The sequence below is a fragment of the Methanosarcina sp. MSH10X1 genome, from assembly GCF_004099695.1.
Lineage (GTDB): Archaea > Halobacteriota > Methanosarcinia > Methanosarcinales > Methanosarcinaceae > Methanosarcina.
In genome coordinates this window covers 1-57,671 of sequence record NZ_SCHL01000014.1, presented here as the reverse complement: position 1 = coordinate 57,671, position 57,671 = coordinate 1, and the positions used below count along the sequence as shown (strand labels likewise).

The following is a 57,671-nucleotide window of genomic DNA, read 5'->3' as shown; positions in this document are numbered from 1 at the left end:
CCGAACTGAAAGCTGAAGTTAATCAGGTTTTCGGGCACAGCCTTGCGATCCGCGAGCTGGACTCAGGCAGTGACAACTCAACAGAGATTGAAATCTCAAATCTCGGAACCCCGCATTATGATGTCGAAAGGTTTGGGATTTCTTTTGTGGCTTCCCCGAGGCATGCCGATGTCCTGCTGGTTACAGGCGCAGTCACCCTGAATATGGCTGAAGCCGTTTTAAAAACCTATGAAGCCATGCCTGCCCCTAAATTCGTGGTCGCAGTGGGGGATGACGCCTGCAATGGTGGAATTTATAGAGGTTCTTATGCTGTACTTGGCGGAGTTGATAAAATTCTGCCTGTAGATATAAAAATCCCCGGAAATCCTCCCTCCCCTAAAGAAATCCTGCGCGGCATCTTTGCTCTGGTAAAAAAGGCTTCGGGATAATTAATCTGATTCCTTTATATAAGATGGAGGGAGAGCCAGAGTTTTGATAAGACTTTTTTAACAATTTTATAAAAAAGTTTTCCAGAGGGAGGGCGAGGTAAATCTCTGTTTACCTCGTTGTCGGAGGGTTCTGGAAATAGGGAAAAATAATGCGAAAATTATAAATAAAAGGAAATGATATCCCGGGTACATTATCTCTTACTTCCGGAAGGATGCATTCGAAAACGAAAATTCCGTATGAATTCAGGGGTGAAATCGGAAATTTTCAGAATGGCTTCAAAAGTCCTTTTCTCAAAGTAATGTTCCTAAAGGCTTACTGCTAGTAGAATATCTGAAAAGCTTAATCCGGGGGCAGGGGATGCTGCCCCATAATTGTCAGCTGGACCAGATAATTTTTCAAAACCAATGTGAAGGCAGGAGAATCGCTGCAGAAAATCAAAGTCAAAATTTATAAATCGTCTATTATTGAGGATATACAGGACTCAAAATGGAGGACGGACCGCGTAATTGCCGATCTTGCTGAGAACCAGCTTGAAAGCGGTTTAAGGGGAAGAGGCTGAGAGTGAAGGAACGAAAAATCGGGAAAAAGATCCTTTTAAAAGATAGAAGAGAGATTAACAAAAAGTCAAAAAACCTTTAACTTAAAGAAAATAAGTGTTTTTTGGAAAAAAATATAAAGGATCAATTGAAAAGTAGCGCAGTAATGTTGCGAGAAGTTCCTTCAAAATTCTTCTGGAGGAAGAAAAATTTTTGCCCACTTACACCGCTTTCTGAAAAGAAATAAAGGAGAAGTATCTCTTCTATATTTGAAAATTTCCCGGGGAGATTGAACAAAATGAAAATATCACTTATTGATCTTGCATTTCTTTCAGAAAAAAGGAAAGATGTATTGCTCCTGCTGGAAGAAGGGCCTAAAACAGGGGACGAGATAAAAACAGCCCTCAACGTCAACTCAACATCAATTATGCCCCAAATCAAAAAATTAAAAGAAGGACGCCTGATAATACAGGATGAAAGAAATACATATAGGCTTTCTGAGATGGGGGAGATAGTAGTCGAAAAAATGGAACCTTTGCTTAATACCGTAAGGGTTTTTGAGGAAAATTACGATTACTGGACAAACCACGACTTTACCGCAATTCCCGAACCTCTTCTTAACAGGATTGACGAACTGGGTAATTATTTCATGCTCGAAGCCGACCTTAACCGGCTCTTTGAAGTACCTGAAGATTTTAAAAACAACCTTCTGGAATCAAAAAAAGTAAAAATGTTCCTTTCATATTTCAATCCTCTGCATGTTGAAATGTACTCGGAACTTGCAAGGAAAGGGGCTGAAGTCTGTCTTATCCTGACAGAACCCGTTTTTGACAGGATGAAAAAGGATTATTATGAGGATTTGAACTCTCTGGTGCAATCCGAAAATGTTCAGGTTTATGTCTGTGACGAGAACGTGACTCTCAAAAACGTAGTGACAGAGCGCTTCTGCTCGCTTGTGCTTTTCGACAAAAAAGGCAAGTTCGACCATCAGCGCCTGATGAGTTTTGACGAGAGTGCACTCAAATGGTGCGAGGAGCTCTTTTTGCACTATAAAGATTTATCCATACGCCTGGAGAAACTATAACTACCTTTCGGATTCATGACGAGTCTTCTACCAGATACTTTTCGATCAATGCCCTGAATTTGTGAATATCAATGGGTTTGGAGACATAGTCCACGCAGCCCATTTCTATGAAATGCTCTTCACTGCCTTTCATAGCATGGGCCGTAACTGCTATTACGGGGACATCTGCAGTCTCAGGATTTTTCTTAATCCTATCGAGAACTTCAAGCCCGTCCATCTTCGGAAGCTGCATATCCAGCAGAATAATATCGAACTTTTCTTCAGCAAGGCGTTCCAGAGCCTTTATCCCATCCTCGGCTTTCGTGACGTTATGCCCATAGAATTCCAGAAGATCCAGAATCAGTTCCATATTCATGGGATTATCTTCGACAATCAGGATTTTCTTCATTATTACGCCTCTTCAGCATAGTTAATTGTTTTATTCTATTAATTAACTCTTTTCTTCCGAAAGTGCCTTTTTTCATGATAGAAATCAGATATTCTTTTATCTCACTGTTCAATTCTTCAAGATTTTTTTCGGTAAGCTCACTGGAAGTGCATACAATAAGAGGAATGTCTTTTGTGCGTACATCAGCCCTCATGCTGGATACGACATCAAATCCGCTTACTTCCGGCATCATTAGGTCAAGAATCAGGATATCGGGCTGCTGCTCTGAGAAGAGCTTTTGCAGACCTTCCCTCCCACTGTAAGCTTTAATAACCTCAAAACCCTCAGGCTCAATCATTGAACTCAGCAGTTCTACAGTATTCTCGTCATCATCTACGATAAGAACCTTAGGATCTCCGAGCCGGAACTTTCCGGCAATTTCTTTGAGAGAAATTATCAATTCGACTCTTTTTATTGGCTTTGTAAAGGAGTATGTTGCTCCCAGAGCAATTCCAAGCTCATTATTATTGGTCATGGAAATAATAAGTACAGGTATAGAAGCTGTGTGAGGATCATTCTTTAACTGCTTCAAAACCAGCCAGCCATTAGTGTCCGGCAGGAATACATCAAGAGTAATAATGTCGGGCTTCAGATTCTTTGCAACCTTCAAAACATTTTTTCCATCGTAAAGGAAAGCTACGCTATATCCGGCATCTCTCAGGATAACGGAGAGAAGTTCTCTGGAGTCTTTATCATCATCGACTACCAGAATAAGCTGCTGTTTAATGTCCCCCTTTTCAGACAGGTAAACTTCGGGCAGTTCTACCTGCTCTTGCAAATCCTCGATATTTTCTTTTATTGAAAGTGCTGCTGCTTTGTTCATCTGGAATTCTATCATTACATCCTCAAGCCCGATCTCGCTGGCTTTCCTGAGTTCTAATGGCTTCCTGAGAGGAATTGCAAAGGTAAAGTTACTGCCCTTTCCCGGATCGCTCTCAACCCAGATGTCTCCTTGATGCAGGTTTACAATCTTCTTCACAAGAGCAAGCCCAAGCCCTGTGCCGCCATACTGTTTGGTTGCCGAAGAATCGAGCTGGGTAAAGGGTTGGAACAGTTTTAACTGATCTCCGGCAGAGATGCCTATACCGGTATCTATGACTGAAATAAGTGCCCGGTTTCCGCTTTCCTTGCAATAGACCGATATTTTTCCTCCGGCCTGGGTAAATTTGATTGCATTGCTCACAAGGTTATAAAGGATTTGAATCAGCCGACCTCTGTCGGCTTCAAGCGTTGTAAGGTCGGATTCTATATTAAAAGTCACCTCAAGAGCTTTTACCTGCGCAAGAGGAGAGAGGACGGTTTTAACTTCTTCAAAAATAGAGCTAACCGAAAACTCACTGTAGTGGAGTTCCATTCTTCCGGCTTCTACTTTTGAAAGGTCAAGGATGTCGTTTATAAGCACCAGCAAATGTTTCCCACTGGTAGAGATATTGTTTACGTATTTGCACTGCTTTTCATTAAGCTCTCCAAAAACCTTCTCAAGAAGAATATCCGAAAATCCTATAATTGAATTCAAAGGTGTTCGCAATTCATGGCTCATATTTGCAAGGAATTCACTCTTTGAATTATTGGCAGCCTCAGCTTCAAGTTTTGCCTGAAGCAATCTCTCCTCTGAATGCCTGTGTGTAGTTATATCGAGACCTGTTTTCAGAATCCCGGTGATCTGGCCGTCTCCATTTTTTATAGGGGTTGCACTTACCGCCCAGATCTTTCCGTCCTTTGTAATCACTTCCCCGAACTCATCTTTCCCGGATTCCAGTACTTTCAGTACAGGTGATTTGCCTGGATTTTCTTTATATAAAATATACATCTCCTGGTAATAGCGCCCTATAGCATCGTCAAATTTCATTCCCACATGATCAAGAGCTGCTTTATTCAACCAGATTATTCTCAATTCGGAATCCATAAAGACTACGAGTTCAGTGAGAGAGTCAAGAATTACCTTTTTTTCATGTTCCTGGGTTTTAAATTTATCAGAAGTAGTCCTCAGGCTGTCAAGTGTCTGGTTTATTCCTTCGGACAGCCTTGAGAGCTCGTCCTCTCCGCCCATTGAGAATCGTTCGGAGAAATTCTCATCTGTTCTCACCTTTTCCACAAAATTATCAATTGCAACTATCCGGGATACCACTTCTCTGTCAAGAAGAAACTTACAGCTCGCCCCAGTCATAAGTCCTGCAAACAAAAGGAAAAACACCAGGTATCGGAGAGCTTTCTGACCTTCGGCATAAATGTTACTTGGGGCGTCAGTTCGGATTATAATAGTCGGGTTTCCGGAAGCGTCTTTAAGAACAGAATAGCCTGTAACTATGTCCCCTGTTGCATTATATATGAAACTCGGATTTTCTCTTTCAAAAAGAGCCTGCCGGAAGTCAGATGAAGCGTCGTTAAGACTGTAAAGAGTAATCGTACTTCCTGTATTTTCCTTTACAGATCCGATAAAATCCGGGTCAAGCCTCTTTCCAAGAATGATTGTACCTGAGATTTCTTTATTTTCGGGTTCGTCAAGCACAGGTCGGCTGGAGATAACTGCGGGTCCGCTTTCCAGCAGTAATAACCCCTTTAAAGGAGCTTCAGCCTCCCTACAGAGGAGGCCACCATCATTTATTCTCTGATGTATATCAGAAAGATCTGAGGCATTAGTAGAGATTCCCGAATCCGAAACATCGGAATACACAATATACCCTGAACTGTTTACAAGAAAAATAAAGTCGCACCCACTGACGGAAAAGATATCATCGAACGCAGTTCCACTCAGACTTTGAGGGTCATGATTAAGCATTAAAGCCCTGATATCATCCCTTGAAGAAAGAGCAAAATTGATTTCCTCAAGATGTAAAATCTGAAAATCAATTATGTTCTCTACCTTCTCTACATTTTCAGTTGCCTCTTTTTCCTGCAGATCGGAAAAACTTGAATAGAGGATGCTCTGGGATGCAAAAATAATAACTGAAATGAGAAGAGCAAAGATAATATAGATAATAACAAGGATCTTTCTACTAACGTTCATAGTTTAAGCTCGATGAAGGGGTTTCGGGTTAATTAAGCTGGGAGTGGGGTATGGGTTGGGACCTGCAGGGAAGTTTATAAGATAATACTAACAGATGAAATTAAATTGGAATCTATATAAAAGTTTTCTATAAGCTGTCATAACGAAACGATTTTCCACTATGGGAAGTAATCCCGGTTAAAATAGTAGTATTATAGCTTTTTTTGCAAATTCGGAGCTTTCTGGACACTTAATACTAAACAGAGCTTGATTAGTATGTATTAATAACTGATGCTAATTTTTAAGAGATAAAAACAAAATTCATACAGGTGACTTTCATAAACAAAATGAAATATTAGTCTCTGTTTTCCCTGGTTTATATATCTTTATACATTTTTTACACTTGAGTTCTCGCACTGGGCAGTAATATCTTAACAGTACTGTTCAGCTTGTTCCGGGCTCTGTTCGATTCACCATTTAAGGAATCTGGTTGCCCAGCTTACATTCCTTCTCAGCAGGTATTTTCTGACCTCATCGATTCCGAGCAGTAAAATTGCAAAAGGAATGGCAAATAATAAGTACCTGAGCTCAAGGGGGGAGGTATTAAAGATGAGATTTGCGGTAGGATTCCAGACAATAAGCGCCAGAATGAGGAGTTCACTTGCAATCCCTACAAGAACCATCGGGTTGCTGAACAAACCTACCGTAAAAACCGACTGGTATCGGGTTCGCGAAGTAAAAACATTTGCGATCTGACAGATGACTACAGCTGAAAAGAAGGCTGTTATTGACTGCATATAAAGAGGATCGGTCCTTGCAAGCTGTTCGCCAAAACTCCAGCCTCCTTCAAAAAGTACGGCAAAATAGCAGAAGAAACCTGCAACAGCTTCCACAGGACCCTTTACTGCATACGCTGTAAGGAGCAGCTGGGGTGTTAACAGATTTTCTTCTCTTGCTCTGGGAGGCCTTTTCATAATATCCCCCTCCCCCTTTTCTTTTCCCAGAGCAATCGCTGGCAGCATATCCGTACCCAGATCAATTGCCAGGATAAGCTGCACGGGCATGGGAAGGGGCAGGGCAAAGAGGACAAAGGCTATGAAAGGAAGAATCTCAGGAATATTACTGGCAAGGATATACACAATGAATTTTTTAATGTTATCAAAAACGGTCCTTCCTTCCTCTATGGCATTCACTATCGTAGCGAAATTGTCGTCAAGGAGTACCATATCCGCAGCCTCACGAGCCACATCCGTGCCGCTACCCATAGCGACTCCCATATCCGCAATCTTAATCGCAGGAGCATCATTGACCCCATCTCCTGTCATGGTCACGATTTCCCCTTCGGACTGGAAAAGCTGTACGATTTTCAGCTTCTGTACAGGAGAAGTACGCGCAAAAACAATGCTCGGATTTTTCAATCTTGAGGCAAGCTCTGCACGCGAAAGTAAGCTTAGCTCATCTCCGGTAATGATTTCAAGCTTTCCTGAGTTTGAAAGCCCCACGTCCTTTGCAATTGACCCTGCAGTGACAGGATGATCCCCGGTAATCATAACGACCTTGATCCCGGCGGCGTGGCATCTAGCAATAGCATCTCTGGCTTCAGGGCGCGGAGGGTCAACAATTCCTATAAATCCCAGGAAAGTAAAGTCTTCTGTGTACTCTCTTAGATCTTCTCCCTGCCTGTACGCAAGGGCAATCACACGTTCTCCTTTGCCAGCAAGCCTCAGGTGCCGGGCAAGAAGCTCTTTTTGTTCAGCTTCACCCATCTTCTTAGTGCCTCCTGAGATCAGGGCTGAGCCGCACATTTCCACAACTACTTCCGGAGCGCCCTTGAGATAGACTTCAAGTTTTCCTTCAGGAGTACGGCAGATAACCTCCATCCTTTTAGTAAGCGAATCAAAAGGAAACTCTTCAAGCCTTGGATAATCGTTCTGGAGCTTTTTTATATCTTCCAGATTACTTGCAAAAACAAGAAGTGCACCCTCGGTCGGATCTCCTGTATATCCGGGAGGAGATTCGCGAAGTTTTGCATTATTGCAAAGTCCTGCAACTTTTATTAATAAAGATGGTAATTTTTGAGGGTCCCATACCGGTTTTTTTATAAGGCAAAATCCTTCTGTTCCGGGATCTGTAATTTTCTCCGCAACATTCGTATCTGTATTTGCATCATTTTTGTTTATACTTTCTTCTGCCTCCTGTCCGGCAGTCGTTTTTTTAGAGCTGAGAGGGTTCTCAAGAAGGAGGCATTCAAACCCTATCATGATAGAGTTTACTGTCATTCTGTTCTGGGTCAGGGTGCCGGTCTTGTCCGTACAGATAACCGTTGTAGAGCCCAGGGTTTCTACTGACTCCAACTGTTTTATAAGGGCATTCCGCGAAGCCATTCTGCGGGAGGCAAGACTGAGGGCAAGGGTAACTGTGGGTAAAAGCCCTTCAGGCACATTGGCAACAATAATCCCGATTGCAAAGATCAGACTTGATAGAAATACATCCTGAAGAAGAAAGGCGAGTATAAAAAATGTTATTCCCAGGGAAATCGCGATTGCAGATATGACCTTTATGAAGTGATTTAACTCTTTTCGGATAGGAGTGTCTACGTCTATAGTCTGTTGCGTAAGTGTTGCAAGGTTTCCGATCTGGGTATTCTGTCCTGTTGCAAAAATAACTGCCTTCCCGTTTCCGCTCTGTACCAGAGTCCCTGAGAAGACCATATTCCTGCACTCAAGCATATTTGGATGAGTGCATTCAAGAGACCGAAGCTGGGGTTCGGACTCGCCTGTGATAGCCGAGTTATCCACTTTCAGGGCATTGATTTCAATCAGACGCCCATCGGCAGGAACTTTATCTCCCTCCTCAAGAAGAATAATATCCCCTACAACAAGTTCCGATGCCAGGACATCCTTTACCTTTGCTTCCCTCATAGCTCTGGCGTGGGGCGGAAGAAGCTGCCTGAAGCTTTCCATTGTTTTTGCAGCCTGATATTCCTGTATGAACGTAAAGGTTCCGTTGATAACTACGACGCCTGCGAGAGCTATGCCTATATACAGGTTTCCTTGCCCGGGATCAAGATATTCTCCGATAAAAGACAGAAGAGACCCGACAATCAACAGGATGGAGAAGAAGTTCCTGAATTGCCTGAAATACTTCTTTGCTATGCTCTCTTTTCCTGTTTCTTCGAGCATATTGGCTCCGCATTCTCTGAGCCTGCGGGCAGCCTCCTGCTCGCTAAGTCCGTTCTCGTCAACTCCTAGATCTTGAAGAAACTCCGCAAATGGGATACTATGCTCGTCTCCCCGGGGAGAACACATCTTGCCATTAGCATCAGTCAGATTCTTCCCCATCGAATCCTCCTGTGTGTTTCAATGTGGCACAAGAATATGAAACTTGACATACAGCAGGCTTGAAAGGGGTAAGAAGACAATTCCGAAGTTCGAACTAATAGAGTAAATGGCATTCAATACACAATCAGATCAAGCATAATACAAGCCTTTTACAAAAATAGCTTGCCCGCAAGCCTTTTACAAAAAGGCTTGAGCGAAAACTTTTTCAAAAAAAGTTTTATCGCAAACTTTTTCAAAAAAAGTTTGATCAAAAACTCATGCTTTATCGAAACTGGTGTAACCGGGGCGGGCTCAAGCGACGCCACGCTTGCAGGCCATCGGTTTCTGGTCATCGGTTTCGGGTCAATGGTTTAAGTTAAAAATCGGTGTTGAAAATTATGTATCCAGCGATTTTATTCTTTCAAAACCCGGTAGACCAGATGCACATATTGCTTTTCTACAATTTCATCTCTTATAAGCTCAAGCCGAATTCCGCTTTTCTCCAGGGTCCTGAAAAGGTTTGTCCCATTCTTTCCTGTAATTTCAGGGGTAAGGATCAGGCTGATTTCTTCTACAAGCCCGTATTCGAGTAATATGCTGTTCAGCACTCCGCCGCTGTCGGAAACTACAAGTTCGAAACCGTACTTTTCTTTTGCAATTTCCAGTGCATGCCTGATATTTACGCGGTCTGCACCGATCCTGATAAAATCATAGTTTCTCTCTTTAAGGTAATTGATGTAAGCTTCAGGAGTCCTTTCAGAGACCAGGACAATTACATCTTTGCTGTATTCGGAACGCCTGAATACATGCATTAACCCTTCAAGAATCCCTTTTGAGTCCGCAATCAGCCAGTATGCCCTGGGATCGTCGGGCTGGATCTCAGGTTTCCTGAAATCCGATTCTTCTTCGGGCGGAATTTTTTCGCAGAAGAACTGGGTTCCGGTCTTTGCAGTATTTGAGCCGACTATCATGGCGTCGGGTTGATAACTACTCAGGATCTTATAGTGAACGTCAAGATTTGCTTCGAAGCCTGTAGTGGAGCCATCGAGACTTACGCTGTTGTGAATAATTAATTTCGGTATCATACTATCCCCTGAATTCTCCTTATTTTCTCTGTTGAATTCTATTAATCTCTTTAATGCTGGACAGTTATTTCAATTAAATGCCGAATGAACTTTTGCTTCCATTAAATATCGAATAAACTTATTCTATATTGGAATATATTTAATCTGGATGCATACTGTGGAATTTCAGAGCGTATCAAAGTCCTTCTCAGACAAGAATATCATTCGGGATATCTCATTTTCAATGGAACAGGGTGAGATTTTCGGGTTACTGGGGCCAAACGGAGCAGGAAAGACAACGCTTATAAGGCTTCTTCTTGACATCATCAAGCCGGACATCGGGAAAATATATGTCTTTGGTAAGCCCCTTAGCCCGGCTGCAAAGAACAGGATAGGATATCTTCCTGAAGAAAGGGGGCTGTACAGGAAAACAGGACTTCTGGATATGCTCGTCTATCTTGCACAGCTTAAAGGCATGCCGGAAAAACAGGCTCATTTAATAGCTGAGTCCCTTCTTAAATCCCTGGACCTATATCAATACAAAAATAAAAAAGTTGAAGAGCTTTCCAGAGGAATGCAGCAGCGGCTTCAGTTCCTTTCCGCGATTATCCATGATCCTGATCTTATAATCCTTGACGAGCCCTTTTCCGGGCTTGATCCGGTAAGTGCGAAAACCGTTAAGGACAAAATCCTGGAGCTCAGGGCTTCGGGAAAAACAATACTCCTCTCCACGCACATGATGGAGCAGGCTCAGACTCTCTGTGACAGGATTCTTATGCTCAATAAAGGCGGGAGAGTACTTTACGGTTCTGTGGATGAGATCAGGATAGAGCATGGAAAAAATTCTCTGGTTGTAGAATTCGCAGAAAAGGAAGATTTTAATGCAATTCGGGAAATTCCAGGCATAAAAAAAATAATAGAATCCGGAAAATCGGTTGAACTCTTCCCTGAGGAAGGAATAAAAATACAATTCCTTCTTGAGGAGCTCGTCAGCAGGACAAATCTCCTGCGCTTTGAGCAGACACTCCCTTCACTAAATGAAATTTTTATTGAGACTCTGGAGAGTGCCGCCAGTGAATAATTGCCCCGAAAAAACCTTTATTGTTGCCAGGCACGAGTTCCTGAAAACAATAAAGCGTAAAGAGTTCCTTTTTATGACATTTCTCTTCCCTCTCCTGCTTATGGGGATCAGTCTACTTCCGGCAGTATTTCCAGGCACGAGCCCGGAAGAAGACCAGAAAATAGGTTACATTGATCTGACCGGAGCCTTGGAATTTCCGAAATCGATCCAGAGCCAGGGGTTTTCTCCAGGAACTTCAGAGACAGAAACCTCAGTTAAGGAATTTGTAATGTACAGGGAAATTTCCGATGCAAGACAGGACTTACAGGCAGGCCTGATTTCCTCCTATATTATTATCCCTGAAAACTTTCTAGAGACCGGAACAATAGCACTGTACAGTCCTGAAAAAGAGGCATCTTTGCCAGACATCGAACTGTCTGCCGAACTCTCGGATATAATTATCACTTCTCTCCTTAAGGACGAAGTAGATGATCCAGTTCTCAACAGGATTCGGGACCCGGTTAATATGAAGTTTTACAACATAGGGGAGAGTGGAGAACCTTCTGAGCAGGGAATTGCCGAAATATTTGCAAGCTTTGGGCTTCCTATCCTTACAGCTTTTCTCCTTCTCTTCAGTATTTTTTCATCATCTGGTTTTCTGCTTCGCGGAGTTACCGAGGAGAAAGAGAACAGGATAATAGAAATCCTGCTTTCTTCCGTAACTCCCTCCGAGATCCTTAGAGGCAAGATCCTCGGTCTTGGTGCAGTCGGCCTCCTGCAGATTATTATCTGGCTTGCAGCAGTAACGCTCGGGAGCGGGTATGCCCTTCCTGCAAAAATAGAGCTTCTTACTCTTTTTCTCGCTCTTATCTATTTCGTACTTGGCTTCCTCTTTTTTGCCAGTATGATGGCAGGAATAGGGGCAGTGACCAGTTCCCTTCAGGAGAGCCAGCAGATAGCAGGAATTTTCACATTTGCAGCCGCAAGTCCCCTGATTTTCATGCAGCTTATCCTTACGGACCCGGACAGCCCGTTTTCAGTCTTTCTTTCCCTTTTTCCTCTGACTTCACCTGTAGCTATGCTGGCAAGGATGGGGGTTGCAGCCGTACCTGTCTACCAGATTCTTGCCAGCCTTTTCATTCTATTTATTTCAGTTCATGGGGTGATCCTGCTCTCCAGCCGGCTTTTCAGGGTTTACCTGCTGATGTACGGGAAAAGACCCGGAATACGGGAAATCCTTAAAAATATTAAAACAGGAAGCGAGTAAAAGGATAAGCTTCGGTTTCTCTAGCTGGTGCCGAAATCTACCTTTAGCTTGAAGAACAAATTTAAGAAAATGTTAGCTGACAGAGAAAAATAAGGAAGCCGGACTCGTTGAAAATAATCCCTCACGTTGGTTGATTGGATCAGGTTTGTAAGGCAAATGAATATGGTAAACGAGGCTTCACGATGAGGATATCCAATACTTATTAAAGAATGCGATGTTCTATCGTCGTTAATTTATATTATTACTTACATATTTGTAATTGGTCCATAAAGTCATATGTAACATGCAGGAAATACCCGGGCAGACATACAAACTGCCCCCGTAATAAACTATACAGTTTCGGACATGACTTTATGGGCCCCTTCACAGGCTTTTTTATTTTACCAGTCTATTTTACCAGTCTATTTTACCAGTCTATTTTACCAGTCTATTTTACCAGTCTATTTTACCAGTCTATTTTGAGGGTATTTTTATGTTGAACCGGGATAAAACAGGGCACTTCAGTATTAAAAATAGAAACTGATTAAATAATTATCTATTCTATCGTTACTTTTTTATAATATTAGTTATATAGTTATAATTGGTTCATGAGGAAGTGCTGTGAAATGAAGGAAAATGCCGGACAGCTTCAAAACTGATCCAGTAATGAACTTCGTTTACATAGAACCTTGTGAACCACCTGACTGATTTTAGTTTAGCTTATCTCCGAATAATGCTTTTTCAGACTTCTAGTTTTATCCTCTGTTTTATCCTCTGTTTTATCCTCTGTTTTATCCTCTGTTTTATCCTCTGTTTTATCCTCTGTTTTATCATTTTTGCCGTAAATTCAGTAATCTTTAGATTTCTGCACCTGCCGGTTGCTTTTTTATATATGAACCCGCAGATTCCCGGCGAGTTAACGATGCCAATCAGCCAGTGGAACAGATGGCGATAATTAATATATTTGATAAGGGCAGTTAACGGTGTTATTTCTCTCGCGCACTGGTTTGCAGCTGTATACCAGCTACTATATCTTGGGCCGGCTTTGCAGGAATTCTTTAGCTCAGGTTATATATTCTTACTATTCTGTTAAAATGGAAGGAATGTGTTAAAAGTTATGAAAATTCTGGTTATCATGGGAAGCCCGAGAAAAGGCAATACTTATCAAGCGGCGAAGAAGATTGAAGAGTTCATGCAGTCCATGGCTAAAGTTGAATTCGAATACCTGATGCTCAAAGATGCAAACCTCTCACAGTGCCGTGGTTGTTTTGCCTGTTTTTTAAAAGGAGAAAACTATTGTCCTTGTAAAGATGATGCCGGTCTCATAGAGCAGAAAATGCATTCTGCAGATGGGGTTATCCTTGCTTCGCCTGTTTATGGTATGAATGTAACTGCACTCATGAAAACATTTATCGACCGGCTCTGTTATATTCTCCACCGGCCTCGTTTTTTCGATAAAAAAGCCCTTCTTCTCTCCACCACAGGAGCGGTGGGCCTTAAGGAAACTCTCAATTACCTCAAACTCATAGCCGGTATATGGGGTTTTGAGGTATCTCATAGTGTTGGTCTTATAACCCCTCCGGGTATGATCTCCGGGAAGCAAGAGCAGGAGAATAACCGGAAGCTTGAGAAAGCTGCATTCGAATTTTATAATTCCTTTCAGAAAAAACGTCGCTCTCCGGGACTTAAAGATATACTGATTTTTCGCGGGCAGAAAGCGAGTTTTGGTGAGCTTGGCCTTAGTTCCCCTGCTGATTATACATACTGGAAAGAAAAAGGCTGGCTCAACCCGGAAACAAAATATTATGTGGATGTGCCCGTTAATCCTGTTTACAATGCTATTGGCTGGATCTCGGAACAAACGATAAGAAGAAAAATGCGGAAGGAAATGGCCGAATTAGGAAAATAAGTTCTCTTCTTAAATAAGCGTAAATTTTACAGGAGAGTGTAATATTTGAATAATAGTTCTGAAAGGCTTAGAAAACAATTAAATTTGTTGAATACCAGAATTTCTACCTGATGGGGCATTTCTGATATGTAACGAATCTCCAAGTATTTCTGCTATCTCTTGAGAATTCTTCTTTTGAGCTTTCTTTATGTTTTTGCCTTTCTTTCACTGAATATTTCTCAATCGATAATTTTATAAATCACCTGCTTATATGACTTTAACCGGAATAAATTATTTTGCTTAATGTCGATATGTTGATCTTAACATATCCCTGAAATTGAGGTATCGGGTTGTATATTGTCCTGTTACTTTTGCCTCTGGCTTATATTTCGGGGAATTGAATCTATCTACCCGGCCCTGTAAAATTGGCTGATTTCCTGTAAAAAAATAACTTAAGATACTTTGCTTCCTCTCTGTTATGTTTACTTCTACATAACGTGACATGTCGGATCCCCTTTGCTGAAATATTTATTCGGGCTCCTGCATTTGTCAGCGTTATGTTTAAGCCAACATAACGGTAAGACTCACGGCGGTGCATACATTGCATAAAAACTCAGATGAAGAAAAACACCGGATGGAGACAATTCTAGGGCAGGTAAAAGACCCTGAGTTAATTTCCCAGATTGAAAAAGTAGTTCCCTTTCACGGCTTCCTCACCTCTGGAGCATTAATCGGCATTCAGATGCTCAATATCGCAAAGAGGGAGCTTGAAGTTCAGGACGGGGAGCGCATTTACGTGACCTGTGAAACGAAAAGCTGCATGCCTGACCCGTTTCAGATCCTGGCGGGAGCTACCATTGGAAACAATGGGTTGAAGATCCATAACCTTGGGAAGATGGCAGTCACGATAAACAAACAGGCGCCTGAAGGAGTTTACAGCATAAAAGGGCTCCGGATCATCCTTGATCCTGAGAAAACAAAAGCCTATCCCAAACTCCATGCCTGGTACCTGAACACTGAAAAATTTCCTCATGTAGAGATTGTACCAATCCTTCTGGATGCAGGGGAAAAGGTGTACTCCTGGAAATCTGTGGACATTGAAGTTCCGGTTAGAAGGAAGAAGCGGATACAGTGCTGTAAAAATTGCGGTGAAATGTTCACTCAATATGATAATGAGCTGCTGTGCGGCGGTTGCACAGAATAACGTTGAGAGGTAAACAAAATGCAAGATGATATGCGATTGTCTGTCTTTGCCGAAAAAAAAGATAAGCAGCTAATTTATTCGCCTGAAAAATGCATTGGCTGCGGGACCTGCGTACAGGCATGCCCTAAAGGTAACCTGGCAGTTGGAGCCGTGGGAGCTATAATGAGAGGGTTGCTGGATGCAGATTTCCTGGAAATGAAAGAAAGTGAAGCCTGCCTTGTCTGTGGAATCTGTGCAAAAGTTTGCCCCACCGGCGCTCTTGAGGTGAAGCAGGTAGGAAAAGCCCTCACTGATATGTCCTATCTTTTCAGGGCAATGAAACCGACGTCAGTAAATGAGAGTTGCATCCACTGCGGGCTTTGTGAGGTCATCTGTCCCAGAGGCTGCATTGAGGTAACTCGCGAAATTTCAGAGGATGGGCACCTGAAGCTTGTAGGAAAGACCCATATTGATACAGAGTATTGCGTCCACTGCGGCTGGTGTGCAGCAATCTGTCCTGTGAATGCGATTTCCGTGGAAAAACCCTTTGAAGGAAGATGGGACCGGGATGAGAATGTCTGTCAGACCTGCCATACATGTGTAGAGGCATGTCCTGCAAATGCCATTTTCAATAAAAAGGCTAAACCTGGGGAAAGAGTTGAAAAAATAAGTCACCGTCCTGATGCCTGCATCTACTGCGGGGCATGTGCGGTTTCCTGCCCTGTTAACGCAATTGATGTCAGAAAAACTGCAATTCTCCCGAACGTTGAGAAAAAGACCGTTCTTGAGAAAAAGTTGCTTGAAACTCCTGTTCCTAAAGCTCTGCTCCGTACCTGCCTGGAAACCGACGAAACTGCGTGCTTGGGCTGCGGAAACTGTGTAATTGCCTGTCCTGTGAACGCCCTTTCTGACCGTGAGCTTGCAGCCGGGTACCTGAACAATATGGATGAGAAGGCTCTCCTTGGGGTTAAGGATGGAAAAATTTCGGTCATAAACCAGGATCTCTGCGGGGGAGATGGTACATGTGCCCTTATCTGCCCTGTTGATGCGATCCGGCTTGTAAAAAGAGAGGTGGAATAAATGGCAGGAACAATTGCAGTCAAGAACGGATACGTCTTTGATCCCCTGAACGAAATAAAAGGGGAAATAATGGATATTTTTATCAAAGACGGAAAAGTTGTAAGGGAGCTTTCTTCTGCCGAACTGAAAGATGCAAAGGTTATTGACGCCTCCGGTATGACAGTTATGCCCGGAGGAGTTGATTCTCATTCTCACGTTGCAGGGGCAAAGGTCAACGCCGGCAGGTCAATGCGTCCAGAAGACCATTATAAAGCAAATCTCCAGAAAACTTCACTCACCCATTCCGGCTCAGGTTACACGGTTCCATCGGTCTACAAGCAAGGGTATGATTATGCAGCAATGGGTTATACGACAGTTTTTGAGGCTGCCGTTCCTCCTCTTGAAGCTCGCCACACCCATGAGGAAATGCGTGCAACTCCGCTCCTTGATATGGGTGGGTACCTGGTTCTCGGAAACAACTTCTTTCTGATGCGCTACCTGAAAGACGGAGACATGGAAAAGGCTGCGGCTTACGTAGCCTGGATGATGAAAACCCACAAGACCTATGGAATTAAATGTGTCAATCCTGCAGGAGTAGAAAACTGGGGCTGGGGTAAAAACATAAATTCTCTCGATGAAGCCAATATCCATTTCGAGATTACCCCGAGAGAAGTAATAAAAGGGCTTACTGAAATCAATGAACGACTCGGCATGCCAATGCCTGTCCACCTGCATGCAAATAATCTGGGACATCCTGGATGCTATGGAATTACCAGAGATTCCCTCAAAATTCCCGACGGCATAAAGCCCAGGCAGAATCTGGATGTGGAATGGGCTGAAACCAAGCTGGACCCTGCACGGGACCGTTCCGTATACCTCACCCATCTTATGTTCAATAGTTTTGCAGGCACCACATGGGGAGACTGCGAATCCGGAGTAAAAGATATTGCAGGCTACGTCAACAACAAAGACCATGTGGTAATCGACAGTGGGTGCACTCCCTTTGGAGAAGCAACAGTTATGACCGGAGACGGACCTGCGATTCATGACCTTTACACACTTACAGGAAACAAATGGTCAAATACTGATGTCGAGATGGAGTGCGGTTCAGGTGTCCTGCCCTTCACTTACCTCAAGTCCAATCCTGTGCACAGCCTACAATGGGCAATGGGACTTGAATGTCTCATGCTGATTAAGGATCCATGGAAAACGATTATGACTACGGACAGCCCCAATGGCGGGCCGTTTACAAAATACCCCGAAGTAATGACCTGGCTCATGTCTGAAGCTTTCAGAAATCAGACCTTCAGCGAGTGCCACAAATGGGCAAATGATAGGAGTGAGCTTGGTGGCGTAAACCGGGAACTTTCCCTCTATGACCTTTCGATCCTGACCAGAGCCAATCCTGCAAGGACAATTGGTATGGTGCACAGAAAAGGTTCTCTTGGTGTGGGGGCTGACGGGGATGTTACGGTTTATAACATAAATCCTCAGCAGCTTGACGCAAACAACTACGAAACTCTTCTCAGAGCCTTCAGGAAAGCAGAATACACTGTAAAAGATGGCAAAATTGTGGCTGTTAAAGGTGAGATCGTTTCCTTGCCTGAAAAACGAACATATTATTCCGAAGTGCATGTGGAAAACGAGAGGGAAAAGGAGATGCTGGCCGATGTAAAGGATTGGTTCAGGTATTATACCCTGGGCTTTGCTAACTACCCGACTCCAGAAAAGTATCTGGAAAATCCAACTCCCATACAGGTTAATGGTAAGAGGTGAGGTCATGACAGAGGGAGTTCTTATTGACAAAGGCAAGATCGAAAGTGCTGGAAAAATGGAAGAAGTAGTTCTTATTCCTATAAAAGAGATTGACATCAAACTGGAAGCTGATGTTATTACACCCAATTCCTTTGCAGGCAAAAATGCCAGGGAAATCGGAAACCTGCCCGTATGGCAGGGGCCAGAGACTTATCCTCTTTCCGAGTTTTTTGAAGTAATCGGCAGTGGTGGCATTTCTGCAGCTGAGACTCTTATCCGCATAAAAGGTGACGCTAAGAGGGTCAAAAGGATCGGAGAAGGCATGAGTGCGGGAAAAATCGAAATTGAAGGGTCTGCAGGAATGCATGTAGGTACCGGGATGAAAGGAGGCGAGATCGTAGTTTACGGAGATGCGGATTCCTGGGCTGGCATGGAAATGACAGGTGGCCTCCTGAATATTAAAGGCAATGCTGGGGATCATGTGGGCTGCGCCTACAGGGGCAAATGGCACGGCATGAAAGGCGGACGCATTGTTATCGAAGGCTCGGCACGGCATCAGCTCGGGGGCGGTATGGACGGTGGTGAGATTCTGGTAGAAGGCAACGTTGAAGGCTTCTGTGGAATTCGCCAGAACGGAGGGCTTATTGTTGTTAAAGGCAGGGCTCTTCGTGGCACAGGCGCTGAAATGGCAGGCGGAACCATAGTTATCGGAGGCAAAATAGAACGTTTTTCCCCCGGTTTTGAATATGTTTCCATGGTAAACAGTGTCAAGGCTGGTGAAGTTGAGTTAATAGGCGAATTCAAGAAGTTCACAGGGGATTATGCAATCAGCAAGCGGGCAAAAGGGGTGCTTTATGTGGCTGCAGAAAAAAATCCTGAGCTCTGAGGTGAGAGATATGGAAGTATTACTCATTACCGGAAGTACGATTGATGAAGGCAGGCTTGCCAAAGGAGGAGACAAGTTCACGGATGACTATACTATGGAATGCGCACGCTGTTGGATTTCTCCTGCTGACTTCGTATCACTCTGTTCCCCTGATAAGGTAAAAGTAACAAGTGGAAATGGAAAACATTCTGTCAATGTTTATACCAGATGTACTGACTCAGTCCAGCCAGGACAGGTTTTCATGCCAAGGGCTATCTGGTCGAATGTTGTCATTGATCCCGATACCCTTTCTACGGGCTCTCCACTCTATAAGGGCATCCCTGTAACAATTGAACCCACTGAAAAAGAGGTTCTTAGCGCCGAAGATGTAGTTTTGAAAGTTTATCTCGGAGGGCAGTAAACATGATTTACAAAAATATAGTCTGTCCAGTGTGTGGGGCAGCCTGTGATGATATCCAGGTTGAATTCGGAGACGGAAAGATAGAAGCCAGAAATGCATGTAAAATGGGAAATGCCAAGTTCAAAGAGGTTGTGAGTTCCCACAGGCTCAGGCAGCCTCTTATAAAGGCTAGTGGAAAATTGTCACCTGCTGCCTGGGATGAAGCCCTTGAAAAAGCTGCCGATATACTTATTTCGGCAAAACGCCCTCTGCTTTTCATGGGCAGTGAAACCTCCTGCGAAGCACATGAAATCGGGCTCAAGATAGGGGAATACCTTGGAGCTATTGTTGACTCCAATGCTACAATCTGCCACGGGCCGACAGCCATGGGAATACAGGAGTCCGGAAAAGTAGGTGCAACCGAAGGTCAGAAGAAAAATAGGGGAGACCTGATAGTCTATTGGGGAACAAACCCTCTTGAATCCATGCCCAGGCAGATGTCAAGATATGCGGTTTTCCCGAGAGGTTACTGGACAAAACGCGGGCGTTTTGATCGGACAGTTATCACTGTAGACCCAAGAAAAACTCCAACCGCTGAAGCTTCCGACCTGCATATACAGCTTAAACCCAATTCGGATTACGAACTCATCAGTGCACTCCTCACCCTGCTGCATGGGAAAACTCCTCATCCTTCAGTGGAAGCGATTACAGGAGTCCCCATCTCTGTGATGGAAGAGATGCTGGATATGATGAAGCACTGCAACTTCGGGGCAATATCAGTAGGACTCGGGCTTTCCTCATCCATCGGAAAGCACAGGAACGCCGAGATTGCCATGAACCTTGTAAAGGAACTGAACAACTATACAAAGTTCACCCTTGGAGCTCTCAGAGGCCACTGTAATGTGGCAGGCTTCAACCAGGTCGCTTCATATATGTACGGCTATCCCTTCGGGCTTGATTTCACACGCGGATACCCGCGTTACAACCCCGGAGAATTTACAACCGTGGACTTGCTGCGGGAAAAAGACGTGGATGCAGCCCTTGTGATGTGTGCTGACCTTGTCTGCCATATCCCTGCGGACTGCGCTTCTTACCTCGCCAAAATCCCAATGGTTTGCCTAGATATTGCTCCCTGCCCAACCACAGCAGCCTCGGATGTTGTGCTTCCGGGAGTCATTGATGCCATGGAATGCGACGGGACTTTCTACAGGCTCGACGACGTGGCTGTGCATTTTGAGCCTTTCACGAGTTCGCCCTTCGGGTTTACTAAGAGCAATGAGGATACGTTGAAACAGCTATTTGAGAAGATTAAAGCAAGAAAGTGAAAGTTGCAGTTCTCTTTCTGCACCGGAAGAAAAAATACTGAAAAAAGGTGAATTTCCCTTATTTAAAATGGAATGTATGACACCTCGTACATTCCAAATCTTTTTTACAATTCCCGGCTTTTCTTAAAGTTACTTCTTACAACACTTATGTAGTTTTTTCAGCATATTCGCAGCCAGAGTAAGAAGAAATAAGAATATTTTAAAATATTCTCATTTCAGGCGAATATGTATAAAATTAGGAAATTTAAAAAGTATTTTATGCTTTGCCAATTTCTTATCTAAGGAAATCTGACAGTCGAATCCAAAGTTAGTATTGAAAACATCAAGTTATCTACCCATTTCGATTTGAACAAACATGCAGTGCTTGATTTTGAGATTTAAAAAAATAATAAAAATTAAAGCTCTAAAATAAGTAATAAGTTTGATTAAAATGCTCAAAAGAAGGAATAAAAGAATGAATATTTACACGTGGCTGATGCTTATCTTCTGTGTTTCTCTCTTTTTATGTGGTTCTGCAGGTGCAGATGATAGCAAACTGAATGATTCCGGATCTGATGAGATCTCTGATTCTATAAAGGAATTTGTAAATGATCCCTCGTTCATAGCTTACAGGGGAAATTTACCAGAAATAGTTGATCAGGAGTGGGAAAATTCGATTGCAGACTGCTGGTTAAATCTTACCCTAATGGGACCATCATACTCCGAATTTGATAGCTCTATAAAGAGCGTTGCATCCAATAATAAAGTAATAATAGTTGAACTAGGATCTGCTTATAAAGGAAAGATAGATGACTCCAGAATTGACAGGGTGTATCAGAAAATTGAGGATTTTTGTGAAGAGCAGGAAGGAATAAGCGATATTCCTGTGGTTTTTATGTGGGCACAGGATGAGAAGAACCTTCCTTTACCTGATTATGGGCCTGAGTCTTTTGAGAGAGCTAAAAATGAGACAGGGTTCATAACTACTCGAGGAACAATGCCTGTAATTACAGATGCTGATGAAAAAGTGGAATGGACAGACTTACTTGTTAAGTGTAGTCAGCCACTTTCTCGCCCTAATAGTAATACAGGAATTAGTCCATATTTTACTGAATTCGGTGGTCCTGTGAATAGTTTTGGAACCAACATTTATGGATATTTAATAGTAGGTTTCGAGGAATCCACTCCAGAGAAGGTAAATGAATCAGTAATTGATGAAATATATCAAGTAATAGATGAACATTTTGAACAGGAAGGCATAAGTGATGTACCAGTCGTTTTTATTTTTGTGCAAATAACAGATGATTTAGCCCCAGCTGATGAACCAGATGTGAATGAAGCTGATGACATCAATGTATCAAATAATGAAGAAGGGATTGCTGGCAATAAAACAACCAATCAAATGCCTGGCTTTACTTCAATAATGGTCATTTTAGGGATTTTATCGTTACTGGTTTTTAAGCGTTCATAAAGTTCTTTTTAAATTTTTATCTCATCAAAGATCTCTAAAGAATTCTCTTTTTTCTGCCCTTTTTCTTCGCTCAAGAGGATTATTCTTCCTTTTGTTCATTTTTTCTGAATGCTACTTTCTTCCCACAGTACCTGTGTAGTTTTTTCGTACCTCCAGCTTCACTTACTACGGTAAGCATTGTCAGGGGGTCAATAATTCGGGTTCCCATTATTGCAGTAATTCCTCTATCAAAAAACGGGGCAGGGTAAAGAGGAGCACTTGGACCTAGCAGGATTACTTCCCTTGCTGCACCCCGGAGGGAAAGAAGTTCATCAAAAGTCCTGTTGGCGAGAGTACTTGCACTGAGAATGATTACATCGGATACAGGGAGGATTTCTCTGGCTTTTTCCGATGGCAGGGTTCTGGTTTGCGGAGCTTCGATTTCACGCTTTTCAAGGACTGTGAATTTACCGGTTATTTTCAGGATTTTCGGGATGAGAGGTCCAAAATAACCTACCATTGCAACTCGATCTTCAGGTTTTATAAGGTCAAGGACATCCAGGTTTGAAGTGGGAAAGTTCTCAGGTTTAAGATCCCATAGCATGTGGGAAAGCGCATTTGCAGTTGCAACTCCTACAGCAGCTTCGAGGGGATTTTCTGACAGGGCAAGTTCAAGTAATTTATCAGCGGTTTTTCCCTTCAGAGTTTCCGTGAAACCAAGGGCAGGGCAGCAGGAGAACTCATATAAGGGGGTGCAGGCAACGCCTCCGTAACCGTTTGAAAGCAGGATTCCGGTGTAGGCAAGCCCTATCCTGGCATCCTTTACTTCGATTTCTTCAAGGGCAGAATCCAGATCATTTTTGAGTGTACTGACCAGGGCTGGTAGAATTTCAGCCTCTTTTTTTCCCTCTCCTTCAATTCCACTTTCTGACTTCCTTTCGTCTCTTTTCGGGAGTTTTATTCCTCCCGAATATTTTGTTTCCGGCATCGTGTCACCTTTCATTTTTCTTCAGATCCTTTCGATCTTAGTTGTAAAATCAAGGGGATTTGCGTAATAGGGAGCGCTTATAACGATGATATCGACAAGAGGGGCATACTCAGGGATTCTTTTTGCCTCAATTCCACCCACTGCAAGTTCAAGCTTGGGATTGAGTCTCTTAAGTTCGGGTCCCAGTTCCCGCAGTTCCTCCGGGGAAAGGTGGTCAAGAAGCATTATATCGGCTATTTCGACATATTTGAACGCTTCTTCCCTGGTTCTGGGCTCGATTTCTATCTTTTTCAAGGCTTTGAGTTTACCCAGATCTCCGGTGACTTCAAGATGATTCTGGCTGATCTGGATGGAATCACTTAGAGAGTTTCGGTGAATGTCTCCTCCGCCTGCCCGGACAGCTTTAAGCTCAAACGTACGGGTTCCGGGATGAGTTTTCCTGCTAGTTGCGAGAATAAAATCAGGGTTTGCCTTTCGGCCTGCGTCCACGAAAGAAGCGGTCTTTGTGGCAATGGCACACATCAGGGAAAGAAAGGTCTGGGAAACCCTCCAGAATTTGAACAAAAGTTTGAGATCTCCTTCAGCTTCAAAAACTGTATCTCCTGCTTTGAAGTTGTCGCCGTCCTTGAGGTAAAGCAGGCATGTCAAGCCTTTTCTTTCATAATAGTCAGCAAGGTCGCCGGTGCAGGCGCAGACCCCGTTTTCTCTCGATATGAGCTTCATTTTTCCCATACCGTTTAATCCAAGAAGTTCTGCACTCTCATCCTGATAAGGACAGTCTTCATAAAAGTAAAATTCAAAAAGGTCTATCATGATTTACCTCATAGGTTTTTTGTTTTTATTTTTCTATTTTCCTTTCTGTTGTTTTCCTGTGAATCCTTTACTTCCAATCAGTCAGTATTCCCTGTCCTACCAATTATTCTGGCATTTGAAGCTTTGAATATCGCATAGATTTCTTTGCCTGGTTCCAGATCAAGAATTTCACATGATGTCGGTGTAATTACTGCTTTGATTTCAGTATTCCCTATCACTACTTCTACCACAATCAGATGTTCTTTTTTGAGAATTCCTGAAACTCTTCCCTTTAAAATGTTCCGAGCTGAACTCTCAATGGCTGTCCGGGCAAGGATAATTTCTTCCGGGCGGATAGAAACTGTAACCTTTTCTCCGGGCTTAGCGGAGTCTGCAGAGTAGACCTCCAGACCTTCGGCTTCAAGTACTGTGAGTTTTCCGTTTCGAGCCTTTATTTTTCCTTTTATCACATTTGTGCCAAGAAATTCGGCTACGAAGCTATGGGATGGGCGCCTGAATACGGATTCCGGGTCTCCCTCCTGTATCAGCTCACCTTTTCTAATTATTATTACCCTGTTTGCCAGCATCCAGATATCCTCAAAGTCATGGGTCACATGCAGCACAGTGGTGCGATATTCACTAATTGCTTTTTTCAGTAAATCCCTTAACTTCTCCCGGGCTCTGGCATCGAGAGCGCTGAAAGGTTCATCAAGCAGGAGCAACTTTGGTCTTACTACAAGGCTCCTTGCAAGGGCTACTCTTTGTTTTTCTCCTCCACTCAAGGTTGTTGGTTTTCTATATAGAAGTCCACCAATTCCCAGAATGTCTGCAATTTGCCTGATTTCAGCCTCAAGCTGTTTTTCGTTCCTGAGCTTCTTCTTCAGGGCATATTCTATATTTTCGAAAACATTCATGTGTGGAAAAAGCATGTGATCCTGGTATACTATGCTAATTTGCCTCTTATCCGGGGAAAAGGCAGTTATATCTCCTTCTTCAAGCAAAATCCTGCCTTTTTCAGGCACATAAAATCCTATTAAGGTCTCAAGCAGGAGCGATTTCCCGCTCCCGGAAGGACCTATAAGCGCAACATAATCCCCTTCATCAGCCCTGAGGTTTATATTATTAAGTTCAAAGCCCCCGATATCAAGGCAAAGATCACGGGTTTCAAGGAAACTCACAGCTTTCCTCCTTCGAGCCGCTCAAAGCTTAGAATAGCAAGAAAGGCAATTCCCATTAGTAAAATTCCGCTTGTGATCGCCATTTCAAGGTTTCCGTAGGAAATATTAAGGTAAAGGGTTACTGGCAGGACTTCGGTGTACATGTACGAGCCTCCTGCAAGGATAAGAACAGCTCCAAAAGACCCTATACAGCGAGCGAAAGTGATAATTGCAGAGGCAAAGAGTCCGCTTCGCGCCATTGGAAGGGTAATTTTTCTGAAGGTCTCGAACTCTCCGTATCCAAAGCTTCTTGAGACCTGCTCGTATCTAGGATTAATGCCTTCAAACGTAGAGTAAATAATTTTGACTGCATATGGAAAGGCTATGCAGAATTGTGCAATTATTATTCCTAACCTGCTAAAAGTCACTTTAATCCCAAGGATTTCAAGAATGGGTCCGAGAAAATTCTGACCAAAGAGAAGAAGGAGAGCCAGACCCATAACCAGTTCCGGAAATGCCATTGGTAGCCCCAGGATAGTTCTTATAAGGGTTTTCCCGGGAAAGGTGAAACGTGAAAGCGCATACGCTGTAGGCACAGAACAGCACATTACCAGAAGAGTTGAAATCGAGGCTGTCAGCATAGAAAGCTTCACGGAATAAATTATCTCTTCGGAAAAAAGAGATGAAAGAAATTCAGAGGGCTTCAGGGCAAAAAGCAAGGTTCCAGCAGCTGAAAAGAACAGCATCGTAAAGAAACAGGCAATACCCACTGTTGCGCTCCTGAACAAGGAGTGATTTACGAAGGGACTTTTTACAAAGCGCATGGCTCAAAGCCCCACTTTTCCCAGGTTTCTTCCGCTTCCTCTCCTGCAATATAGGCATTGAAAGCTTCTGCAAGTTCGGGGTCTTCAGTGTAAACGGAAATTGCCGCAGGTATGGTCTCTATCTTGTTTTGCTCCTCAGGGATGGAGATCAATTCGATTTTTCCGTTAGCTTCTCCCCAGTTTGCCATATCTTCCCAGAAAATTGTCGCATCTACCTCTCCGGAAACAATGTAAACAAGAAGCTGGTTTACAGTTGCGGTCCAGACAATTGTATTATTCTTGACTTCAGGAAGGATGCCTGTCTGTGCACAGATTGTTTCCGAAACTTTGCCTATTGCAGGCCCTTTTGTGTCTCCTAGAGCAAGCTTTATACCAGGCCTTGCCAGATCTTTAAGTCCGGTTACGTTTGCCGGGTTTCCTTCAGGAACCGCAATTACAGGGATGTGCAGGGTCACGTTTTTTACGCTTTCATTGAAAACATAATTTCTGGACATTGCCTGCTCGGTGTAGTAGTAATCTCCGGGAATGAAAATATCACATTCCTTTGAAGCCAGAGTTCCAAAAATTTCTGCACTTCCGCCGTAACGGACCTGAATTTTTGCTCCGGTCTCATCTTCGAAATTCTTAATTAATTCGTTCATTGGTTTTATCAGTCCGGCTCCGGCGCAAACAGTAAGCTGTCTTCCCTCGAAATTATTCTCGTTTTCTCCTGAAACGGATGCCGAAGATTTGTCTTCAATGCATCCAGATACCGGTAACATCGAAATCATAATCAGCAATAACAGAAATATGCTCAGACGCTTTGAATACGTTTTTTTCTTGCAGGCTTTTTTCATACAGGCACCTTTTCAGTATGGTTTGACGGTTATGTTTGAACATACATAACGGTTAATAAAGGTTTTTCTAAAAGCCAGAGTGCAACAATATTATAGAACAGTTCGGTGCTTGCACAGGCTGCTTTAGAGCCCTGAATTTTATACACTGCCCCTTGCAGGATTAAACCCGACTAGGGCGCCAGAAGCTCAGCTTTGTATCCAGGTTCTAATTTTCAGGCAGGTGAAGTTCTGCGAACAATACTATCGCTCAGATAAATGGAAGTATAGTAAAGGGAACTAACAAAATAATTCAGAAAAAGATATCTTAAAAATGGCTGAGAAGTTCCCAAACTAGCGATCTTTCCAACATCTCCGCAATCGGGCAGCACTTACCTTTAATGAGCATAAAAACTGGGCTCGCTTCGATTGTATGTGCGCTTCTCAAAAAAATAGCATTTGTTAATCTACTAGAATATTTTTATAGTCCTGAGCGGATTCGAACCGCTGTCCCGGGCTCCAAAGGCCCGAAGGATTGACCACTACCCTACAGGACTGCACGTTAAGCTTTTACTTATAGCTTAATTCATGTACTTAATTTTTGTGCCAGCTCGGGACTCTTTCGCATTAATTTTTTGGTCAGATCCCTTTTTTCTATATAGCCACCTTTTCTTTCTCTTTATTTCCTATTGTCTTCATTTTCCCGCTAACACTTTCTTTCTTCCTATTTTCATACTTAAAGTCCTTTTCTGGCTTTGAAATATTCTTCACGAAACTATTTTTTGCCCGCAAGAAATTTTTCAGATAATTAATTTAAAGTAATTTATTTCATTACTATATGTGGAGCTGGAAGAGATAGGGTATGATTGAATAGCGAAGTAGCGGGTTGTGACAGAATTGCCCGGGAGCTGGCTGTTCTTGCTTCAGGATATGTTTGATGGGAGCATACTCCGGAAGCGGCTGTATTGGGGGATACGGTAATGGACTAAACTGCTCCCGAGCTTCTTCTTATCAGGCACTCAATTATTTTTAAACAATTTTTAATTTCCTAAACAACTTTTTTAAACAACTTTTTAATTTTCCAGTCTTAAATTCTTTTTAGTTGTAACATTCCTTACCCCAATTTCTCTTATCTTTGTCTATTATTCTGGAATTTTAAAACTATTATTTCTGGCTTTTGTTTCTTATTCAGTGGATTCCCTGCGGATTCGACCACAACTCTACTTTTTAATTATATCCCTGATCTGCTCATCTTTCCTGAACTTTTTGTTACCCTATTACTGTTCTTACTATCTGCTATGCTCTCCTATTGTGCTTTCCAGTGACAAAGGGTTATTCTGCTCCATGTTCCAGCTTTGTTGTTTCAAATTTTATTTTTGAGTAAAATCTTTTATTTCTTCCAGCGCCCCTTTCAGGATTTTGAATAACTGAAAACCCCTTTGAGGACTTTTATTGAAAGTTTCAGTCCGGTAATGAGCTGTAAATTACCCGGTGATCAAACTTTTTATTGCCGTATTCACTTTCCAAGGCTTATTAATCCCCGTTTAACGCTAGAAACTCATTTAATATGAAATTATACTGCGAGTTTAAAACTTTTTATGCGATAGCATTTTTTGTTTGAAACTAATTTTTGGTATAATTAATTTAAAATAATTACAGGGATAATTATACATTGTAACGGGGAGAGAACGGCACGAGTGAGCAACGGGTATGACTAGTAGGTAAAAGAATTGCCCGGAAGCTTTTGATTCTGTCCGGAATCGTATGCTTGGGGGAGCGTATTATCTTCGGACAACCGTATCGGGGGCTACGGTAAAGGGAACATAAGACTTTCGGGCTTTTTCTTACTCTTCTTTTAATATGTGTTAATATGTGTTTTTATTCTTCTTTTAATATGTGTTAATATGTGTTTTTATTCTTCTTTTAATATGTGTTAATCTGTGTTTTTATGATCTTCACTATAATTCTATTAACGCCTTTAATAAAATTCTAACTCATTCCACCTTTTCCTGATCTTCCCGGTTTCGAGAGTAAGGATATTAAATTTACTTTTGATTTACTTTTGATTTACTTTTGATGGACCCTGAGAGGAAATAATAAATTCTTCTGATTACCGCTAATACAAAATAAAATTCCACGGGTTCAGCTTCGAAATATTCTCCTCATTGTTAAATAAAATGTATATGTAAAAATTCGAATATGTTTGGCTACTTTTTTAAATCATAATTCCCGGAGGTATCGCTCCGGCAGTAGCCTTAAACGATTCCCTCAACGAAATGAAAAGTAATAAGTTTAAAACTCAATAGATTATAATTTTCGAAAATCCCCGTGACAGTTCTTCCCCCAGGAATTTTTCCATTTCCTTTTTGAGATTTTCAATAGCTTCCTCGATAGTATTTCCCTTACAAATTACATCAGCCTCAGGGCAGATTGCAACGTAGAAATCTCCTTTCTGAAGGATGGTTGCAGAAAAAGGAAACCTGACTTCCATAATTTTAGCATCTATCATTCTACGTTTAAGGATTTCGCATTTATCATATCCTTAAAAGCGTTTTATTGCAAGAAATTCCCCACGAGCGCAGGAATTTTATACTTGAGTTGATATCACATTCTAAATTTATGTCACAATGCTTGTGAGTTCTATGGCAATAGATTCTATAATTTTCTCTCCTGTATATTTTCCTGATCCTTCAGTACTTATTCTTCTGGGCGTCTTTGTACTAACCGCTCTGAGACAGGTCGGATCTTTAAGGTTGCAGATCTGGCAGATCATGACTTCTGGAGCAATACTGGTGCTGCTTCTCGGTGAGATTTCGCCTCAAGAGGCCATTCAGGCAATTAACATCGACGTGCTGATATTTCTATTTGGGGCTTTTTGTGTGGGAGAAGCACTTAACAGGAGCGGATATCTTGCCTGGTTTGGGAACAGGCTAGTTTCCAGAGCAAAGGATACGGATCAACTTGTGCTGCTTGTACTCTTCTCTACAGGAATCCTCTCTGCATTCCTTATGAACGATACCCTTGCTATCATGGGTACTCCACTCGTTCTGGGGTTTTCCAGGAAATACAATATCTCTCCCAAACTCATGCTCTTTTCCCTGGCATTCGGAGTAACTACTGGAAGCGTTATGAGCCCTATAGGAAACCCACAAAACCTTCTCATAGCAATTGGGGGAAATTTGGAGACTCCTTTTGTAACATTCTTGCAATCGCTCGCCCTTCCAACCCTTCTATGCCTTCTAGTTGCTTATGCCGTGCTGAAACTCTTTTTCCGGGAAGAATTCGGGAAATCAACCTTGATCCACTCCGAAGAGGTCATTACTGATCCTGAGCTTGCCAGTGCTTCTAAAATGGCGCTTTCCCTTCTGCTGGCTCTCATAGCCTGTAAGATCCTCCTGGTGGAGTTTTTGCCTTCCTGGGATTTTAACCTGAGCTGGATTGCCCTGCTCTCAGCGCTGCCTGTCCTGCTCAGCAGAAGGCGCTTAGAAATCGTCAGAAATATTGACTGGGCAACTCTGGTTTTTTTCGTTTCAATGTTTGTGCTAATGCAAAGCGTGTGGACCTCCGGGACATGCCAGGAATTGCTTGCCAGGATGCCCCCGCAGTTAGGCTCAGTATCAACTATTCTTGCGCTCAGCATTGGGCTTAGCCAGCTAATTTCTAATGTTCCCTTTGTTGCGCTCTACCTGCCTGCCATGGGCAGTCCAGTTTCTCAGGGGCAGTTGATGGCTCTTGCTGCGGGAAGTACAATTGCGGGAAACCTTCTGATTCTGGGAGCTGCAAGCAACGTTATAATTATTCAAAATGCGGAGAAAGAAGGGAAAACTATTTCGTTTACCGAATTCTCTAGAATCGGGGCTTTAATAACGATTTTGGATGCTATTATTTACTTTATCTTCCTCTAACCCTAAGAAACTATAAAATCACTCAAAATGGAGTTGAAACGCTCAATTCTACTATAAATCAGATAAAAGGACTTATTAAGCCCTGGCTGGCTTGCCAATCTCTCCAACCAGGTATTTAAATAATACTCAACTCTCTGATAAACTTGATATACTCAAAATACATACATTTTTTTCTGGAAGATATCAAATCATGACCCAGAATAATACAGATCCAAATGCCAGGCGCAGACGCGCCAGGTGTACCGTACAGAAGAAAACCTTTGGGCCTGTTGAAGACCTTGAAACACATGTCCGGTCCGACTGGTGGCAGACTCTTTTTAACTCACTTTACCTCAAGACCGATGCCGATCTTCTGGATGATATGGAGGTTACCGGCAAAGAGGTCGATCTCATTGTTTCCATTTTGGGGGTGGCTCCTGAAGAAAAGATTCTTGATCTTTGCTGTGGACAGGGAAGACATGTGCTTGAACTGGCAAGAAGGGGTTTTTCGAACGTTGAGGGGTATGACAGATCCCAGTACCTTATAAGGAAAGCCAGAACCAGAGCACAGAAAGACAACCTGCAGGTCAGGTTCAGAGAAGGAGACGCAAGAAAACTTCCCTACCCTTCTGATACTTTTGATATAGTAACTATCCTGGGCAACAGTTTTGGCTACTTCGATTCAACGCTTCAGGACCGAAAGGTTCTTGAAGAAATTTTTCGGGTTTTGAAGCCCGAGGGCAGGGTTTTCATTGATGCCGTGGATGGCGATCATATGAAAAAGAGTTTCCAGCCCAGGTCATGGGAATGGCTGGACAGGAAATATTTTGTATGCAGGGAAAGGGCTCTTTCAGCCGATGGGGATCGGCTAATTTGCAGGGAAGTAATAAGCCGTATTGACAGGGGGGTAATTGCAGACCAGTTTTATGCTGAACGCTTATACAACAAGGAAAGCCTTTTTGAGCTGCTCACCGCTTCAGGGTTTAGCAGTCCCGCTTTTCATAGCACTTTCAGCCCGGTATCCGCAGGTACTCAGGATGCGGGCATGATGGAACAGAGAATTCTGGTTTCGGCTTCTGTTGAAAAACCATGGCCTCTTTCCTTCCAGGCAGCAGAAAGTAAAAAGCCGATGAACATTGCAGTTTTGCTTGGAGACCCCAGAAAAGAAGATCAGGTAAAGCCTGCCTGTGTGTTCGACGATGACGACTTCGATACGCTTGAGAAAATGAAAAAGGCACTTTCTGAGATTCCCTTCATGAGATTTACTTTCTTTGACAGGCATGAAACGCTGCTGGAGGATCTAAAGAAGAGAGCAGCGAAAATTGATCTCGTGCTTAATCTATGTGATGAGGGGTTTTATAACGATCCGACAAAAGAGCTTCATGTTCCGGCTTTGCTTGAACAGCTCAATATCCCGTATACAGGGGCGGCCCCTCAATGCCTTGCCTTTTGTTATGATAAGTCGATTATAAGGGGAGTCGCCCGGGAGATGCGTATCCCTGTAGCAAAGGGAATGCTTATAACCGGGGATTCGGACCTTTCAAAGCTTTCTCTGTCTTTCCCCTTGCTTGTGAAACCCAACTCAGGAGATTCGAGTTTTGGAATTACACAGAAAAGCATTGCCCATAACCGTGAGGAGCTTCTGGAGATTCTTGAGGAAACCCGGGAAAAAATGGGGTCGGGCAGGCCTTTTCTGCTGGAAGAGTTCCTTCCCGGAAAAGACATTAGTGTGGGCATTATTGGGAATCCGCCCACATGTACTGTACTTCCCATCACGGAAGAGGATTACTCGGCAGTGCCTGAAGAGCTTCCGAAAATCTGCGGCTATGAAGCCAAGTGGCTTCCGGACTCTCCATACTGGAACATAAAATCCGTTCCTGCCGATATCCCGGAAAAGACCCGAAAGGAAATCATTAAATCCTGCCTTGCTCTGTTCAGCAGGCTTGGCTGCCGGGATTATGCCCGCTTTGACTGGAGGCTTGACGCCGAAGGCAAGCCCAGGCTGCTTGAAGTAAATCCCAATCCTGGCTGGTGCTGGGATGGTCACCTGGCAAAGATGGCAGCTTATGCTAATATTTCCTATTCGGGAATGCTGGCTGCTATCCTCGAGGCTGCAAAGGAAAGGTACGGTCTCGGAACTACCGGAAAAACCGAGCTTTCAAGAAAAATGACTGAAACCACGTCGAGGAAAAGCCCAGCTGAATATGCTGCCGAATTCGAGGAAGAAATTGAGGCCAGCTCAATGGATTCCGAAGATGATCGGAAGAAAGGTGTTTTTTCAAACTCTTCCGACACAGTACAGGCTTTTGAAGGCTTATAAATTCAAAAAAGTGTGGAATGAGAAAGGATTTGATTTTCCTTTTCTCATCTCCGCTTTTCTTTTACTTACGGGCGCCTTTTACTTCTGGATGATAATCGTAAGGATATCTTTGTCCTGCATTCTATGGTCAAGACCGACTCTCTGCCCCGGATGCTTTGCAGATGTGCCCCATATCTGGGCATAGCGGAATTTCCTGCGGAAATCTCTGTGCAGACGGTCACATATCTGACCTATATTGGTCCCGCTCATAACTATGAGGGGCTCTTCCATATCTGCGGGCTGACCCTGAGGCTTTAAGTAAACTCGTATGAAACCCAGCCTGTCGTAAATGGCGTCTTTGAGAGTCTCGATGTTAATGCCTTCATGGGCTGAAATAAAGAGCGAGTTCGGATATAATTCCCTGCACTCTTCAATAAGCTGGGGATAGGCCAGGTCAACTTTGTTGATAGCTATGAGGGATCTGACATAACTGCGGTTGCTGAGGACAACGTCGATAAGCTGATCAACCGTTATATCTTCCCTTATAAGTACGCTGGCGTTATGGATTTTGTACTCATCCAGTACAGCCTTGATAGTTTCCTCATCCAGGTCGAGATCAATGGTTGAGTTGATCTCTATCCCGCCCCTGTCTTTTTTCTTAATTACCACATCAGGGGGCTCTTCGTCTACGCGTATGCCAGCCTGGTAAAGTTCGTCCATGAGTACTTCGTAATGTTTGGGCTGGAAAACATCGAGCAAAAATATAACCATATCTGAGTTCCTGATAACCGACATGACCTCTTTTCCACGCCCACGTCCTGATGACGCACCTTTTACAAGCCCTGGCACGTCAAGGAACTGGATTGTTGCTCCTTTGTGCTCAAGCACACCTGGCACAACTGTAAGGGTAGTAAACTCATATGCTCCTACTGCGGACTTGGCACCCGTGATCTTGTTCAGAAGCGTGGATTTCCCTACTGATGGAAAACCTACAAGGGTTACAGTTCCATCTCCTGATTTTCTGACCGAGTACCCATCTCCCCCTCCTTTTGCCGAAGCTTTCTTTTCCACCTCGTCTCGAAGCCGAGCTATCTTGGCTTTGAGGCGTCCTATGTGGTGGGAAGTTGCCTTATTGTACTGGGTCTTTCGGATTTCGTCTTCGATTTCCTGTATTTGCTCCTGTATGCTGCTCATCTGGAACCTGCCGATTTAGGGACTGAAGAAATGATTTTCATTGTTGCTTGAAAAAGAAACCGCATCCAAACGGTCTCCACAAACCTTTTTTGATCTAAAACAGATCCGTATCTGGATATTTTATTCTGAATAGTTGAATGCAATATATATACCTATGGAATGTTTTATCACAAGCCTTTTCAAAAGCGTTTGATCGCAAACTTTTTTTGAAAAAAGTTTGATCAAAAACCTTTAAAAAAGGGTTTTATCGAAAACATCGTAACGGCGTGATAAATTGGCCCAACAGTCTCTGAAACCTTGCGCCTTTTCGTTTAATTACGCCGTTTTCGGTCAAGCCTTTTTGCAAAAGGGTTGGGGCCCAACGGTTTTTGCAAAAACAAATGGTTTTATTTGTCTGGTCTAAATGATACGGATAATCAGATCATTTATATCTCATAATAATTATAATAATATTTAAAGCTTATTGACACCTGTTCCCGATAAACATTTTTTTCCCGCGGCTTATTCAAAGGGGCTTTCTTCTGTTTTACGGAGATAATCTCTTTTATTCAAAAAAGATTATTTCTCCTGTTCTTTCATATACTTGCAGCCCTTCAGGAAGCTTTGAAGCAAACTCTTTGGAGTTGAGAATTTCCAGAAATTTGCGGATTTCGGGAGTTTCCAGCATTTCTTTCCTTATCAGGAAATCGTACTCTTCCTCTGCAAATTTTATAAATCGGAGACCAGCTTTTCCGGCACAGTTCCTTATTCCTACACCTGCTTCAGCCTTTCCTGAGGCGACTGCTTCACAGATAGCTGCCTCTGATTTTGCTCCGGATGTATATCCGGGAATAGAATCCGTAAACTCCTTTTTGCCAACTCCTTTTTCAGCTGCAAGTTCTGCAACCTTGAGGTCTAGAAGAGCTCTTGTTCCTGAACCAAGGTTCCGGTTGATCAAGCGTCTTCCTGGAAGATCCGAAAGTCCGGAAATCGAGATGTTCTGCCTCAGAATCAATCCGACTTCCCGCCTGTATCCTTTCACAAGCACAATGCTTGAGAGCCCCATATTCTCGATTGTAGGGATATTATACCGGATTCCTTCCTGCCTCCTTGAATCCCTTGACGGCATATTCACTCCTGCAATGTCAGCGGTAGTTGCGGCAATTGCGCTGAAACCTCCGCTTGAGCCGGTATAAAGAGTTCTGAAACGAAGCCCACTAAGGTCCTCAAGCAGGTCAAGACCAGGGCAGAAGCCACCTGCTAGCAGAAGATCGGGTTTTTCGACTTCCCCGAAAAGGGTCACTTCTACAGGGGTTCCTGCATCAACAAATTCAGTATTTGATGGAATTTCGATAAAGCCGTCTGCTCCGGAAAGCGAAGTTATGGCTCCCGAACCCCTATCTGCGGGATAAACCCTTCCCCTGATCAGGCCTACAGGAAGAAGCTGCTGCCTTCCTTCGGAACGGAAACCGGTTCCCATAATCCCGTTTTCTACTTTTTTAAGTTCGGTTCCGGCTCCAATGGCTTTCCTGAGTAACGGAGCCACAAACTCGTTAAAAATGATTAGCGCGGATGTCGGGTTTCCGGGCAGTCCTATAACCGGCACGCCTTTTGTTATGCCGATAACTACGGGTTTTCCGGGTTTTATATTAATTCCGTGGGCAAGAGTCTCTCCGATTTCGTCGATCAGACGGTACATTACATCTCCGGCTCCTGATGAAGTGCTACCTGAGGTCAGGATCAGTGCACATTCCGAAACCGCGGTTTCAAGTGCCCTCCTCATAACTGTTTCATCATCTTTTACAATCCCGTAGAGCAAGGGGGAGGCTCCACACTCCTGCACCCCGGCACATAAGGTGTAGGAATTTGCATCGTAGACCTGCCCCGGAGCTAGTTTTTCCCCTGGACGCACGAGCTCATCTCCTGTAGAGATTATCCCGACCTGCAGTTTAAGGACAGGAATCTCGTTTTTTCCGACCGAAGCAAGCACCCCGATTTCTCGGGTTCCGAGTTTTCGTCCTGCCCTGAGCACCCGCTCTCCTTTCAGGATGTCCGAGCCGGATTTCATTATATTCTCCCCTACAGTTACGGGCCTGTAGATGAATACAGTTCCGTTTTCCTCAGAACTGTATTCAACCATAACTACAGAATCTGCCCCTTCAGGGATAGGGGCTCCAGTTGCGATCTCCACAGCTTCCCCTGCCGAAATTGTGAATCTGGCACCCGAACCTGCTGGAATATTCCCCAGCATCTTTAGCCCTGTCGGCTCGGTCTCGCTGCAGGCATAAGTATCCTCTGCTCTTACGGCATACCCGTCCATTATCGCTCTTGCAAAGGGAGGCACATTGATTTCGGCGACAATATCCTCTGCAAGGATTTTGCCGTAAGCGTTTCCAAGAGCCAGACCTTCCTTTCCGGGAAGAACCTGCAGGCTGTTTATTATTTCCCGTGCTTTCTCCACAGAGATAAGTTTCCGAAATTCCTTGCGCTTCATAAAGATCCGATCCTGAGTCTATTGACCTCAGATGAGTTTTTAGTTTAATAGCATTTTTCCAGATATGTTTTATACCTACTTTTTCCCTCAGACAGATCTTAAGGCAGGCAGGTTAAGAGAGTACCTGACCGAAGCTAAAAAGAAACTCAAGAATGAGCCAGATAGAGACTTTAACGAAAGGTCAAAAAAAGCTAAAATGAAAATCGGATAAAGGCTTGAATAAAAAGCTTAGAAGGGGCTTAAAAAGGAGCCATATAGAACTCAAAATGAGGTCAGGTAAAGCTAAAAACTGCTCCGGAAAGTCAATCAAAAAGAGTCAGGGCGGGGGAGTCCCGCTTGATTTAATTGCCTCTTCTGTTCAATCTGTTTCTTCGGGTCGGTTTATTTATAAATGGGTGTACCCGTATTCTGGGTTATTTTCTCAAAAGCTTCAACCATCTTCTTTGTAAATGGTCCGGGCTTGCCTGTGCCTATGAGCCTTCCGTCAAGTCTGGTCAGGGGAGCGGATTCGGCTGCGGTTCCGGTAACGAAGATCTCGTCTGCTGTGTAAAGGTCAAATAAACCCAGATTGGCTTCAATGGTCTTATATCCCATTTCATCCAGAAGTTCTATGGCTGTAGCTCGGGTAATTCCTTTCAGGTTGCTGATCGTGAAAGGAGTAAAGACCTGGTTGTTCTTGACTATAAAGATGTTATCACCCGAACCCTCGCAGACAAAACCATTCTGGTCGAGGAAGATAGCTTCGTCTCCTCCTTTTTCGTTGGCTTCGATCTTTGCAAGGATATTGTTCAGGTAGTTCAGGGATTTGATATTCGGTGATAGGGCGTCAGGCGCATTTCTCCGGACACAAACACTGACTCCCGTGAGCCCGACTTCATACAGGTCGCCATACATGGCTCCCCAGCCCTGGGCTATGACAATCACGCTGGGTTTCTCACACTTGCGGGGATCAAGCCCTAAATCTCCGATTCCTCTTGAGACAATAGGACGGATGTATGCATCTCTGAGGTTATTTTTCCTGAGAGTCTCAAGAATTATCTCAGCCATTTCTTCTTTTGTGAGGGGGATATCCATTGCGATTGCTTTTGCGGAGTCGTAAAGCCTGTCAACGTGCTCTTTTAACTTAAAGACACGCCCGTTGTATGCCCTTATTCCTTCAAAAACGCCGTCACCATAAAGAAAACCATGGTCATAGACCGAAACTTTGGCTTCGGATTTGGGAACAAAATTCCCATTCAGATAAATCAGTAATTCACTCATTTGCGAACATTCCTCTGCAATCTTAATGCTTTATTTACCTCTATTCTTAATATTTTAAGCGAATAGAATCTATAATTTGCAAACCTGAATAGGCTACTCGCTTTTCTCATTTATTTACAGTATGCGAGTCATTTGCAGGGTTCTTGATGGAACTCAAAGCCTCAGGGGAAGTTTTCCATACTGCAACTCTTAAATGAAACGCTAAATATAGCGGATATATACTGAATATATATTATAATTCCGCTTCTACCTAAATATTTTAAGTGCTTTGCGGCTCAGATTATCAGGTTCATACAAAAAGCTTTTATGCTAAAACGCTCATTTCGTATTCCGCAGTAGGAAAAGCAAACAGGGCTCGTGGCTTAGCCAGGATATAGCGCTGGGCTTCTAACCCAGACGTCGGGGGTTCAAATCCCTTCGAGCCCGCTTAATTCTTTACTATTTCTGATGACCTGAGGAACTAATTTTAATTTTTTATATCTATCCTTCTTCTGCTAAACTCAATATTCCCTATTAGTGCCTCTTTTTCACTTAACCCTTTATGCGGCAGAGAGTCTTCAGGTACAACTATAACTTTACCAGAGCATGCGCAGTTTTTACCTCAAAACTTTTTATCCCAGCACTTTATATGTCAAAAATAAGGTCTGGATGCCAGGAAATGAAGAACCGGGAAAGACTATGAAACAGAACTGAACACAAAAATTAAGAAAAATAATTTGCCGGAAATGCTAAAAACTCCGGCTTAGTCCTTTGTTTTTTCCAGATATGGTTAGGCTTCATCGCCGGATGCCGCTGCCCTGAGTGCTGGGGACCATTTCAAATCTTTCTCCCGAGGGCATAAGTATTGCCAGAAGAATATACAGGAAAATGCCAATTCCGTGCAAAGCAAGAGCTGCAAAAGCAAGCCTTATGAATGTAGGGTCAATGCCAAAGTACTCCCCCAGCCCGCCGCAGACTCCAAAAAGCATTCGATCTTTCTTGCTTCTAGTCAGGCGCTTCTTCATGGCAGAGGCAGTGCGCTTTTCTTCCCTTGCTTCTTCTCCCGCTTCCCTTGCTTCTTCCCTGACTTTTTCTCTGGTCTCTCTAGCTGCTTCCTCTTCTCTTTTCTCCCCAGGTTCTATAATGACTCTCTCTTCCATATCTTTAGGCTTTGTCCAGGACTTCTCTTTATAGCCGGTTTCAATTTCTCCAGGAGCCTTGAACTCACTCTCATCAGGAACCTTTCTTTCTTCTAACGTTTGACTTCCTGCGGCTACTTTTTCTTCCATCTCTTCAGGCTTTTCCCATGATTCCTTTTTATAGCCGGCTTCAGGTTCTCCTTGAGATTTGAATTCGCTCTTTTTCGGTTCTTCTCTTTGCAGGGGCTCGCCACTCCCACGGGTCACATCGGTTTTTCCCTGAGGTTTCGTACTCGTTCCCCTTTCAGATTCGGCTTTAGCTATCCCTGGTACTTCAAAAAAACTTCCCTTAGTTACCTTTTTTTCTTGAGATTCGGGATTTTCCTGCATAATGATTATTCTATTTTTGAGGATTTATATTATGCTGGTACCTTTTTTATCCTCTTTACTATTTTTTACCTTCTTGCTTCTATCTCAGTGACATTCCGAGCAGCTGCAGCCTTTTTTACTGCGGAATATTCCATATAACATCAGAGGCAGAAGCAGAATCGCAAAACCAAGTTTCAGGTCTTCAGGAAGCAGTTCTTTTGCAGTGCCCACAGTTGCGACTGCGTTGATCCCAAGTTTCAGGTAGAACCAATCCAGCAGGAAGCCTGCCCCCAGGGCACAGAGGGAAATCACTCCCAGATAAAGGGCTGCCGAGCGTTTTCCCAGGAATCGGGCAACCATAGTTATGGTTGCTGCATTGGTTGCCGGACCTGCAAGAAGGAAAACAAAAGCAGTACCCGGACTCATTCCTTTGGCTACGAGACTTGCGGCAAGCGGAGTAGAGGCTGTAGCGCAGATATAAAGAGGAATTCCCACCAGAAGCATGACCAGCATTGACCCGAAGCCGCCGCCCAGATAACTCTGGATAAGGCTTTCTGGGACTGCGTATGAAATCACTCCTGCAAACAGGATCCCTATAAGCATCCATTTGGAAATTTCCCCTGGCAGCTCGATGTAAGCGTATTTTACCCCTTTAATCAACCTGGCTTTTGCTGACTCTTTGCTTTTTTCGCCTGTTCCGGACCCTTCCTCTTCGCACCCACAGCTTTCGCAACCGCATGAAGAAGTGTTTTTCTGGAGGTCTGGATTTGAGAGGGCAAGTTTCCTGGCGCTTTCAGGTTTATTACTGATTTCTAGGGGTTTTGACCCTGAAGGCTTTATTCCTATATCCTTACCCGGAGTGGGTAGTGGATTGGGTTTTCCATTATCCGAACTAGCTGGCTTATTGCAACTGCAGGAAGAGGTACCGCATGAGGGAGAGTTGCATGTTTTTCCCTGTACAGAAGCCCCTATCAAAGTTGAGACTGCAAGAACTCCTGCTTTCTTTCCGGGATTTTCTTTTTTGCTATTCTTCCTTTCCGGGCTTTCTCCTATCAAAAAGTTGTCTGCAAGCCCTGCAAGGATAGCAGTCATTAAGGCAGCAAGCGGGCGAAAAATTGCCATCAGAGGGTCCAGAAGAGCGTAAGTAACTGCTATCGAATCTACTCCGGTTTCCGGGGTAGAGATAAGAAAGGAAAGGGTTGCGCCCCGGTTTGCTCCCCTTTTTCTTATCGACATTGCTGCGGGTATTACTCCGCAGGAGCACAGAGGTAGGGGGAGACCTGCAAGGGAGGCATTGACGACAGAACGGACTCTTCCTGCCGATGTTCCAAGGTAATTCACAATCTTTTGGTCAGGCACCAGGACATTGAGAAGGCCTGCAATTCCAAAGCCGAAAATAAGGTAGGGAGCCGCCTCTATGAAGATTTCCCAGGATGCGAGGAGAATGCCTGAAAAGGATACCAGGATGGGATTGAGGAGTTCTAAATTCATGCTTTTTCCTCCACATGCTCAAGGCACATCTCAATAAGTGTGCGGACATGCTCATCTGCAATATAATAAATCGTAAATTTTCCTTCCCTTCTGACACGCACAAGGTCAAGCTGCCTGAGAGTGCGAAGGCTGTGTGAAACTGCGGATTGGGTGACATCAAGTGCCTGCTCAAGCTCGCAGACGCACATTTCTTTCTGCCTTAACAGGAAAAGGATCTTAAGGCGGGTATCGGATTGGAGCGCCTGAAAAACCGCAGCCATCTTTGTGATGGTGTCTGAGTCAGGAATATTTTGTAGCAGATCTGCTGTCTGCTTTGAGTCTACTCTTTCACATTTTTCTTGCATGAACAAATGAACAGTTGTTCATGTATTTATATCTTCTTAAACTTGTGGTAATCGGGGAAGTCGCCGGAATTTCACACCTACTTTAAATTTTTTTGTGCCTTTCAGAGAAACAGTACAAAGATAAAAAAAACTGCAAGGACAAAGAGAGCTTTCCAATCGTTTTTTTGTATGGAAAGCTCATGCATTGAGGTCCGCCTGCTTCCCTGGTAACCCCTGCTCTCCATTGCGAGGGCAAGCTCTTCGGCATCCCTGATTACACCTCTTAGCAGGGGAATTGCAAGGGCAGGGACTGAACGAAAAGGATTTTTTACGAAATCCATTCCTCTTGCAGCCTGAGCCGCTTTTGTCCTCTCAACTCTTTCGAATAGAAGGGGAAGAAACGCTATAGAGATGTTCATCATCGTAGCAAGCTCAAAAGAGGTGATCCCCAGCCAGCGCAGGGGTAAAGGTCTTAGCATCCTCTCTATTCCGCAAGTAATCGCTGACGGATTGGTACTGGCTGTCAGGAGGGCTGCAAAAAGCAAAAGGAGTATAAATCGGGCAGCAAGTTTCAACCCAGTCTCCAGCCCTTCCAGACTCGGCTGCAGGATCCAGTACGAAACAAGAACTTTTCCGTCGGTGAAGAGCAGCTGTGCAAGAAAAATGAAAGTTATAAACAGCATCATAGGCTTTATTGCTCTGAAAAACATTTTCATCGGCAGCCCTGAGAGTGAAGCAAGGGCAAAGAAAAACGCGAAAAGCGCCGCTATTCCTTCAAAATTCTCAATTCTGAAAGTAAGAATTCCAAGCAGCATTACTGCTGCAATTTTTATCCTGGGGTCAAACCTGTGAAGAAGGGAAGTCCCGGGCACGTAACTGAAGACAGGTTCCTTCATACTCTCTCGCGTTTTTTACTTATAAAGCATTTTTCAGGAGCTTTTCCGGCGCTTCTCCCTTTTAATTCCCCTCGGTTGCAGTTAGGCTGCTTCCTTTTTCAAAGGCAGATTTCACTCTCAGGATCTCTTCAAGAGCATCTTCAACCGTAAATGCTGCGGGGTTTACCGGTATTCCTCTTTCTCTAAGTTCTTTCATCATGGAGGCTATAGGCGGAAGTGGCACGCACCCTTTCTCAAGGTAACTTTCCCGGCTGCCCTGGAAGGTTATTCTTCCCTCTTTTATGAGCACGACTCTTTCCAGCAAGGGGAAAAACCCCTTAAGATTATGGGTAACCGTTATAACCGCAGTCCCCATATTTTTTATCTTTCTTAGGGTGTCGAGAATCTCCTTTTTCCCAGCCGGGTCAAGCCCTGTTATGGGCTCGTCAAGTACCAGGTAATCCGGTCTGAGGGCAAGGGCACTTGCAAGGGCAACTCTCTGCATTTCTCCTCCGCTCAGGCTGAAAGGGTCTCGAGAAAGTGCGGCCTGGTCAAGACAAACAGAATCAATTGCCTCATATATTCTTTCCTCGGCTTCTCTTTTCGAGTACCCGAAGTTCAGAAGCCCGAAAGCTATCTCTTCATACACGGTTCTACAAAAGAGCTGATCCGCAGCCTGTTGAAAAACCATCCCTATCCTCCTTTTTGCTTCTTTTGAGGAAGGATCAAGCCCATCTATGCGGACGGTTCCGGCTTCCGGCCTCAAAAGCCCATTGAAAAGTTTTGTAAGGGTAGATTTTCCAGCGCCTTTCTCTCCCAGTATTCCCACGAACTCTCCTTTCTCTATTCGCAGGCTAATCTCTCTTAAAGCAGGCGTTTCAAGAGGGGTCTTTCTGGAATAGGAGAAACTTACGTTCTCAAGAATAATCGGCATATTTCCTCTGCGAAGTTCTGCGGGGAAGTGGTACTTTCCCAGGGAATTATCACCCCGTGTGTTTTCAGGTTCGCGGCAAGCTCGATCAGGGAAGGCAGGGGAAGCCCGAGGTCCTGGAGAAAAACGTCGGAAAAAACGCTCTCAGGATCTCCTTCAATCTTTATTTTCCCTTTTTCCATAACAAGGATTCTATCTGCATCATGAAGTTCTTCCAGGTTGTGAGTAATATATACAATGGTTTTTCCTTTTTTATGCAGCTTTTTTATGGTTTCTAGAACAGCTATTCCGGATTCCGGGTCAAGCATGGAAGCTACCTCATCAAAGATAAGGCATTCAGGCCTCATTGCAAGAATTCCTGCCAGGGCTGCGCACTGTCCCTGTCCTCCACTAAGCGTTTTTGGAGAACGATGCCTGTATTTCTCAAGTTCGGTTTCGGCAAGCGCCATATCCACGCATCTTCTGATCTCTACAGGAGGAAGGCATAGATTCTCGGGACCGAAAGCCAGGTCTTCTTCGACTGTCCTCCCCACAAATTGAGTTTCAGGATTCTGGAACACGACACCTACGAACTTCCGGATTCCCTGAAGTCTTGAAGGATCACGGGTATCCATTCCTCTTATCACTACCCTGCCGGTCCCGGGTTTCAGGAGTCCGCTGAGTTGAAGGGCAAGTGTGGATTTTCCACTGCCGTTTTTCCCGATTACTCCTACAAATTCCCCTTTTTTTATAGTCAGGTTTATATTCTCAAGCGCAGGGGTACCATCAGGATAACTGTAACTTACTTTTTCAAGCCTGATCATGTTTAATCGAAATTTTATTTCTTCATTTTAAATTTCTGGAGAATTGATTCTTCCTTTAACTTCAGTCCCTTTTGCAGGAAAAATTAAAACTGAAGTAATTTTAGAGCTCATGGGTTGAAGCAATATATGCCGCAACTGCCGTTTTTATGATTTCTCCCGGCAGAAACGGAATGACACCGAAAGCAAGTGCCGTTCCAGGGCCGACCTCAGCCATAAACATCAATTGAGTAAACCCGCAGGCATAAATAACGAGGACTCCTGCGCTCATGTTAAGCGCATTAATAAAGAAACCGGGCCTGCCGGTATTTTCGACTTTCTCGGAAAGCTTTCCTATAATATAAGCTGCCAGGATGAAGCCGATTACATACCCTCCTGTTGGTCCGAGGAGCACTCCCATTCCGGAGCTGCCTCCTGCAAATACAGGAAGCCCTGCTATGCCAAGCAGGGTATAGACTATCATGCTCAGCCCTCCCCATTTGCTTTTCAACATGCTTCCGGCAAGCAGGACAAAGAAAACCTGTAGTGTGACAGGGACAGGGGAGAAAGGTACAGGAACCTGTATATATGCTCCTGCCGCAGTCAGGGCTGCAAAAAGGGATGCGAAAACCATCATCCTGAGCTCAGAAGTGTGGTTGGAGTGGGAATCGTCGTTTTTTATATGCACACTTTTTTCCTCTTATCAATTTTTCCCGGTTTTTTAATTTTTCTAAATTTTCTCGCTTTTTTCAGATGTTCAGAGTTTTTTATACCCCGAAGTTGGCAGACAAGATAATACGGTGCATTGTAAAGGCTAAAGTAAAGGCAGAGATTTAAAACAGCTAGTATAAAAGAATCTAATTGATGGAGACTTAAACTAGCTAATATAGGTTGAATCTAATTGATGAAGACTTAAACTAACTAATATAGGTTGAATCTAATTGATGAGACTTAAACTAACTAATATAGGTTGAATCTAATTGATGGAGACTCAGGTAACCTGATGAAGATCGAAATTGAATGATAGGCTGAAATGTAATCGAGATCGGGAGCTGTAGTAATCCTGTCAGCCTTACAATGATAACTCTATAAAGTTAGAACTCTATAAACTCAGTTTCCAGATCATGAAAGATAGCAATTGAAGATCTAAGGTATTGTTAACCTACCTACAAGCAATGGTTTACATTGGATTTAAAACTTTCCTGAAAAATCAATTCTTATTTTGAATGTGTACATTTTCTTTCCGGAGCGATAATTTGATATATATCCTATGCCGGTATTATGGATACGTCACCTGAAATGCAAATTCAACAGGCAGATGCTAGATTGTATTTCTCAGTGAATCGTTTCATGGGCGCGTGGCCTAGCCCGGATATGGCGGCAGCCTCCTAAGCTGTAAATCGGGGGTTCAAATCCCTTCGCGCCCGCTAATTTCCTTTAACCTGTTTTTGTTAGTCTTATCCGGATAAACGTCTACTTTCGGGTTTTAATGCTTTCTAGATGCTCTACCGTCTCAGAGAAAGACCGGATTTTCCTGAATCACAGGATAAATTCGTGTAAACTATGGAAAATTTCTTATCTGGAGAGCGAGTAATTCTATGCAATACACGGTATAATTTTATATATCATAAGGCAGTGCAGTCCATTCTATTAGAAAAATAAAATGCCACCTCAGAGGAAACACGAATTGATCAGGAAAGCCAGGGTAGATGACGTTGTTGTAATGAAGCAGATCATCAATACCTATTCGAAGGAAGAGCTAATGCTCGCTCGTTCATTGAGTGAGATATACGAGAATATCAGGGATTATTACGTCTGCGAGATTGACGGAGAGGTTGTGGGCTGCTGTGCTTTGCATATTGTATGGGAAGACCTTGCAGAGATACTTGCCCTTGCCGTGAATCCCGTGTGTGCAAGGAAAGGAATAGGCACAAAACTTGTCTCCGCCTGCGTTGAAGATGCTGAAAGCCTTGGTATGAAGGAAGTTTTTGCACTTACTTACGTGCCCGAATTTTTCGAAACCCTGGGCTTTAAGATTGTGGACAAGAACAGCCTTCCCAGGAAAATCTGGTCAGGCTGTCTGAGATGTCCCAAGTTTCCGGACTGTAACGAAATTGCTGTCCTTAAATCAATTAATCCCTGAATTGCTTCCGAAATCTTATTTTTCTATTTTTTCCGTTTGCAAGAATTTAAATTAGAATCCACAGGATTTCGATTTGTAGTATTTAAAATATATGTAAATAGTCAGAAATCAAAAATTATTTATTCAGGCGGTTACGTTTTTTAGGTTATCCTAATTATCTGGTCTGAAGTCAGGCATGTGTTGGCGGGATGATATTAATGCACATCGATCGATTTGAAGAATATCTTGAAACTATTCTCTACCTCATTAGAAAGAATCAGGGTCCTGCAAAGACCAAACAGATCTCTGAAGAACTCAATGTATCTCCGCCTAGCGTGACGGAAATGATAAAAAAATTATATTCTTCAGGACTTGTAGAGTATACACCTTATCAGGGAGTCGAATTGACAGAAAAAGGAACTGAACAGGCTATCAGGATAAAAAGGAAACACCAGGTGCTTGAAACTTTCCTGGTTGACGTCCTGGATTTCGACAGGAAAGAAGCTCATAAAGAAGCCTGTGAACTTGAGCACGCAGTATCTGATGCCGTACTTGAAAGGCTCTATGAATTTCTCGGAAATCCCGAATATTGCCCTGACGGGAATCCTATCAATATTGACAAAAATAATATCCGGCGAGAGGAGAAATTCGTCCCGCTCGATGAAATGGAAGAGGGAAGTTCAGGCAAAGTCGCCCGGGTAACCCTTCCCAGGGAAACAAAGGAGCGCCTGATATCCCTTGGTATTCTTACCGGAGAAGATATTGAAGTAAGGCGCAAGCAGAAACAGGGCTGTATCTCGGTTATAGCAGTAGGGTCGGAGATTGCTCTTGGTAGAGATGTTGCAAAGAAAATTTTCGTATCTCCTAAAAGTAAAAGCGTTTAAAGGCGCAGAGAAGGCATAAAACTGGCATGAAGCCGAATAGCAGGAGACGTGATAGAAATTTCCAGCTCATGCTGCACTTCTAAGAGTGAAGATAACAGCAAAAACCCCTACGATATGACGATTGCTTTCATAGGGAACCCAAGCGTTGGAAAAAGCGTCTTCTTTAGCAGGCTCACTGGGGTAGGTGTTGAGGTTTCGAATTATCCTGGCACAACAGTTGCACTTAAACGAGGAATTGTAAAGGCTCGGGGGAAAACTATTGAAGTTGTTGATCTGCCAGGCATTTATTCCCTTGGCACCACAAACGAGGATGAGAAAGTAACCAAGAGATTTCTAATTGAGGACCGGCCGGATATCATCGTCAATGTCCTGGATGCGAGCAGGCTTGAGAGAAATCTGTACCTGACCCTGCAACTTCTGGAACTTGATATCCCTATGGTTATTGCGTTAAATCAGGTAGATTTGGCTGCAGACCTCGGGATTCTCGTTGACGCGGACAGTCTCTCTGAAATGCTTGGTTTGCCTGTAGTGCCGACGGTTGCCACTTGGGGGATAGGACTCGACGATGTAATGCTCGTAGCCCTTGCAGAACGGGGTAAGAATCAGGAACATCACAGGGTAGGATATAGTCCGTGGATCCGGCAGGCTTTCTCCAGCCTGGACTACGCTTTTCCCAGTACTCCCCCAAGCGTAAAAACAGCAGCTCTGCTGAATGACGCCGAATTTGTAGAACTCTGCTGTATGCCGCCTGAGGCTAACGCTCTGCTCTCCTCTGCCAGGCGGCTAAGACAGAACCTGGAGATGGAACATGGAATTTCGGTGCCTGATACGGTTGCAAGAGACCTCTATGGGGAAGCCGGATATATCGTAGACAGCGTAGTTTCAAGGTTCGAGCCTAAAAAAAGCTTAAGAGAAAGGATAGATGCCATCCTTACCTCCCCTAACTTCGGAATTGCAGTGCTTGTGTCTGCGCTACTTCTCACTTTTCTTCTTGTATTCAGAGTAGGAGGTTTCCTTGAAACCTGGATCGTGAATGAGGTCTTTGAGCCTTACGTAATCCAGCCTGCCGAAGCTGTAACTTCAGATATGCCGCTTGTCCTGAGAAACCTGATCGTGTACTCTCTTCGGGGAGTAGAAGCCGGATTTGCCATTGCAATTCCTTATATTGCAGTGTTTTATGCCATTCTCTCTATATTCGAGGATTCAGGCTACCTTACCAGGGCAGCTTTTCTGCTGGACAATCTCACGCATAAGCTTGGGCTTCACGGAAGAGCCGTAATCCCGCTGGTTCTTGGCTTTGGCTGCAATGTCCCGGCAATTATGGCAGTGCATGCCCTTGGTACAAGGCGGGAAAAAAGAATAGCTTCCATCCTTATATCTCTCATTCCCTGTTCTGCAAGAACCGTTATTATCCTGGGACTTGTGGGGACTTTCGTAGGCTTCTGGGCTGCAGTCTCAATCTATATTCTGGAAGTCATCATCATTGTCAGCGTGGGCTGGATTCTGGGAAAGAGTCTGCCAGGTCAGAGAAGTGGTTTTATCATGGAAATGACTCCTCTGAGAAGACCTGAGCTGAAATCTACTATCAGGAAAACCTGGATGAAAAGCCGGGAGTTTTTTTACATTGCTTTCCCGCTTCTGCTTGTCGGAAGCGCCTTTCTCGGGATTGCCGATGCCCTGGGTCTCCTTTCGATCTTTCAGGATTTTGTAGAACCCATATCCGTGGGACTGCTGGGCCTTCCGGCTTTTGCGGCAACAGCCCTGGTTTTCGGAATTCTACGAAAAGAAATGGCTCTTCAGATCCTTGCCGTACTTGCAGGCACAGCAAATTTTGCAGCTGTACTAACACCTGTTCAGATGTACCAGTTTGCTGTAATTACAACCATTTACGTACCCTGCGTGGCAACGATTGCAGTATTGAAACATGAACTCGGAATAAGGGATACGGCTCTGATAGTCTCCTTTACTATCTTTCTGGCGCTTGGCGTCGGTATTCTGATTCGAATTTTCGGACCTTCTTTCCTTTAACTTACCTTTCCGCTTTTCTCTATAGCGTTACGTATTTTCTTGTTTTTCCCGACATCAAGGAACGGGTATTTTCCTTTCTCGCCTTTGAGGATCATTTTGCGGAAGCCAGGTTTCTATACCTCAAGCATAACATTTATATATTAATAAGCTTGTTTCTTTCTTTTCCAGAGTATTCTGCTTTTACCGCAAATTATTAATATTTGGTACATCGTGTTTATCTCCGATGACCCGAATTACCAATCACTTGCACAAAAACGTGTTGAGTGTTATTATGGATATAATTGAGATGGATCATTTCCGCGAGCCTGAACTTGATGAGGTTCATTTTTTCCTTGAAAGTACCGGAACTCATGGTTCCGTTGTTGACGAAACTGCTGCGGAAATGGATTGTACATCCTCCAAAGTTCAATCAAGGGAGAGTGTGCTGCTCGATTTCAAGGATTCTTTTTCATCCATTAATTAACACTTCTCTTAAAAATTATTCCCCCTGCTGAAATCCAACCTTTTAACTTCTTCCATTTTAAAGTTAAGCTTGGGTTTCATTCCCCTATTTTGTAACATTGCGAGCTTTTTTTCCGAATCCCACCCTGAGTCTTACTCAGAATTTGATCGTTATTCCCATTCAGTTACTCAGGACGCTAGACATGCCTCAGTTTTTATTTGTCGTTCTTATAAAAACACATCGAAAACTATTTATCCGAGGAATTTTTCCGATTTATTCTCCTTTTTCTCCTAAAAAAGTTTTTCAGTCCCTCAAAATTCCTTTATATCCTTTCTCCTTTTCTCGACTCGATTTCCACCGAATATTTCCGCAAAGATCAGTAAAAATATTTTATTCTTATTTAAGTGAGAGTCCTGTAAGACCGGAAAAATACTATCGATTACCATATATATTTAAAGTAAGATTACATGTACTTTATACATATTATTTAAATTCTTATGATCTAATCAGTTTAATTATAATTGGCTGATCTGCCTTGCCCCCCAGAAAACTTCAGGCGATCAGAAAATCGGAACCCGAATTTACTATATGAGGTATTTTAATGAGAACTGGACAGAGGGACGTGCATAATACACCGCTTAAAAGGCGACTGTCGATAACCTATGAGGAGCTCGAGACTCTCAAGAAATCGATTAAGGTTTCGGTTCTCAATGAACTGCGGGCCGAAATGGAAAACGTTTCCGATCAGGACTCTATCAAGGATCTTGTTCTTTCCGAAATCAGGACAGAGTTAATGGGAATTCCCAACCCTGCCTTACTTAAGGCTTCAATCCTCAATGAATTAAGAATGGAATTGAAAGTTTCCGGAGAAAACAACTCGGGAGCAGCTGACCGAAAACTGAGGGAAATTACAGGCATTCAGGATGGGCTTGTCCGTGAACTGCTTGACCAGAAAATGCTTATAAAGAAACTGGAAACCCAGATAGGAAATCTTACAAAACAGCTGGAGGATGCGAAAAAGACCACTTCAGCAACTCCACCTTCTGTTGTCCCGCCTTCTATTGCTCTTGCCATTCCTGATGACCCTCTGGACCTTCCACCTCTTTCCAGAAAGCCCAGGCAAAAACCTGAAAACCGAAAAGAAAACCCGGCATACCGATTGGGCGAGTTCAGGGAAGCACCTGCCTCCCTCCCAGGTACAGGTACAAAGGTTCAGCTGAAACTCAGAGAGGTCGAGCCAGCAGAGCTTGACAGAGAAGAAGTAGAAGCGAAATGTGAGTATATTATTGCAGAAAGCGGGGATAAAAGACGGCTTAAAGGTACTTTGAGACAGCAACCGTCGATTAGAGAACCTGCCAGACAGCAGCCGTCAATCAGAATGGAACCCAGGCAGCAGTCTTCAGGATCTTCACTCCCTCACAGGCAGCCTTCAACTTTTAAAGCGAGCCCTATAAATACCCAACCTGAAGATGACTATAAGTGTGAATACATAATAGCCGAGAGGACCACGAAAAAGCATTTCATAGAAGAGTCAATCGATGTTCGGGAAAAAGAAGACGCTGAGCTTATAACATGCAGTCGGAAAACTTCTCGGGCTAAATAAGGCTTAAAAGAGCAGAAACTTTCTCAAAAACGTAAAACTACAGAGGCATTCTGTGTATATAAAAGAGATTGAATTTGTTAATTTTAAGTCCTTCGGAAAAAAAGTAAAGATTTCCTTTTATAATGACTTTACCACGATTTCCGGCCCGAACGGGAGTGGAAAGTCTAACATAATAGACGGGATTCTCTTTGCCCTCGGGCTTACCAGTTCAAGGACTCTTCGGGCTGAAAAACTTACTGATCTTATTTACAATGGCGACGCGGCGAAAAAACCTGATTTCGCCCAGGTTACGATTCGTTTTGACAATTCTGACCGCAAGTTACCTATGGAGCTTGATGAGATTGAAATCTCAAGAAAGGTTCGGCGGACTAAAAGCGGGTATTATAGCTATTTTTATTTCAATGGGAAAGCCGTAAGCCTTGGAGAAATTCATTCCCAGCTTGCAAAAGCCGGAGTAACGCCCGAAGGGTACAATGTCGTTATGCAGGGTGATGTTACACAGATTATTTCCATGACCTCTGTGGAAAGAAGAAAAATAATCGATGAAATTGCAGGGGTTGCAGAATTTGACGAACGCAAGCAAAAGGCACTTGGAGAGCTTGAGGTCGTAAGGCAGCAAGTCGAACGTGTGGATATAATCCTTGAAGAAGTGCGCACCCAGCTGGGAAAACTGGCAGGGGAACGCGATCAGGCCTTAAAATACCAGGCGCTTAAGGTTGAAAAAGTAAGATTTGAGGGATACGTTCTCCTTTCCAAACTCAAGGATGCAAGGGCTGAACTGCAGAATATTGACAGGGAACTTGCAGGTAAGGAAGAACACCTTGAAAAAGTCCAGGTCATCCTGAATGACAGAGTTAAGGAACTTCAGGCTCTTGAGGAAGCGCTTGAAAAGCTTTCCATTGAAATCAGGAAGAAAGGAGAGGATGAACAGCTTCAGGTCAAAAGGGAAATTGAGGAAACCAGGGGAGAAATTTCTCGCTGCGTAGACAGTATCGAGATTACGGAATCCGAACTTGAAGAGGCAGACTCAAGGCGTAGAAAAGCTTTTGTAGAAATTGATTCCACCAAGGGCAAGATCAGGGAACTCGAAGAGAAAATCGAAGCCGAGAACGTGAGAAAGGACAGCATCTACTCAGAGCTTTCCGAGCGCAAAACCGAACGTATGCTGCTTCAGAGCAGGATTGCGGATGTGGACGCAAAATTTGCTGCTACACGGGATGAGCTCATGGCTGCCAGAAAAAACCTTGAGGATGTAAAAAACGAGAAAAACGAGCTCATCCGAACCGAGGACCGGCTTCTCGATACCCTCAGAAGAAAGTCTTCGGAACTCAGGGAGATCGAAAACCAGATCAGGGATGCTGAAACTGCGGTTGCTACTTCTGACAGTGATACGCTTTCCGTCAGATACGAGCTTGATAAGCTTTCCGAGAATCTCGAATCTCTTATTCGGGACCGTGATGATATTGAAAGCAGCCATTTCAGGATAAAGGAAGATATCAGGAAACTTGAGAGCAGGCTTCACACCCTCCAGCAGGAATATGCAATTACGGAGGCAAGGGTAAGGGCCTCAGAACAGGGAGGAGGCTACTCAAGGTCTGTGGAAATGATAATAGGAGCTGCAAGGCAGGAAGACCTTTTCGGAATTCATGGGACAATTGCCCAGCTTGGGAAGGTGGACAGGCAGTACTCAACAGCTCTTGAGATTGCAGCAGGAAACAGGATGCAGGCGATTGTTGTGGATACGGACGCCGATGCTGCCGAAGCAATCGAATACCTGAAGCGCAGAAAAGGAGGGAGAGCCACCTTCCTTCCCCTCAACAAAATGAGAGAATCGAGACGGCTTGAAAACCTGAGTTATGAAAACGGAGTAATAGGGTACGCAATTGACCTTATTGAATTCGATCCTGACTTTGAACCTGCTTTCTGGTATGTTTTCCAGGATACCCTTGTTATGGAAAACCTTGCAAGTGCTCGCCGCCTCATGGGAAAGGCAAGGATGGTTACCCTTGAAGGTGAACTTCTGGAAAAGAGCGGAGCAATGGTAGGAGGGTCGATTTCTTCTAAATCGGGAATTTCTTTTGCGGCTGTGGAAAAAGATAAACTCCTTGAACTTGCAGAGGAGATCAGGTCTCTCGATGCAAGCCGGAATGCGGCCATAAACAAACAGGACAGCATTGAAAGCCATCTCTTCGAGTTAAGCCGGAAAACCCGGGACTGTGAGGCTACTATCTCTCTAAAGGAGCGCCAGCTTGAGGAAATTGCAGGCAGAGAAGCAAAACTTGCTGAACTTCTTGAAGCCAGACAGGCTGACCTTAAAGCAATCGAGGAATCCAAAACTGAACTCAGGGATGAAATGGATAAGGTAATTGCGGAAAAGGCGGGCAAGGAGAAAGTTATATCCGAACTTGAGGTTCAGATCTCCGGACTTGAAGCAAAGCTTGCTGATTCTCCTCTGCCTGAAATCAACAGAAAAATCGAGTTTGTTGACGAGGAACTCCGCCGGCTTGACGGCCGAATTCGGGACACTGAAGCCACCCTGAACGCCCTGCAGCTTGAGAAAGAATATGCCGAACAGAAAATTGCCGAAGCCAAGGAACTTATCCGGGAACTTGATGAAAAGAAAACTTCAAGACTTGAGAAAGTTAATTCTTTGAAAATGAAAATAAAGGAATTCGAGGAAAAACTCGAGGAAAAGAAAGCAAGGGAGCTTGAACTTTCGGATGAGCTCGTAGGACTCCAGAAAGAACGGGAAAATTTCCAGGCCGAATACAGTACTGTTAAGCGCAGAGTAAGTATTGCCTCAACCACCCTTGAAAAAGCAAGGCAGCAGGTGCTGACGCTCACAGCTACGAAAAATGCGCTTTTTGACCAGGAAAAACAATTCGTTGAAGAAATTATGAGAAGAGGCATAGAAGAGGCTGACGAGGTTCCGAGTTACGACACCGTTTATATGAGGATTCAGGCAATTGATGAAGCCCTGAGGCGGCTTGAGCCTGTAAACATGCGAGCAATTGATGAGTATAATGAGGTCGGATTCAGGCTTTCGGATTTACAGGGAAAACGTGATACTCTTTTTACCGAAAGAGAGCAGCTACTTGAGCGTATCGACCAGTATGAGCAGTTAAAACGAGATGCCTTTATGGAAGCCTATACAAGCATTAATGCTAATTTCAGGGAGATTTTCCATGAGCTTTCCGACGGCATGGGCGAGCTCTTACTGGAAGATCCTGATGATCCTTTTGCAGGAGGGATGACTCTCAGGGCCCAGCCAAAGGAAAAGACTCTCCAGCGGATCGAAGCCATGTCCGGAGGAGAGAAAAGCCTTACCGCGCTTGCTTTCATTTTCGCGATCCAGCAATACCGTCCTGCTCCTTTCTATGCTTTTGACGAGATTGATATGTTCCTGGATGGCTGGAATGTGGAGAGGGTCTCAAGGCGTGTTAAAACCTCTGGATCGAAAGTCCAGTTTATTGTCGTTTCTTTAAGAAAACCGATGATTCAGGCTGCAGCACGGACAATAGGGGTCACTATGCAGGAAAACAATCTCACGAGCATTACTGGGGTGAAGCTAAATGGCTGAACTTATGGATAACGCGGGGGCAACACTTGAAGTCCCGCGACTTCAGGCTCGCATGGTTACCGAATCCGGGGGAAATGACTCTCTCTTTGCTGACCCCGAAACTTATGGTTTGCCAGCAACTCTTTCATGTTTTGGGATTGATTGGGACCTGCTTGATGTTTCGGAATTTGAGACCTGCGAACCCCTTGGCATACTTGTCGAACTTGCGCGTGGCGAAAAGATCGATCCCTGGGACATAGATATCGTACTGCTCACTGACAGTTTTCTGGAAAGGGTGGAGGAGCTCAAGCAGATGGACCTGAGAATTTCCTCAAGGACACTTCTTTATTCTGCAATTCTCCTACGTATGAAATCCTCAGTAATCCTCGATGTAGAGGAGAAAGGGCTTGATGAATTTGAATCGGATTTTCCTGACGATCCCGATTTCCCTGAACCTGAAAAATTCCCCATTCCGAAGCTTCCTGTCCGACGGATTTCCACAAGGCCGGTAACATTCAATGAACTGATCCTTGAACTTAAAAAAGCTGAAAAAAGCCTCTCCCGGAAAAACGAAAAAAAGGCCAGCCAGGTTTCAAAGGAATCCGACCTTCGCCCCCAGCTCACTACAGGAGATGTCCTTGGGATTGCACATGAAGAAGCCATTAGTTCGCGCCTGGCCCTGATATGGGCAAAGCTTGCCGAACTATTTACGAAGCAGCCTGTGGTGGGGTTTTCCAGTCTCATTGAAGCAAGCGAAGACAGGATTATGGATTATCTTTCTCTTCTTTTTCTTGCTTCAAACAGGAAAATCTGGCTTTTCCAGGACGAACTCTTCGAGGAATTGTATATCTATCCTGGAGAGAAATCCGGATTTTCCACAGAAGGTAACCCTTCCCCTTTCCATGAGATGAGGTTGGAATTAAAAGCTGAAATTTCAAAATCCTAATTAAAGATTCGTCAGCACCTAGTACCAATTAGCCTGATTAAATAACAATTTTATTCTTTTCTGGAGATGAGATTAATGAGTGAGCTTGAGATTATCGAAGCCGCACTTTTTGCTGCTGGCAGGGCAGTAAGCCTCGAAAAGCTTGCCAAAATCACGGGAAAATCTAAAAAAGCCGTTATTTCGGCAGTGCAGGAATTGACAGAGGCATATTCTTCTCGCGGATCAGGAATCGAAATCCTTGATCTTGGAGAGCGGTACGTCATGCAGGTAAAGCCCGAATACTCCGAACTTATGCGGGAAGTTGCCCCAAAAGAGCTTTCAGCCCCGAAACTCCGCACTCTTTCCATGATTGCCTATCATCAGCCCCTTCTCCAGTCTGACCTTATTGATATGAGGGGAAGTGGAGCGTATGACCATATAAAAGAGCTTATAGAGCGAGGCTTTGTAGAGTCTGTGCCCTGCGGAAGAAGCAGACAGCTCTCCACAACTTCTCTTTTTGCCGATTATTTCGGGCTTAAAAGAAATGACCCGAAAGCCATAAAAGAGAAAATCCTTGAACTTCTGAGATCCCAGAGCGGGCAAAGCGAGATCAACCTCTGGATAGGAAAGAAGACTATTGCCGTGACTCCCATGTATGAATCTCTCATGAACATGTGCGGAATCAGGGAATATTTCGTAGCCAATGCCTACTCGCCTTCAAAGGAGGAAATTTCCCGTCTGCTTGAGGCAGATGTAGTCGTGATCTCGGCAGGTTATTCTGATTCTGTACGGCAGTATTGCGATGGAGAAATCCTTGAAATGCATTCGACAACTTTTGAAGACCTTATAGATGCGCTCGGTTTACTTGCCGAAGAACTTCCCGATGAGGTTGACCTCAAATCCGTGGAAAATAGTATCAAGAAAATTAGGGAGATCAGGGGAAAATACGTTTCTTCCGCTGTCCTTATCGGGAAGAAGGTAAAACCGGCAACTGAAATGGTTTCAAGAATCATAAATGATCTCTCCCTCGGAATTTCCGCAGAAGGGATCCTTATTGCACCTGATTACGGGACTTCAAAAAGTGGGGTTAGAATCGAAAAGGGTGCCCAGATCCTGATACCCACGCACCGCAACATTGAGGGTGATCTTATCAGAAGAGTTTGTGCTAAATATGATTCTATTCTTGAAGGTCTTAAAAAGTTTGAGAACTCAGGTGCATGAATGAGGCTCAACTCGTCCCTATCTTTACTAATTTGTTTTTAATTACGGGCGCCTTGAATTTAAGTTTTTCTGTCGCATTTATATTCTATATATAAAGTATTTATATAGTATGCGAGGTATTTAACTATAGCTTTATATACTGGTTAGAGGATATTACTTTTGCTTTATATACTGAGGGTTGACTAATGAGCGAATCTAGCATCAAGATCGAAAATGTGGTTGCATCTACTAAACTCGCTGAAGAATTCGACTTAACTGTTATCGAATCCGAGTTCGAAGGAGCCGAGTACAACAAGCAGAAGTTCCCTGGGCTCGTTTACAGGGTTTCAGATCCTAAAGCTGCATTCCTGGTCTTTACTTCCGGCAAGGTTGTCTGTACAGGGGCAAAAAACGTTGCCGATGTACATACCGTTATAGGCAATATGGCGAAAAAGCTGAACAGTATAGGGATTAAAACCATAGAAAACCCCCAGATTACTGTCCAGAATATTGTTGCTTCCGCAGACCTGCATACTATTTTGAACCTTAATGCAATTGCAATAGGGCTTGGACTTGAAAATATCGAATACGAGCCTGAGCAGTTTCCTGGTCTTGTGTACAGAATTGATGAGCCCAAAGTAGTTGTGCTTATCTTCAGCTCCGGAAAACTGGTAGTTACAGGTGGCAAGACCCCTGAAGATTGCGAGAGAGGCGTAGAAGTCGTCCGCCAGCAGCTCGACAATATGGGGCTTTTATAAGAACCCTCAATTTATTAATTATATACCATTTTTCTGGAAATAAGGTAACTGACTTGCTTTATATGCTGAGGGTAGACTAATGAGCGAATCTAGCATCAAGATCGAAAATGTGGTTGCATCCACCAAACTCGCTGAAGAATTCGACTTAACTGTTATCGAATCCGAGTTCGAAGGAGCCGAGTACAACAAGCAGAAGTTCCCCGGGCTCGTTTACAGGGTTTCAGATCCTAAAGCTGCATTCCTGGTCTTTACTTCCGGCAAGGTTGTCTGTACAGGGACGAAAAATGTCGCCGATGTACACACAGTTGTGGGTAATTTGGCGAAAAAGCTGAACAGTATAGGGATTAAAACCATAGAAAACCCCCAGATTACTGTCCAGAATATTGTTGCTTCCGCAGACCTGCATACTATTTTGAACCTTAATGCAATTGCAATAGGGCTTGGACTTGAAAATATCGAATACGAGCCTGAGCAGTTTCCTGGTCTTGTGTACAGAATTGATGAGCCCAAAGTAGTTGTGCTTAT

General features: G+C 43.7%; 44 protein-coding genes and 3 tRNA genes (1 of these 47 running past the window's edge). 26 read left to right on the top strand and 21 right to left on the bottom strand.

Annotation, left to right across the window (positions count from 1 at the left end):
• Window positions 1–428, top strand: the 3' portion of a protein-coding gene (locus tag EQO05_RS11185) for an NADH-quinone oxidoreductase subunit B family protein (RefSeq protein WP_128506539.1). Its footprint begins 85 nt before the window's first position; only the last 428 of its 513 coding nucleotides appear in the window; its start codon lies off the left edge, out of view; the stop codon is at window positions 426–428.
• A gap of 835 nt (window positions 429–1,263) precedes the next feature.
• Window positions 1,264–2,049, top strand: coding sequence for a winged helix-turn-helix domain-containing protein (locus tag EQO05_RS11180; protein WP_128506537.1), 786 nt, complete (start codon window positions 1,264–1,266; stop codon window positions 2,047–2,049).
• A gap of 13 nt (window positions 2,050–2,062) precedes the next feature.
• Here EQO05_RS11180 and EQO05_RS11175 read toward each other — a convergent pair whose 3' ends face one another.
• The 4 genes from EQO05_RS11175 to EQO05_RS11160 form a co-directional block, all read right to left on the bottom strand.
• Window positions 2,063–2,437: a response regulator gene (locus tag EQO05_RS11175; protein ID WP_128506535.1), complete on the bottom strand. Its 375-nt coding sequence runs from the start codon at window positions 2,435–2,437 to the stop codon at window positions 2,063–2,065.
• Window positions 2,409–5,483 carry a response regulator gene (locus EQO05_RS11170; protein WP_128506533.1) on the bottom strand — a complete coding sequence of 1,025 codons (3,075 nt, stop codon included), beginning with the start codon at window positions 5,481–5,483 and terminating at the stop codon, window positions 2,409–2,411. The genes EQO05_RS11175 and EQO05_RS11170 overlap by 29 nt, the downstream gene beginning before the upstream one ends.
• Before the next feature lie 449 nt (window positions 5,484–5,932).
• On the bottom strand, window positions 5,933–8,803 hold the full coding sequence (locus EQO05_RS11165) for a cation-transporting P-type ATPase (protein WP_128506531.1): 2,871 nt from the start codon (window positions 8,801–8,803) through the stop codon (window positions 5,933–5,935).
• A gap of 392 nt (window positions 8,804–9,195) precedes the next feature.
• Entirely contained in the window at window positions 9,196–9,867 is a 672-nt protein-coding gene (locus EQO05_RS11160) for a dihydrofolate reductase family protein (protein ID WP_128506529.1), read from the bottom strand.
• Between the two features lie 148 nt (window positions 9,868–10,015).
• Here EQO05_RS11160 and EQO05_RS11155 point away from each other — a divergent pair, with 148 nt between their 5' ends.
• From EQO05_RS11155 to EQO05_RS11110, 10 genes are all read left to right on the top strand, one after another.
• Complete coding sequence (locus EQO05_RS11155) at window positions 10,016–10,927, top strand: ABC transporter ATP-binding protein (RefSeq protein WP_128506527.1); 912 nt, start codon at window positions 10,016–10,018, stop codon at window positions 10,925–10,927.
• Window positions 10,920–12,173, top strand: a complete 1,254-nt coding sequence (locus EQO05_RS11150; protein ID WP_240664596.1) for an ABC transporter permease — start codon at window positions 10,920–10,922, stop codon at window positions 12,171–12,173. The genes EQO05_RS11155 and EQO05_RS11150 overlap by 8 nt, the downstream gene beginning before the upstream one ends.
• 1,096 nt (window positions 12,174–13,269) lie before the next feature.
• Window positions 13,270–14,061, top strand: coding sequence for a flavodoxin family protein (locus tag EQO05_RS11145; RefSeq protein ID WP_128506523.1), 792 nt, complete (start codon window positions 13,270–13,272; stop codon window positions 14,059–14,061).
• A gap of 580 nt (window positions 14,062–14,641) precedes the next feature.
• Window positions 14,642–15,244 carry an FmdE family protein gene (locus EQO05_RS11140; RefSeq protein WP_128506521.1) on the top strand — a complete coding sequence of 201 codons (603 nt, stop codon included), beginning with the start codon at window positions 14,642–14,644 and terminating at the stop codon, window positions 15,242–15,244.
• 18 nt (window positions 15,245–15,262) lie between these two features.
• Window positions 15,263–16,303, top strand: coding sequence for a 4Fe-4S binding protein (locus EQO05_RS11135; RefSeq protein ID WP_128506519.1), 1,041 nt, complete (start codon window positions 15,263–15,265; stop codon window positions 16,301–16,303).
• Complete coding sequence (locus tag EQO05_RS11130) at window positions 16,304–18,058, top strand: formylmethanofuran dehydrogenase subunit A (RefSeq protein WP_128506517.1); 1,755 nt, start codon at window positions 16,304–16,306, stop codon at window positions 18,056–18,058.
• Between the two features lie 4 nt (window positions 18,059–18,062).
• Window positions 18,063–18,923, top strand: a complete 861-nt coding sequence (locus tag EQO05_RS11125) for a formylmethanofuran dehydrogenase subunit C (protein WP_128506515.1) — start codon at window positions 18,063–18,065, stop codon at window positions 18,921–18,923.
• Between the two features lie 10 nt (window positions 18,924–18,933).
• Window positions 18,934–19,323, top strand: a complete 390-nt coding sequence (locus tag EQO05_RS11120) for a molybdopterin dinucleotide binding domain-containing protein (RefSeq protein WP_128506562.1) — start codon at window positions 18,934–18,936, stop codon at window positions 19,321–19,323.
• A 2-nt stretch (window positions 19,324–19,325) separates the two neighbouring features.
• Complete coding sequence (locus EQO05_RS11115; protein ID WP_128506514.1) at window positions 19,326–20,627, top strand: formylmethanofuran dehydrogenase subunit B; 1,302 nt, start codon at window positions 19,326–19,328, stop codon at window positions 20,625–20,627.
• A gap of 430 nt (window positions 20,628–21,057) precedes the next feature.
• Complete coding sequence (locus tag EQO05_RS11110) at window positions 21,058–22,077, top strand: hypothetical protein (RefSeq protein WP_128506560.1); 1,020 nt, start codon at window positions 21,058–21,060, stop codon at window positions 22,075–22,077.
• 79 nt (window positions 22,078–22,156) lie between these two features.
• On the opposite strand, the gene EQO05_RS11105 is transcribed toward EQO05_RS11110, so the two are convergent.
• The 7 genes from EQO05_RS11105 to EQO05_RS11075 form a co-directional block, all read right to left on the bottom strand.
• Window positions 22,157–23,044, bottom strand: coding sequence for a Rossmann-like domain-containing protein (locus EQO05_RS11105; RefSeq protein ID WP_128506512.1), 888 nt, complete (start codon window positions 23,042–23,044; stop codon window positions 22,157–22,159).
• A 21-nt stretch (window positions 23,045–23,065) separates the two neighbouring features.
• On the bottom strand, window positions 23,066–23,857 hold the full coding sequence (locus tag EQO05_RS11100) for a nicotinate-nucleotide pyrophosphorylase (RefSeq protein ID WP_128506510.1): 792 nt from the start codon (window positions 23,855–23,857) through the stop codon (window positions 23,066–23,068).
• 77 nt (window positions 23,858–23,934) lie between these two features.
• Window positions 23,935–25,014, bottom strand: a complete 1,080-nt coding sequence (locus tag EQO05_RS11095; protein ID WP_128506508.1) for an ATP-binding cassette domain-containing protein — start codon at window positions 25,012–25,014, stop codon at window positions 23,935–23,937.
• Entirely contained in the window at window positions 25,011–25,817 is an 807-nt protein-coding gene (locus EQO05_RS11090; protein WP_128506506.1) for an ABC transporter permease, read from the bottom strand. Before EQO05_RS11090 ends, EQO05_RS11095 begins: the two co-directional genes overlap by 4 nt.
• Complete coding sequence (locus EQO05_RS11085) at window positions 25,805–26,587, bottom strand: molybdate ABC transporter substrate-binding protein (protein ID WP_240664594.1); 783 nt, start codon at window positions 26,585–26,587, stop codon at window positions 25,805–25,807. Before EQO05_RS11085 ends, EQO05_RS11090 begins: the two co-directional genes overlap by 13 nt.
• Window positions 26,588–27,113: 526 nt before the next feature.
• Window positions 27,114–27,186 (bottom strand) — tRNA-Gln (locus EQO05_RS11080).
• A gap of 1,742 nt (window positions 27,187–28,928) precedes the next feature.
• Window positions 28,929–29,120 (bottom strand): hypothetical protein, encoded by a 192-nt coding sequence (locus tag EQO05_RS11075; protein ID WP_128506502.1) that lies wholly within the window; start codon window positions 29,118–29,120, stop codon window positions 28,929–28,931.
• 151 nt (window positions 29,121–29,271) lie between these two features.
• On the opposite strand from EQO05_RS11075, the gene EQO05_RS11070 reads away from it, so the two are divergent.
• Window positions 29,272–30,534 carry an anion transporter gene (locus EQO05_RS11070; RefSeq protein WP_128506500.1) on the top strand — a complete coding sequence of 421 codons (1,263 nt, stop codon included), beginning with the start codon at window positions 29,272–29,274 and terminating at the stop codon, window positions 30,532–30,534.
• Window positions 30,535–30,724: 190 nt separating this feature from the next.
• Window positions 30,725–32,833 carry a methyltransferase domain-containing protein gene (locus EQO05_RS11065; protein ID WP_128506498.1) on the top strand — a complete coding sequence of 703 codons (2,109 nt, stop codon included), beginning with the start codon at window positions 30,725–30,727 and terminating at the stop codon, window positions 32,831–32,833.
• A 78-nt stretch (window positions 32,834–32,911) separates the two neighbouring features.
• Here the strand turns inward: EQO05_RS11065 and EQO05_RS11060 are convergent, their stop codons facing one another.
• From EQO05_RS11060 to ilvE, 3 genes are all read right to left on the bottom strand, one after another.
• Window positions 32,912–34,006: a GTP-binding protein gene (locus tag EQO05_RS11060; protein ID WP_128506496.1), complete on the bottom strand. Its 1,095-nt coding sequence runs from the start codon at window positions 34,004–34,006 to the stop codon at window positions 32,912–32,914.
• A gap of 544 nt (window positions 34,007–34,550) precedes the next feature.
• A complete protein-coding gene (locus EQO05_RS11055; protein ID WP_128506494.1) occupies window positions 34,551–36,479 on the bottom strand; it encodes a molybdopterin biosynthesis protein in 1,929 nt (642 codons plus the stop codon).
• Window positions 36,480–36,860: 381 nt separating this feature from the next.
• Window positions 36,861–37,739 carry a branched-chain-amino-acid transaminase gene (ilvE, locus tag EQO05_RS11050; protein WP_128506492.1) on the bottom strand — a complete coding sequence of 293 codons (879 nt, stop codon included), beginning with the start codon at window positions 37,737–37,739 and terminating at the stop codon, window positions 36,861–36,863.
• Window positions 37,740–38,090: 351 nt separating this feature from the next.
• Here ilvE and EQO05_RS11045 point away from each other — a divergent pair.
• A tRNA-Arg gene (locus EQO05_RS11045) sits at window positions 38,091–38,165 on the top strand.
• 350 nt (window positions 38,166–38,515) lie between these two features.
• Here EQO05_RS11045 and EQO05_RS11040 read toward each other — a convergent pair.
• From EQO05_RS11040 to EQO05_RS11010, 7 genes are all read right to left on the bottom strand, one after another.
• Window positions 38,516–39,247 (bottom strand): PspC domain-containing protein, encoded by a 732-nt coding sequence (locus tag EQO05_RS11040; RefSeq protein ID WP_128506490.1) that lies wholly within the window; start codon window positions 39,245–39,247, stop codon window positions 38,516–38,518.
• An 84-nt stretch (window positions 39,248–39,331) separates the two neighbouring features.
• Window positions 39,332–40,717 (bottom strand): SO_0444 family Cu/Zn efflux transporter, encoded by a 1,386-nt coding sequence (locus EQO05_RS11035; protein ID WP_128506488.1) that lies wholly within the window; start codon window positions 40,715–40,717, stop codon window positions 39,332–39,334.
• Window positions 40,714–41,061 carry a helix-turn-helix transcriptional regulator gene (locus tag EQO05_RS11030; protein ID WP_128506486.1) on the bottom strand — a complete coding sequence of 116 codons (348 nt, stop codon included), beginning with the start codon at window positions 41,059–41,061 and terminating at the stop codon, window positions 40,714–40,716. The genes EQO05_RS11035 and EQO05_RS11030 overlap by 4 nt, the downstream gene beginning before the upstream one ends.
• Window positions 41,062–41,162: 101 nt before the next feature.
• Window positions 41,163–41,936, bottom strand: coding sequence for an energy-coupling factor transporter transmembrane protein EcfT (locus tag EQO05_RS11025; protein ID WP_128506484.1), 774 nt, complete (start codon window positions 41,934–41,936; stop codon window positions 41,163–41,165).
• Window positions 41,937–41,997: 61 nt separating this feature from the next.
• Window positions 41,998–42,849, bottom strand: coding sequence for an ATP-binding cassette domain-containing protein (locus tag EQO05_RS11020; RefSeq protein WP_128506482.1), 852 nt, complete (start codon window positions 42,847–42,849; stop codon window positions 41,998–42,000).
• Window positions 42,825–43,649, bottom strand: coding sequence for an energy-coupling factor transporter ATPase (locus EQO05_RS11015; protein WP_128506480.1), 825 nt, complete (start codon window positions 43,647–43,649; stop codon window positions 42,825–42,827). The genes EQO05_RS11020 and EQO05_RS11015 overlap by 25 nt, the downstream gene beginning before the upstream one ends.
• 100 nt (window positions 43,650–43,749) lie before the next feature.
• Entirely contained in the window at window positions 43,750–44,262 is a 513-nt protein-coding gene (locus tag EQO05_RS11010; protein WP_370273724.1) for a biotin transporter BioY, read from the bottom strand.
• A gap of 715 nt (window positions 44,263–44,977) precedes the next feature.
• Between EQO05_RS11010 and EQO05_RS11005 the strand changes: the two genes are divergently transcribed.
• The 11 genes from EQO05_RS11005 to EQO05_RS10955 all read left to right on the top strand — a co-directional run.
• Window positions 44,978–45,052 (top strand) — tRNA-Arg (locus EQO05_RS11005).
• A gap of 236 nt (window positions 45,053–45,288) precedes the next feature.
• The gene (locus tag EQO05_RS11000; RefSeq protein WP_128506476.1) at window positions 45,289–45,768 is read left to right on the top strand and encodes an N-acetyltransferase; all 480 of its coding nucleotides are present in this window, start codon (window positions 45,289–45,291) and stop codon (window positions 45,766–45,768) included.
• A gap of 197 nt (window positions 45,769–45,965) precedes the next feature.
• The gene (locus EQO05_RS10995) at window positions 45,966–46,631 is read left to right on the top strand and encodes a metal-dependent transcriptional regulator (RefSeq protein ID WP_128506474.1); all 666 of its coding nucleotides are present in this window, start codon (window positions 45,966–45,968) and stop codon (window positions 46,629–46,631) included.
• A 48-nt stretch (window positions 46,632–46,679) separates the two neighbouring features.
• Window positions 46,680–48,659 carry a ferrous iron transport protein B gene (gene feoB, locus EQO05_RS10990; RefSeq protein WP_128506472.1) on the top strand — a complete coding sequence of 660 codons (1,980 nt, stop codon included), beginning with the start codon at window positions 46,680–46,682 and terminating at the stop codon, window positions 48,657–48,659.
• A gap of 271 nt (window positions 48,660–48,930) precedes the next feature.
• A complete protein-coding gene (locus tag EQO05_RS10985; RefSeq protein WP_240664592.1) occupies window positions 48,931–49,122 on the top strand; it encodes a hypothetical protein in 192 nt (63 codons plus the stop codon).
• Window positions 49,123–49,702: 580 nt separating this feature from the next.
• Entirely contained in the window at window positions 49,703–50,704 is a 1,002-nt protein-coding gene (locus EQO05_RS10980) for a hypothetical protein (protein WP_128506468.1), read from the top strand.
• A 52-nt stretch (window positions 50,705–50,756) separates the two neighbouring features.
• Entirely contained in the window at window positions 50,757–54,284 is a 3,528-nt protein-coding gene (gene smc / locus EQO05_RS10975; RefSeq protein ID WP_128506466.1) for a chromosome segregation protein SMC, read from the top strand.
• The gene (locus EQO05_RS10970; protein WP_128506464.1) at window positions 54,277–55,209 is read left to right on the top strand and encodes a segregation/condensation protein A; all 933 of its coding nucleotides are present in this window, start codon (window positions 54,277–54,279) and stop codon (window positions 55,207–55,209) included. The genes smc and EQO05_RS10970 overlap by 8 nt, the downstream gene beginning before the upstream one ends.
• Window positions 55,210–55,284: 75 nt before the next feature.
• A complete protein-coding gene (gene scpB, locus EQO05_RS10965; RefSeq protein ID WP_128506462.1) occupies window positions 55,285–56,409 on the top strand; it encodes an SMC-Scp complex subunit ScpB in 1,125 nt (374 codons plus the stop codon).
• 185 nt (window positions 56,410–56,594) lie between these two features.
• Window positions 56,595–57,146 (top strand): TATA-box-binding protein, encoded by a 552-nt coding sequence (locus tag EQO05_RS10960; protein ID WP_128506460.1) that lies wholly within the window; start codon window positions 56,595–56,597, stop codon window positions 57,144–57,146.
• A gap of 79 nt (window positions 57,147–57,225) precedes the next feature.
• Window positions 57,226–57,671, top strand: a 446-nt coding sequence (locus EQO05_RS10955) for a TATA-box-binding protein (RefSeq protein WP_128506458.1), incomplete at its 3' end; no start/stop codon positions are given.

Bases quoted from the DNA above. Each gene is read 5' to 3' on its own strand.
- EQO05_RS11180 (WP_128506537.1), top strand. From the start codon at position 1,264: ATGAAAATATCACTTATTGATCTTGCATTTCTTTCAGAAAAAAGGAAA.
- EQO05_RS11175 (WP_128506535.1), bottom strand. From the start codon at position 2,437: ATGAAGAAAATCCTGATTGTCGAAGATAATCCCATGAATATGGAACTG.
- EQO05_RS11170 (WP_128506533.1), bottom strand. From the start codon at position 5,483: ATGAACGTTAGTAGAAAGATCCTTGTTATTATCTATATTATCTTTGCT.
- EQO05_RS11165 (WP_128506531.1), bottom strand. From the start codon at position 8,803: ATGGGGAAGAATCTGACTGATGCTAATGGCAAGATGTGTTCTCCCCGG.
- EQO05_RS11160 (WP_128506529.1), bottom strand. From the start codon at position 9,867: ATGATACCGAAATTAATTATTCACAACAGCGTAAGTCTCGATGGCTCC.
- EQO05_RS11155 (WP_128506527.1), top strand. From the start codon at position 10,016: ATGCATACTGTGGAATTTCAGAGCGTATCAAAGTCCTTCTCAGACAAG.
- EQO05_RS11145 (WP_128506523.1), top strand. From the start codon at position 13,270: ATGAAAATTCTGGTTATCATGGGAAGCCCGAGAAAAGGCAATACTTAT.
- EQO05_RS11135 (WP_128506519.1), top strand. From the start codon at position 15,263: ATGCAAGATGATATGCGATTGTCTGTCTTTGCCGAAAAAAAAGATAAG.
- EQO05_RS11130 (WP_128506517.1), top strand. From the start codon at position 16,304: ATGGCAGGAACAATTGCAGTCAAGAACGGATACGTCTTTGATCCCCTG.
- EQO05_RS11125 (WP_128506515.1), top strand. From the start codon at position 18,063: ATGACAGAGGGAGTTCTTATTGACAAAGGCAAGATCGAAAGTGCTGGA.
- EQO05_RS11120 (WP_128506562.1), top strand. From the start codon at position 18,934: ATGGAAGTATTACTCATTACCGGAAGTACGATTGATGAAGGCAGGCTT.
- EQO05_RS11115 (WP_128506514.1), top strand. From the start codon at position 19,326: ATGATTTACAAAAATATAGTCTGTCCAGTGTGTGGGGCAGCCTGTGAT.
- EQO05_RS11110 (WP_128506560.1), top strand. From the start codon at position 21,058: ATGCTCAAAAGAAGGAATAAAAGAATGAATATTTACACGTGGCTGATG.
- EQO05_RS11105 (WP_128506512.1), bottom strand. From the start codon at position 23,044: ATGCCGGAAACAAAATATTCGGGAGGAATAAAACTCCCGAAAAGAGAC.
- EQO05_RS11100 (WP_128506510.1), bottom strand. From the start codon at position 23,857: ATGATAGACCTTTTTGAATTTTACTTTTATGAAGACTGTCCTTATCAG.
- EQO05_RS11090 (WP_128506506.1), bottom strand. From the start codon at position 25,817: ATGCGCTTTGTAAAAAGTCCCTTCGTAAATCACTCCTTGTTCAGGAGC.
- EQO05_RS11085 (WP_240664594.1), bottom strand. From the start codon at position 26,587: ATGATTTCGATGTTACCGGTATCTGGATGCATTGAAGACAAATCTTCG.
- EQO05_RS11075 (WP_128506502.1), bottom strand. From the start codon at position 29,120: ATGGAAGTCAGGTTTCCTTTTTCTGCAACCATCCTTCAGAAAGGAGAT.
- EQO05_RS11070 (WP_128506500.1), top strand. From the start codon at position 29,272: ATGGCAATAGATTCTATAATTTTCTCTCCTGTATATTTTCCTGATCCT.
- EQO05_RS11065 (WP_128506498.1), top strand. From the start codon at position 30,725: ATGACCCAGAATAATACAGATCCAAATGCCAGGCGCAGACGCGCCAGG.
- EQO05_RS11060 (WP_128506496.1), bottom strand. From the start codon at position 34,006: ATGAGCAGCATACAGGAGCAAATACAGGAAATCGAAGACGAAATCCGA.
- EQO05_RS11055 (WP_128506494.1), bottom strand. From the start codon at position 36,479: ATGAAGCGCAAGGAATTTCGGAAACTTATCTCTGTGGAGAAAGCACGG.
- ilvE (WP_128506492.1), bottom strand. From the start codon at position 37,739: ATGAGTGAATTACTGATTTATCTGAATGGGAATTTTGTTCCCAAATCC.
- EQO05_RS11040 (WP_128506490.1), bottom strand. From the start codon at position 39,247: ATGCAGGAAAATCCCGAATCTCAAGAAAAAAAGGTAACTAAGGGAAGT.
- EQO05_RS11035 (WP_128506488.1), bottom strand. From the start codon at position 40,717: ATGAATTTAGAACTCCTCAATCCCATCCTGGTATCCTTTTCAGGCATT.
- EQO05_RS11030 (WP_128506486.1), bottom strand. From the start codon at position 41,061: ATGCAAGAAAAATGTGAAAGAGTAGACTCAAAGCAGACAGCAGATCTG.
- EQO05_RS11025 (WP_128506484.1), bottom strand. From the start codon at position 41,936: ATGAAGGAACCTGTCTTCAGTTACGTGCCCGGGACTTCCCTTCTTCAC.
- EQO05_RS11020 (WP_128506482.1), bottom strand. From the start codon at position 42,849: ATGCCGATTATTCTTGAGAACGTAAGTTTCTCCTATTCCAGAAAGACC.
- EQO05_RS11015 (WP_128506480.1), bottom strand. From the start codon at position 43,649: ATGATCAGGCTTGAAAAAGTAAGTTACAGTTATCCTGATGGTACCCCT.
- EQO05_RS11010 (WP_370273724.1), bottom strand. From the start codon at position 44,262: ATGATGGTTTTCGCATCCCTTTTTGCAGCCCTGACTGCGGCAGGAGCA.
- EQO05_RS11000 (WP_128506476.1), top strand. From the start codon at position 45,289: ATGCCACCTCAGAGGAAACACGAATTGATCAGGAAAGCCAGGGTAGAT.
- EQO05_RS10995 (WP_128506474.1), top strand. From the start codon at position 45,966: ATGCACATCGATCGATTTGAAGAATATCTTGAAACTATTCTCTACCTC.
- EQO05_RS10985 (WP_240664592.1), top strand. From the start codon at position 48,931: ATGGATATAATTGAGATGGATCATTTCCGCGAGCCTGAACTTGATGAG.
- EQO05_RS10980 (WP_128506468.1), top strand. From the start codon at position 49,703: ATGAGAACTGGACAGAGGGACGTGCATAATACACCGCTTAAAAGGCGA.
- EQO05_RS10970 (WP_128506464.1), top strand. From the start codon at position 54,277: ATGGCTGAACTTATGGATAACGCGGGGGCAACACTTGAAGTCCCGCGA.
- scpB (WP_128506462.1), top strand. From the start codon at position 55,285: ATGAGTGAGCTTGAGATTATCGAAGCCGCACTTTTTGCTGCTGGCAGG.
- EQO05_RS10960 (WP_128506460.1), top strand. From the start codon at position 56,595: ATGAGCGAATCTAGCATCAAGATCGAAAATGTGGTTGCATCTACTAAA.